This window comes from Micromonospora sp. NPDC000207 (assembly GCF_040300925.1).
In the GTDB taxonomy this organism is placed as follows: domain Bacteria; phylum Actinomycetota; class Actinomycetes; order Mycobacteriales; family Micromonosporaceae; genus Micromonospora.
In genome coordinates this window covers 1-47,749 of sequence record NZ_JBEPEQ010000038.1, presented here as the reverse complement: position 1 = coordinate 47,749, position 47,749 = coordinate 1, and the positions used below count along the sequence as shown (strand labels likewise).

Genomic DNA, 47,749 nt, shown 5'->3' with positions numbered 1-47,749 from the left:
ACGTGCAACGCCACAAGCGACGACGAACACGCCGTGTCCACAGTGATCGCCGGCCCCTCCAACCCCAACACGTACGCGATCCGACCGGAGGCGACCGCCGAGGAACCACCGGTGAGCAGGTAACCCTCACTCTCCTTCGGCACCTGCGCGTTCTGGCCGTACCCCTGGTACGCAGCGCCGAGGAAGACACCGGTGTCCGTACCGCGCAGGGAGTGCGGGTCGATGCCGGCGTTCTCGAACAGCTCCCACGTCGTCTCCAGGACCTGCCGCTGCTGCGGATCCATCGCCAACGCCTCACGCGGCGAGATCCCGAAGAACGCCGCGTCGAAGTCGGCCGCCCCGTCCAGGAACGCGCCGTGCCGGGAGTAGCTGGTGCCGTGCCGCTCGGGGTCCGGGTCGAACAGCGCGTCGAGGTCCCAGGACCGGTCCGACGGCATCTCGGTGACCGCGTCGCCGTCGGCGACGATGAAGTCCCACAACTGGTCGGGGGTACGCACTCCACCGGCGAGGCGGCAGGCCATCCCGACGATCGCGATCGGCTCGTCGGCCTCCCCGGGTGCCTGCGGGACGACCGCCGCAGCCGGGGTCGTCGCCTCCGGCTCACCGACGAGTCGTTCCAGGTAGTGCGCGGTGAGGCGGTCCACTGTCGGGTGGTCGAAGACGATGGTCGTGGCCACCCGGACCCCGGTCACCGCCGCGAGCCGGTTCCGCAGGTCGACGGCGGTCATGGAGTCGAATCCCAGGTCACGGAAGGCGACGTCACGCTCGATCACCGTCGGCGTGCCGTGGCCCAGCACCGCTGCCACCTCGGCTCGGACCAGCCGGGCGACATGCTCGTGACGTTCGGCCTCCGGCATCGACGCCAGCCGCCGGGCGAGATCCGATTCCTGACCGGTCTCCTCGGCCCCGGCGCGGACCCCACCGAGTTCGTCGAAGAGGGGCCGGCGGCGGGCGGCGGTGAACAGTTCGACGAACCGCTCCCGGTCCAGGTCCACCACCGACACCCACGGGTCCCCGGCGTCCAGGGTGGTCCGCAGCTCCTCGATCGCCCGCTGCGGGTCCATGGCGCGCAGGCCCTGGCTGCGCAGGTAGTCGCCGCCCTCGGTACCGGCCATGTTCTGCCCGGCCCACAGACCCCAGGCGATCGAGGTGACCGGCAGCCCACTGCGCCGACCACGACGGGCGAAGGCGTCGAGGAAGGCGTTGCCCGCCGCGTAGGAGGCCAGCCCCGGGCTGCCCCACACCGCCGCGTTCGAGGAGAACAGCACGAGGGCGTCCAGCTCGGGACAGAGTTCGGCCAGGTTCGCCGTACCCCGCACCTTCGCGTCGGTGATCTCGGTGAACTCGCTCTCGGTCAGCTCCTGTACCGCTGTGGACCGGGAGATCCCGGCGGCGTGGAACACCGCCGTGACCACCCGTCCCTGCGCCCGTGCGGCGTCGAGGACGGCCGCCAACCGGTCGCGGTCGGCGACGTCGCAGGCCGTGATGGTGACTCCCGTGCCGAGCGCGACCAGTTCGTCACGCAGGTCGGCGGCACCGGCCGCCTCCGCTCCCCGCCTGTTGAGCAGCACCAGGTGCTCGGCGCCCGCACCGGCGAGCCAGCGGGCCAGGTGCGCGCCGATGCCGCCGGTGCCGCCGGTGACCAGGACGGTCCCGCGCGGCGTCCACCGGGTACCCGCCGCGCGGGCCGGTGCCGGGACGAGACGGGCGACGGTGACGCCGTCGGGCCGGATCGCGAACTGCTCCTCGCCGCGCGGGTCGGCCAGTATGGCGGCCAGCGACCGGGCCGAGTCGGCGTCGGCCTCGCGCAGGTCCACCAGGCCACCCCACCGGGCGGGGGACTCCACGCCCACCACCCGGCCGAGCCCACCGACCATGGCCTGGGCCGGATCGACGTCGTCTCCGACGGTCACGGCGGCGGCGTCCCTGGTCACCAGCCACAGGGGGACGTCGATCCCGGCTGCGCCGAGCGCCTGGACCAACGCGAGGGTGTCCAGGCTGGGGTCGTCGACAGCACCGCCCTCGGCGAGCGCGAGCAGAGAGACCACAGTGGACAGGGCGGTGCCGTCGACGGCGTCGAGTGCGGCGCCGATCCGGGCGCGCGACTGCGCGGTGCACAACACGACGGTCGCCCCGCGCTGTTCCAGGCCGTCGCGGACCACGTCCGTCCAGGCCGGGGGTACTGCCGCTCCGGTCACCACCAGGACCCGTCCGGCCAGGGAGGACCGCCCGAGGTCGACGGGGTGCCAGGCGAGCTGGTAACGCCACTCGTCGCCGGTGTCGGGGACCCGGCCCAGGGGGACCGGGAGCCAGAAGTTCTGTCGTTGGAACGGGTAGACCGGCAGGTCGACCGGGCGTCCCTCACCCACTGCGGTACGCCAGTCGACCTCCACCCCCCGGGTGTACGCCTCGGCGAGCGCGGTGTGGAACTGCGCGAGACCGCCGCGTTCGCGGCGCAGGGTGCCTGTGACACACGGATCCGCGTCGGGGGGCAGCACTGCCTCGAGGGTGGCCTCGACACCGACTGTCAACACCGGGTGCGGGCTGACCTCGACGAAGGCGTCGAACCCCGCCTCGGCGAGCTGCCTGGTGGCGTCCTGGAAGCGCACCGGCTCCCGGAGGTTGGCGAACCAGTAGTCGGCGTCCATCGTCGCCGTTTCGATGACCTGACCGGTCAGGGTCGAGTACAGGGGGATCCCGGCCGACACCGGACGGACCCCGGCCAGTGCGGCGAGCAGCTCCTCACGCAGCGACTCCACCTGCGGGGAGTGTGAGGCGTAGTCGACGGGGATCCGACGGGCGGTCACGCCCTCGGCCTCGCACTCGGCGATCAGCTCGTCCAACGGGCCGTTCTCCCCGGCCAGCACCACCGAACGGGGACCGTTGACCGAGGCGACAGTCAGCGCACCCGCGAAGCGCGCGATCCGCTCGGCGGCCTGGTCGGGGTGGAGCCCGAACGACGCCATCCCGCCGTGACCACCGAGACGGCGCAGCACCCGGCTGCGCAACGCCACCACCCTGGCGGCGTCGGCCAACGACAACGCACCAGCCACGTGCGCGGCGGCGATCTCCCCCTGCGAGTGACCCACCACCGCACCCGGAGTCACCCCGTACGACTGCCACAACCGCGCCAACGACACCATCACCGCGAACAGCACCGGCTGCACCACGTCGACGGGGTCCAACGACTGCTCGCCGTCGAGCACCTCGCGCAGCGACCAGTCCACGTGCGGGGCGAGCGCCCGCTCGCAGGCGTCGATGGACTCCGCGAAGGTCGGCGACTGCCGCAGCAGGTCCCGGGCCATGCCCTGCCACTGTGCGCCCTGCCCGGGGAAGACCAGCACCACCCGGCGGCCGGCGCGCGCCCGCCCGCTGACGGCTCCGTCGACGGGACGTCCCCCGGCGACGGCCCGGAGGCCGGCGAGGACCTCCTCGCCCCCGCCGACGACGACCGCCCGATGCTCCCAGGTGGCACGGCGGGTGACCAGGGTGAAGGCGGTGTCGCGCAACGAGGGGGCCGGGTCGTCGGTGAGACGGTCGGCGAGCCGGGCCGCCTGGGCGCGCAGGGCCCGCTCGTCGCGCGCGGAGAACACCAGTGCGACCGCCTCCGCACCCGGCTCGGCGGTGGGGGCGGCATCCGTTCCGGGGGTCGCTCCGGTTGCCGGGCCGGGGGTCGGGTCGAGGTCGGCCGCCTGCGGGCTCGGCGCCTCCTCGACGATGACGTGCGCGTTGGTGCCGCTGATGCCGAACGAGGACACCCCCGCCCGGCGCGGGCGCTCCCCCACCGGCCAGGGCCGGGTCTCGGACACCACCGACACCGCACCCCGGTCCCAGTCGACGTGCGGCGAGGGCTCGTCGAAGTGCAACGTCGCCGGGATCTCCCGATGCCGCAGCGCCAGCACGGTCTTCATCACCCCGGCCACCCCCGCCGCCGCCTGGGTGTGACCGATGTTGGACTTCACCGATCCGACCCAGAGCGGGCGGCCGGGTTCCCGGTCGGCACCGTACGTGTCGAGCAGGGCGTGCGCCTCGATCGGATCGCCCAGCCGGGTGCCGGTGCCGTGGGCCTCCACGTAGTCCACGTCGACGGGACGCAGCCGCGCCCGCTCCAACGCCTGCCTGATCACCCGCCGCTGGGCGGGGCCGCTCGGCGCGGTGAGCCCGTTGCTGGCACCGTCCTGGTTGATCGCCGAGCCACGCAGTACGGCCAGCACCGGCCGGCCCTCGGCCCGGGCGACGGACAGCCGTTGGAGCACCAGGACCCCGGCCCCCTCGGCGAGCCCGAAGCCGTCGGCGGCGCGGGAGAACGGTTTGCAGCGGCCGTCCTCGGCCAACCCGCCCTGGCTGCGGAACTCGGTGAACGCACCCGGGCTGCTCATCACGGTGACCCCACCGGCGAGGACCAGGGTGCACTCGTCGCGGCGCAGCGACTCCATCGCCAGGTGCACCGCGGTGAGCCCGGAGGAGCAGGCGGTGTCGACGGTGACGGCTGGACCCTCCAACCCCAGGGTGTACGCCACCCGTCCGGAGGCGACGCTGGAGGCGGTGCCGATGCCGACGTAGCCGAGCACCTCCTCGGGTGCCTCGTCCGGCCTGGGTCCGTAGTCCACCGCACCGACACCGGTGAAGACGCCACCGGCGCTGCCGCGCAGGCTCGACGGGTCGAAACCCGCACGCTCCAACGCCTCCCAGGAGATCTCCAGCATCAGGCGCTGCTGGGGGTCCGTCGCGAGCGCCTCGCGGGGTGAGATGCCGAAGAAGGCGGCGTCGAACGCGCCCGGCTCCGCGAGGAGACCACCGAGGCGGGGTCGCGGTGCCGGCGGCCAGCCACGGTCCGTGGGCGCCTCGGCGATCGCGTCACCACCGTCGCGGATGAACTCCCAGAACGCCTCCGGCGAGTCCACACCCCCGGGGAACCGGCAGGCCATGCCGACGACGGCGATCGGTTCGCGGGCCCGGTACTCGACCTCGTCGAGCCGACCTGTCACCGAGTCGAGTTCGGCGACGGTGCGCTTGAGATAGCGCCGGAGGCGGTCCTCGGTCATGCCGCTGCTCTCGCTCATCGGATCCCTTCCGTGGATACCCCGGCCGTCGGGTGTGGGAGGCGACGCGAACCCGGTGGACCTGTCAGGGCGGTACGGTCCACTGCCGCGGGGCGGAATCGACCTGTCACCTAGACGTCCCCTCCCCCGCCGAGACGCCTGTCGAGCATCGAGAACAGCTCGTCGTCACTGGCGTCGTCACTGATCGTCACTGGCTCGGTCTCCGGGGGTCGTCGGCTCTGCCACCGGCGCAGCAGCGCCTCCAGGCGGGCCCCGACGTCGGCGTGTCCCTGCGCGTCGGGCAGGGCGTCGAGCGCCCGTTCCAGGTCGTCGAGGCGCGCACCGACCCCGACGTCCGGCGCGGAGTCGGCGAACAACTCCGACCGCAGGTGTTCGGCCACCGCCAGCGGTGTCGGGTGGTCGAACACCAGCGTGCTGGGCAGCCGTACGCCGGTGGTGACGCCGAGCCGGTTGCGCAGCTCCACCGCCGCCAGCGAGTCGAACCCGAGGTCCTTGAACGCCTTGCGTTCGGGCAGCTGGTCGGCCGAGTCGTAGCCGGCGACCGCCGCCGCGTGCGAGCGGACCAGCTCGGCCAGCGCGGCCACCTGATCGGTCTCGGGTGCACCGACGAGACGGTCGAGCAGGCCCCGGCCCGGGGTCTCGGCCCTGTTGGCGGCCCGTGGCGTGGACCGGACCGCGCCGCGCAGCACCTCGGGGACGTACTCGGCCCGGCGCAGCGCCGACCTGTCGACAGACAGCGGGAACAGCACCTCCCCGCCGCTGCGCAGAGCCGCGTCGAACAGGGCCAGCGCCCGCTCGGTCGGCAGCGCGGCGACCCCGGTACGGGCGATCCGGTCACCGAGGCCGCTGGTCATCTCGCTGGCCTGCGCCCACAGGCCCCACCCGAGCGCCTTCGCGGGCAGTCCGAGGGCCCGCCGTTGCCCGGCCAGGGCGTTGAGGACCCCGTTGGCCGCCGCGTACACGCCCTGCCCGGGACCGGCCAGCACCGACGCCGCCGACGAGAACAGCACGAAGAAGCTCAGGTCCGCGTCCCGGGTCAGGTCGTGCAGGTGCCACGCCGCGTCGACCTTGGCCCGCAGGACCTGATCGGTGGCGGTCCCGTCGATGGAGGTGACCAGCCCGTCGGCCAGGACCCCGGCGGTGTGCACCACCCCGGTCAGCGGACGGTCCGCGGGGATCGAGTCGAGCAGCGCCGCGAGCGCCTCCCGGTCGGCGGTGTCGCAGGCGACGATCTCGATGGTCGCGCCGAGGCCTTCGACGTCGGCGCGCAGCTCGGCCGCGCCCGGGGCCGCCGGACCGCGCCGGCTGGCCACCAGGAGGTGGGGTACGCCGTGCCCGGTCACCAGGTGGCGGGCGACCAGCCGCCCCAGGGTGCCGGTCCCGCCGGTGACCAGCACCGTTCCGTCGGGGTGCACGGGGGCGGGCTGGGTGAGGACGAGCTTGCCCACGTGTCGGCCCCGGCTCATGTGGGTGAGCGCGGCCGGGGCCGCCGACAACTCCCACACCGACACCGGCAACCGGTCGAGGGCACCGGCGGCCAGCAGACCGACGACCTCCTCCAGGATCTCGCCGAGCCGATCGGGACCGGCCTCGGCCAGGTCGAACGGGACGTACCGGCCCCGGAACTGCTCCGCCGGCCGCAGGTCGGTCTTGCCCATCTCGACGAAGACCCCGCCGTCGGCGAGCAGCCGCGCGGACTCGTCGAGCAGGTCGCCGGTGAGCGAGTTCAGGACCACGTCGACGCCCCGCCCCCCGGTACGCGCGGCGAACCGCTCACCGAACCCGCTCTCCCGGGACGAGGCGATGTGGTCGTCGTCGAGGCCGAGCGCCCGCAGCGTCGGGTGTTTGGCCGGGCTGGCCGTGGCGAACACCTCCGCCCCGGCCCGACGGGCCAACGCGACGGCAGCCATCCCCACCCCGCCGGCGGCGGCGTGGACCAGCACGGACTGCCCGGCCTGCAACCCGGCCAGGTCGTGCAGCGCGTAGTGGGCGGTGGTGAACGCGATGGGTACGGCTGCGGCGTCCACCGCCCGCCACCCGTCGGGGACCGGGGTGAGGAGCCGGTGGTCGGCGACCGCCACCGGCCCGAAGGCCCCCTGGAACAGGCCCGTCACCGCCTGGCCGGGGGTGAACCGCCGGACACCCGACCCGACCTCGGTGACCACACCGGACGCCTCGGTGCCCATCTCGGCCGGTTCCGGGTACATGCCGAGCGCGAGCAGGACGTCACGGAAGTTCACGCCGGTGGCGCGGACGGCGACGCGTACCTCCTCCGGCGCCAGGGGCCGGTCGGCGTCGGGGACGGGGGCGAAGGCCACTGCCTCGATGGAGCCGCCGTTGCCGGGCACCAGCCGGTACGCCCGGTCGGCGACGGCCGGCACGGGACCGGCGAGCGGCGTCAGCCGTGGCACGAACACCGCACCGTCACGGACCGCGAGCTGCGGATTGTCCGGCACCGCCGGGGGCGTCTCCGGGTCGCCGTCGACGAGCACGAAGCGGTCCGGGGACTCCGCCTGGGCGCAGCGCAGCACCCCCCACACGGCGGCGGCCCCGGGGCGCGGCACGTCGTCCCCGGGGGAGACCTCGACCCCTGCGGACGTGGCCACCACCAGGGTGGTGGCGGGCCACCGGTCGTCGTCGAGCCAACGGCGCACGAGCGTGGCCGCCCAGAGCACCCCGTGACGGGCCTCGGCCGTCGGGTCGTCGCCGTCGGGACGGTAGCGGACGACGACGGCCTGTGGTGCCGGACCACCGGCGCGCAGCAGGTCGTCGAGCCCGTCGGCCGCCACGTGCACCACCGCCGCCGGGGTCGGGTCCGGGGTGGCCAGCCGTACCCACTCCAGGCGGTGCAGGTCGCCGTCGCGGCCGCGCGGCTGGTCCCGATCCGCCCCGGCGTCCCTGACGACCAGGGCGTCCACCGTGGCGACGAGCTGACCGGTCGGGTCGGTGACCCGCAGGGCCACCGCGTCCGGTCCGGCGGGGGTCGCCACCACCCGTACCGCAGTGGCCCCGGTGGCGTGCAGGGTGACGCCCCGCCAGGCGAAGGGGAGCTTCCCGGGGGCGCGACTGGTCAGGCCGAAGGTCTGGGCGACGGCGTCGAGCAGCACCGGGTCGAACGCGTACCCCTCCTCGACGGCGTCGAGGGACACCTCCGCGTAGACCACGTCGCCGTGCTGCCACGCGGCGCGCAGCGCCTGGAACGCCGGCCCGTACTCGTAGCCCAGTTCGGCGAGGGTGTCGTAGTGGTCGGTCAACGTCAGGGCGGTGGCGCCGGGCGGGGGCCACTGTGTGCCGTCCCGGCCGCCGCCGGCCACGCCGACGGCGAGGGTCCCGGTCGCGTACGCCGACCACCGGGCCTCGGCCGGGTCGGAGACGTCCTCGGCGGCGTGGATCTCGACCGGCCGCCGCCCGTCCTCGTCGGCGGCGCCGACCGACAGGCGCAGCAACGCACCGGCGGCGGTCAACACCAGCGGCTGCTGCAGGACGAGTTCCTCCAGCACCGGCACGCCGACGTCGGCCCCGGCGGTGAGCGCGAGGTCGACCAGGACACTGCCGGGCACCAGGTTCCGCCCACCCACCACGTGCTGGGTCAGCCACTGCTGCTCGTCGGGGGAGAGCCGCCCGGTGAACACCGCTCCGCCGTGACCGGGTACGTCGACTGCGGCGTGCAGCAGCGGGTGGGTCGAGTCACGGACCCCCAGCGACGAGGTGTCGGCCCTGCGGTGCGGCTTGGGCCAGAGCCGCTGCCTGTCGAAGGGGTAGGTGGGCAGGTCGACCAGGCGGCCGTGGGCGACCGCCGGACGCAGGTCGACGTCGACCCCGTGCACGTGCGCCCCCAGGAGGTTGCGGAGGAACTCCGACGGCCCGTCGTGGTCGCGGCGCAGCGTCGGCACGCCGGTGACCGGGCGCTCGGCGTCCTCGGCGGTCTCCTCGACCGCCATCAGCAGCACAGGGTGCGGGCTGACCTCGATGAACGTCTCGAATCCCCGCTCCAGGAGGCTGCGGACGGCGTGCTCGAACAGCACCGGTTGGCGCAGGTTGCGGTACCAGTACCCGGCGTCCATGGCTGTGGTGTCGAGGAGGTCCCCGGTGGCGGTGGAGTAGAGCGGGACCGTGCCGCCGACGGCGGTGACGGTGCCGAGTTCGGCGGCGAGCCGCTGTTCGACCCGGGCCACCTCCGGGGAGTGCGACGCGTAGCGCACCGCGATCCGACGCGGCCTCATCTCGCGGGCCTCGGCCACCGCGAGGAACTCGTCCAGTTCGGCGGTGGGTCCGGCCACCACGAGCGTGCCGGGTCCGTTCACCGCCGCCACCGCGACCCGCCCGTCCCACCGGCGCAGGACCGAGTCCAACTCGGCGCGGGAGGTGCCGACCGACACCATGCCGCCCTGGTCGTCGAGCTCCCGCAGCACCCGGCTGCGCAACGCCACCACCCTGGCGGCGTCGGCCAACGACAACGCACCAGCCACGTGCGCGGCGGCGATCTCCCCCTGCGAGTGACCCACCACCGCACCCGGAGTCACCCCGTACGACTGCCACAACCGCGCCAGCGACACCATCACCGCGAACAGCACCGGCTGGAGCACGTCCACCCGGTCGTACGGGTCGGGGTCGCCGACCCCACGGACCACGTCGAGCAGGTCCCAGTCGGTGTACGGCGACAGCGCCTCGGCGCACCGGCCCATCGACTCGGCGAACACCTCGGAGGAGTCGAGCAGGTCACGGGCCATGCCGACCCACTGCGACCCCTGCCCGGGGAAGACCAGGACGGGGGTACGGGCGGCGAAGACCGCCGGGGCGACGACGTCGGGCGAGGGGCGATCCTGCGCCAGCGCGTCGAGGGCGGCGCAGACACCCTCCCGGTCGGTGCCGAGCACTGCGGCCCGGACGTCGAAACGGGCGCGACCGGTGGCCAGGGTACGGGCGGTGTCGGCGAGGTCCCGGTGGCCGGTGGTGCGCAGGTGTTCGGCGAGGGTCCGCGCCTGGGACCGGACCGTCTGGACGCTGCGTCCGTGCAGGACGAAGGGCAGGGGCCCGCCCGGGGCGGCGGGAACCGGTTCGGGGTCCGGTTCGGCGGGTGCCTCCTCGACGATGACGTGGGCGTTGGTCCCGCTGACGCCGAAGGAGGACACCCCGGCGCGGCGGGGGCGCTCACCGGGGGGCCACTGTCGTGCCTCGCGGAGCACCTCGACCTTCCCGTCCGCCCAGTCGATGTGCGGGGACAACTCGTCGGCGTGCAGCGACCTCGGGAGTACGCCGTGCCGCATCGCCAGGACCGCCTTGATCACCCCGGCGGCACCGGCGGCGGCCTGGGTGTGGCCGATGTTCGTCTTCACCGAGCCCAGCCAGAGCGGCCGGTCCCGGTCCCGGCCGTACGCCGCGATGAGCGCCCCGGCCTCGATCGGGTCGCCGAGTTCGGTGCCCGTCCCGTGCGCCTCCACCATGTCGACGTCGGCGGGACGCAGCCCGGAGGCGGTCAGGGCCTGCCTGATCACCCGTTCCTGCGACGGCCCGTTCGGGGCGGCGAGGCCGTTGCTGGCCCCGTCCTGGTTGACGGCGCTGCCGCGCAGCACCGCCAGCACCTGGTGGCCGTTTCGCCGCGCCTTGGACAACGGTTCGAGGACGAGCGCCGCGACGCCCTCGGCGAGGGCGAACCCGTCGGCCTGCGCGGAGAACGCCTTGCACCGCCCGTCGGCGGCGAGCCCCCGCTGTGCGCTGAAGTCCACGAAGGTGTACGGGTCGGCCATGACCGTCACCCCGCCGGCCAACGCCAGCGAGCACTCACCCCGACGCAGCGACTGCATGGCGAGGTGGATGGCGACCAGCGAGGACGAGCAGGCGGTGTCCACCGTCAGCGCCGGCCCCTCCCACCCGAAGGTGTAGGCGACACGGCCGGAGAGCACGCTCGCCGAGTTGCCCAACCCCTGGTAGCCGTTGAGCCGGTCACCCTCCCCGGTCAGCAGTTGCAGGTAGGACTGGCCGTTCATGCCGACGAAGACGCCGGTGTCGCTGCCGAGGAGGGTCTCCGGGTCGATGCCCGCCCGTTCCACCGCCTCCCACGCGATCTCCAGGGTGAGCCGCTGCTGCGGGTCCATCGCCAGCGCCTCGCGGGGGGTGATCCCGAAGAACCCGGGGTCGAAGTCCGGGGCCCCGTCGAGGAATCCCCCCCTGTCGACGTAGCTGGTGCCGGGGTGGTCCGGGTCGGGGTGGTAGAGCCGCCGGAGGTCCCAGCCCCGGTCGGTGGGGAATCCGGTGGTGATGGAGGTGCCCTCGGACACCACCCGCCAGAGGTCCTCGGGGGTGGCGATGCCGCCGGGGAACCGGCAGCCGATGCCGACCACGGCGACGGGTTCGGCCTCGTCGGTGGGGCCGAACACCCGTACCGGGGTCGGGTCGGAGTCCCCGACGACCAGTCGACGCAGGTACCGCGCGAGCGCGGTGACCGTCGGGTGGTCGAAGACCAGCGAGGCCGGCATCCGCAGGCCGGTACGGGCCGCCAGGCGCTGACGCAGGGCCATCGAGCCCAGCGAGTCGAGGCCGAGTTCGCTGAAGGCCCGACGGGTGTTGATCTCGGTGCCGGTCTCGTGTCCCAGCACCTCCGCGACCGTCTCGCCGACGAGGGTCAGCAACGTCTCCCGCTGTTCCTGCGGGGACAGCGCCGCGATTCGTCGACCCCACTCGCCCGCCGGCTCCCCCGGCCGGTCGACGGGCGCGCCGTCGGGGTCCCCGCGCCGGTCGAGGAGTTCGTCGAAGAGCGGGGTCGGCCGGATGGCCGCGAAACCCTCTGTGAAGACCGACCAGTCGACGTCGGCGACGGCCACCGACACCGCACCGGCGCGGAGCAGACGTTCCCACGTCCCGAGGGCGTCGGCCACGTCGAGGCTGCGCAGGCCGCGCTCGCGCAGCCGACCGTCGTCGACCGCGCCGGGCAGGGCCCACGGGGTCCAGGCCACCGAGGCGCTGGCGTGCCCCCGGGCGCGACGGTGCTCGACCAGGGCGTCGAGGTAGGCGCTGCCGGCGGCGTACGCGGCCATGCCGACCCCACCCCAGACCCCGGCCACCGACGAGCAGTAGACCTCCCGTTCGAGGCGGTGGTCGCCGAGCACCTCCGCCAGGACCGTCGGCAGCGCGGTCTTCGCCGCGACGGTGGCGGCGAAGTCCTCGGGGTCGGCGTCGGCGACGCCGGCGAAGTTCGTCAACGTCTCGGCGTGTACGAGCGCGGTCGGCAACTCCCCGCCGATCGCCGTACGCAGTGCCTCCGCCTCCGGTTCGCACACCACGGCGGTGGCACCGGCGGCCCGGATCGCGGTCAGCAACTCCTCGCCCGGGTGTGCGCCGGGCAGGACGAGTCGGGTGGCACCCCGTTCGGCGAGCCACCGGGCCAGCCGACCGCCCACCGGACCGGCCGCGCCGGTGACCAGGACGGTGCCGTGCGGGGTGAACCCCCCGCCGGGCGGCGGCAGGGTCGCCCTGACCAGGCGACGGCCGTAGAGACGGTCGCCACGGACGGCGACGACGTCCTCGCCGCCGCCGGCGAGGACCGCCGCGACCAGACGCGTCCCGGCGGCGTCGACGGTGGCGGGCAGGTCGAGCACCCCACCGAAGCGGCGGGCCAGCTCCAGCCGGGCGACCTGGGCGAAACCGTGCAGGGCGGCCTGCGCCGGTCGGGCCAGGTCACCGTCGACGGGGGTACGGACCGCCTCCTGGGTCAGGCACCACAGTGGTGCGTCGATTCCGGCGTCACCCAACGCCTGCGCCAGGGTCAGCAGGGCGACCGCACCGGCCTCGACGTGCCGTTCGTCGGTCGCCACCCACGACAGCACCCCCCGGAACGTGCCGTCCCGCCGGGCGAGCGCCTCGGCCAGGCCGGTCCGGGAGGTCACGGAGTCCACCGGGTGGGCGACGACCCGGCCACCGCCGGCGGTGATCGCCGCCGCCAACCCGTCGACCCATCCGGTGCTGCCCCCGGGGTGCACCACCAGCCAGTCGCCGTCGAGTACGCCGTCCCCGGGCGGGGTGATCGGCGTCCAGGACACCCGGTAGGCGAGATCGTGGGAGGCGGGGGCGGGAGCAGACGACCGCAGCCAGTACGGCTTCCGTTGGAACGGGTACGTCGGCAACGGGATCGTCGCAGCTCCCGGGAGGGCGGGCGTCCAGTCGACGTCCACACCGGCGCAGTGGGCGGTGGCCGCCGACCGCAGGAACGCCCCCGGTCCGCCGTCGCCCCGGGACAGGGTGCCGACGACGACGGCGTCCTCGACACCTGCCTCCTCGACCGCCTCGGCGACCGCCGACACCACCACCGGATGCGGGCTGACCTCGACGAACGCGTCGTATCCCGAGTCGGCCAACCGGGTCATCGCGTCGGCGAACCGGACCGTCTCCCGCAGGTTGCGGTACCAGTACCCCGCGTCCAGGTCGGTGCCGTCGACAGCACGGACGTCGACCGTCGAGTAGAAGGTGATCTCCGCCGACCGGGGCTCGATCTCCCCCGTGACCGTCAGGAGTTCGTCACGGACCCTGTCGATCTGCGGCGAGTGCGAGGCGTAGTCGACGTCGATCTCGCGGACCCGTACGCCCTCGGCCTCCCGCTCCCGTCCCCACTCCCGCAGCGCCTCCGGTTCCCCGGCCACCACCACCGACCGGGGTCCGTTGACGGCGGCCACGGAGATCCGGTCCTCCCACGACCGCAGTCGGCGGCGTACCTCGGCCTCACCGAGCGCGACGGCGCTCATGCCGCCGCCCCCGGACAGCGACCGCAGCAACCGGCTGCGGCCCACCACCAGCCTCGCCGCGTCGGCGAGGGAGAGCGCACCCGCCACGTGGGCGGCGGCGATCTCCCCCTGCGAGTGCCCCACCACCGCAGCGGGGGTGACCCCGTACGACTGCCACAACCGCGCCAACGACACCATCACCGCGAACAGCACCGGCTGCACCACGTCGACCCGGTCCAGTCCCGGTGCCCCCGGCTCCTGCCGGAGCACGTCGGAGACCGACCAGTCCTGCAACGGTGCCATCGCCTCGTCGCAGGCGCGGATCGTGTCGGCGAACGCCGGTGCCGAGTCCAGCAGCTCCGCGCCCATCCCGACCCACTGGGACCCCTGTCCCGGGAAGAGGAAGACGACGGTGCGCCCGGACGTCTCGGCGACCCCGGTGACGGTGTCCTCGCCGCGCGGTTCGACCGCCGCGACCTCGCGCAGCCCCCGCACCGCCTCGGCCCGGGTCGACGCCACCACCGCCGCCCGGTGCTCGTGTCGCGCCCGGGTCACGGCCAGGCTCCGCCCGACCTCCGCCAGCCCGACGTCGGAGCCCTCCACCAGCTCGGCGACCTGGGCCGCCTGGGCCCGTAGCGCCGCCGCCGACCGGGCGGACACCACGAGCGGGACCGGGCCGACGTCGCCGCCGACGGTGCGCTCGGTGGTCCGCTCGGGTGCCTCCTCGACGATCACGTGGGCGTTGGTCCCGCTGATGCCGAACGCCGACACCCCGGCCCGCCTCGGCCGGTCACCCCGCCGCCACGGCCGGCCCCGGGTCGCCAGGCGTACCGCTCCCGAGGACCAGTCCACGTGCGGGGTGGGCTCGTCGACGTGCAGGGTGGCGGGCAGTTCCTCGTGGCGCAGTGCCAGCACCATCTTGAGCAGCCCGGTGACGCCCGCCGCCGCCTGCGTGTGGCCGATGTTCGACTTCACCGACCCCAGCCACAGCGGGTGGTCCGGATCCCGGTCACGGCCGTAGGTGTCCAGCAGGGCGTTGGCCTCGATCGGGTCGCCGAGCGTGGTGCCGGTGCCGTGCGCCTCCACGGCGTCCACGTCGGCCGGGGTCAGGCCGCAGTTTCGTAGCGCCTGCCGGATCACCTTGCGCTGGGCGGTCCCGTTCGGCGCGGCGAGACCGTTGCTGGCCCCGTCCTGGTTGAGGGCGGAGCCACGGATGACAGCCAACACCTCGTGGCCGTTGCTTTCGGCCTCGGAGAGCCGTTCGAGCAGGACGAGGGAGACCCCCTCGGAGAAGCCGAACCCGTCGGCGGCGGCCCCGAAGGCCTTCGACCTGCCGTCAGCGGCCAACGCCCGCTGGCGGCTGAAGTCGACGAACACCCCTGGTGTCGCCATGACCGCCGCCCCGCCGACGACAGCGAGACTCGACTCGCCCAGCCGCAGCGACTCGACCGCCAGGTGCAGCGCCACCAACGACGACGAGCACGCGGTGTCCACGCTGATCGACGGACCCTCCAGCCCGAGGGCGTAGGAGATCCGCCCGGAGGCGACAGCGGGTGCCACCCCGGTCACCGAATAGCCCTCGGCGTCACCGGCTTCGGTGCCGTTCTCGCCGTAGCCGAGCCGCGCCACGCCGAGGAAGACGCCGGTCGGGGTGCCACGCAGGGAGTGCGGATCGATGCCGGCGCTCTCCACCAGCTCCCAACTGGTCTCCAACAGCAGCCGCTGTTGCGGGTCCATGGCCGTGGCCTCGCGCGGGGAGATCCCGAAGAACTCGGCGTCGAAGCCCGCCACGTCGTCGAGGAACCCACCCCGGTCGACGTAGCTGGTGCCGGGGTGGTCGGGGTCCGGGTGGAAGAGCCCGGCCAGGTCCCAGCCGCGCCCGGTGGGGAAGGTGGACACCGTCTCGTGCCCCTGGCGCAGGAGGTCCCACAGGTGCTGCGGGAGGTGCACCCCGCCCGGTAGGCGGCAGGCCATGCCGACGACCGCGATCGGGTCGGATTGCAGCTCGCGCAGGCGCTTGCGGGCGGCCCGCAGGTCGAGCGTCGCACGACGGAGGTACTCCGCCACCTTGTCGTTGTCAGTCACAGGTCCTCGGTCTCTGCTTCGGCTGCGGCTGCGGTCAGTTCGGGTTCACCTGGCGTCGAGTTCCCGTTCGAGCGCGTCGAGGAGTTCGTCGACGCCGGCCTCCCCCAGGTCGTCACCGGCGGTCGGGGCGTCGGCCCCGGCTCCGGCCTCGGGGCGGAGCCCGGCGAGCATCCGTTCCAGGCGCTCGACCAGCTCGACCCGCTCCGTGTCGGAGGCGTCGGGCAGGGCCTGCTCCAGCGCGGCCAGTCCGGCGCCCACCGACCGGACGGGGGTCGGCTCGCCGGCCTCGCCGAGTCGGTCGTGGAGGAGGTCGGCGACGGCTGCGGCGTTCGGGTGCTCGAAGACCAGGGTGGCCGGCAGACGCAGACCGGTGTGGGCGGCCAGCCGGTTACGGAACCGGACCGCGGCCAGCGAGTCGAACCCGAGGTCCTTGAACGGCGTGGTGGCGGGTACGGCCTTCGCGTCGCTGCCGAGCACGGCTGCGGCGTCCCGCCGGACCAGGCGTACCAGCTCCGCCGACCGCTCGGCCCGGGGCAGGGCCGCCAGCCGGTCCCGGAGGGTCTGCTCACGCGGCTCGTCGCGCTCGCCGACCGCCGCCGCAGGTGTGACGAGCCGGTGGAGCAGCGGCCGGGGCCGGGCGGAGGTGTACGACTCGGCGAAGGCCGCCCAGTCGACGTCGGCGACGACCACCGCGGTCTCCCCGGCGGTGAGGACCCGTTCCAGCGCTTCCAGTGCCCTCGGCACCGACATCGGCCGTACGCCCCGCTCACGCAGGAACGACACCGCCTCCTGGTCCCCTGTCATCCCCCCGGCCGCCCAGAGCCCCCACGCCACCGAGGTGGCGGGCAGACCCCGGTCCCGCCGGTGTCGGGCGAAGGCGTCCAGGAAGGCGTTTCCGGCGGCGTACGCACCCTGACGGGCACTGCCCCACACCCCGGCCCCGGAGGAGAACAGCAGGAACAGTTCGGCCTCCGGGCACAGGTCGGCCAGGTGCACCGCGCCGTCGACCTTCACGGCCACCACGTCGGCGAGGTCGGCCGGGTCCATGTCGGTCAGTGGCACCTGCTGGGGCAGACCGGCAGCGTGGACCACCCCCCGGACCACGTCACCGGCTGCTGTCAACTCCTGCACCAGGGCGCCGACCGACTCGCGGTCGCCGACGTCGCAGGAGTGCACCGACACCCGTACGCCGAGCCCGGTCAGGTCCCGGACCACCTCGTCGACGCCGGCGGTGCCCGGCCCGCGCCGGCTGACCAGGGCGAGGTGTTCGGCACCGCGCTCGGCGAGCCATCGGGCGGTGACGGCACCCAGACCGGCGGTGCCCCCGGTGACGAGGATCGTCCCGCCCGGGGCGGTGTACGGCCCGGCTCCGGTGACCGGGGTGGGGACGATCCGACGGGCGTGTACGGCGTCGGCGCGGACCGCTACCTGGTCCTCGGCACCGGCGAGCGCCTCGACCAGCCGGGGTCGTAGCTGCGGGTCCGGTGTCTGCGGCAGATCCAGCAGGCCGGTCCACCGGTGTCCGCGTTCCAGGGAGGCGACAAGGGCCAACCCCCACACCGTCGCCTGTTCGGGGCGCTGCACCGGACCGGCGGGGGCGACGGCCCCCACGGTGACCACCCACAGTGGGGTGGTGGACGCCTGTGCGTCGAGTCGTCGCAGCAGCGCCAGGGTCTCGGCCGCACCGTCGTCGGCCAGCCCGAGCATCGACACCACCGCGTCGCTGTCACCGACCCGGTCGGTGACCTCCTCGACCGTCGTCACCACCGGCTCGGCACCACCGGCGGCGAGGGCGGCCCGCACCTCCACGACCCAGCCGTCGTCCGTGTACCCCTCGGGTACGACCACCAGCCAGCGACCGTCGAGTCGGGCCGACCCGTCGGTGGCCGTCGCCGTCCAGTCGACCCGGTGGAACCAGTCGGCGACATCGTCACGCGGACCACGGTCGGGGTGCAGCCAGAACCGCCGTCCCTGGAAGGGATAGGTGGGCAGGTCGACCAGGGTTCCGGAGCCGAGGACCGCCGCCCAGTCCACGGGTACGCCGTGGACGTGCGCCTCGGCGAGGGAGGTGAGGAAGCGCTCGACGTCGTCGGTGTCGCGTTCCAGGGTGCCCACAGTGACGGCGGACTCCACGTCGGCAAGCGTCTCCCCGACCGCCATCGACAGCACGGGGTGCGGGCTGACCTCGACGAACGTGGTGAGGTCACGCGCTGCCAGCGCCTCGACGGCGGCGTGGAACCGCACCGGGTGGCGCAGGTTGCGGTACCAGTAGTCGGCGTCCAGTTCGGTGCCGTCGACGAACCCACCGGTGAGGGTGGAGTAGAACGGCACCGTCGCCGGGCGGCCCTCGATCCCGGCCAGGACGGAGAGCAGCTCCTCCCGGAGCGACTCGACCTGTGCGGAGTGGGAGGCGTAGTCGACGGGGATCGTCCGGGCCCGGACCCCGATCCCGTCACAGTGCTCGACCAGCTCGGTCACGGCTCGGGGGTCGCCGGAGACCACCACCGCGTCGGGGCCGTTGACCGCGGCGATCTCCAGCTTCCCCGTCCAGGGGCCGCTGTCGAGGAGCTTCTGTACGTCGTCGCGGCCTCGGCGTACCGAGGCCATGCCGCCGTGGCCGGCCAACGCCCGCAACGCCCGCGCCCGCAACGCCACCACCCGCGCACCATCACCCACCGACAACACCCCCGCCACCACCGCCGCCGCGATCTCCCCCTGCGAATGACCCACCACCGCCGCAGGCACAACCCCACACCACCGCCACAACCGCGCCAACGACACCATCACCACGAACAACACCGGCTGCACCACATCCACCCGATCCAACGACGGCGCACCCGACCGACCCTCCAACACCCCCAACACCGAAAACCCCACCACCGACGACACCACCGCATCACACTCCACCACCGACTCCACAAACACCGGAACCGACAACAACCCCCGCGCCATCCCCACCCACTGACCACCCTGACCAGGAAAAACAAACACCACACCACCACCCGACGCCACCCCCGACACCACACCGGTCCCCGGTTCGCCCCCGGCGAGGCCGCGCAGCCGTTCCACGGCCTGGGTCCGGTCGGCGGCGAGGAGGACCGCGCGCCTGTCGAAGCGTTGGCGGGCCTGCGTCAGCGTCCACACCACGTCGGTCATCGGGACGTCGGGGTGCGTCTCCAGGTGGTCGGCGAGTCGACGTGCCTGGGCGTGCAGGGCGGTTTCGGTCTTTGCCGACAGCACCACCGGCACCACACCACCAGCCACCCCCACCAACCCCCGCGACGACCCCTCCACCGGCCGTTCCGCCCCCACCACCGACCCCGGCGCCTCCGCCACCACCACATGAGCATTCGTCCCCGACACCCCAAACGCCGACACCCCACCCCGACGCACCCCATCCACACCCACCGGCCACCCCCGCACCCCATCCGCCACCACCAACCCACCCGACGACCAATCCACCAACCCCGACAACCCACCCCGACACACCATCGGACCCACCAACCCCCGACCCAACCCCAACACCACCTTGATCACACCCACCACACCCGCCGCCGCCTGCACATGACCCACATTCGCCTTCACCGAACCCACCACCACCGGACCCACCCCACCCCGACCCACCCCATACGTCCCCAACAACGCCCCCAACTCCACCGGATCCCCCAACCGCGTCCCCGTCCCATGCGCCTCCACCACACCCACATCCCCACCCGACACACCCGCACGACCCCACGCCCGCCGAATCACCCGCTGCTGCGCCACCCCCGACGGCGCCGCCAACCCATTACTCGCCCCATCCTGATTCACCGCCGAACCCACCACCACACCCAACACCCGACGCCCCTCCCGCACCGCCACCGACAACCGCTGCAACACGACGAAGGCCGACCCCTCCCCCAGACCGAAGCCGTCGGCCTCGTCCGAGAAGGGCTTGCACCTGCCGTCCGGAGCCAACGCGCCCTGCCGGGAGAACTCCCTGAACACCTCCGGACCGGCCATCACCGACACCCCACCCGCCACCGCCAGACCACAGTCCCCAGAACGCAACGAACCCGCCGCCACGTGCAACGCCACAAGCGACGACGAACACGCCGTGTCCACAGTGATCGCCGGCCCCTCCAACCCCAACACGTACGCGATCCGACCGGAGGCGACGCTCGCGGTGTTGCCTGTCAACAGGTAGCCGTCGACCTCGTCCTCGGGCTTCGGGCGGCCGGTGGCGTACCCCTGATGGGACATGCCCACGAAGACACCGGTGTCCGTACCGCGCAACGACTCGGGCCGGATACCGGCGTTCTCCAGCGCCTCCCAGGTGGTCTCCAGGGCGTGCCGCTGCTGCGGATCCATCGCCAACGCCTCACGCGGCGAGATCCCGAAGAACGCCGCGTCGAACTCGCCCGCCCCGGGCATGAAGTTGCCGAAGGCGGTACGGGTGCCCGTCGTGTCGGAGACCATCAACTCCGCCGGATCCCAGCTCCGGTCCCCGGGTGCCGCCGAGGCGGTGTCCCGCCCGGAGACGATCAACTCCCACAGCTGCTCCGGTGAGTCCACTCCCCCCGGCAGCCGGCAGGCCATCCCGACGATGGCGATCGGCTCGTCGGTCGGGGCCACCGTCGGGGCCTCGCCCCCGGGCCGCTCCCGCCCCGATCCGCCGCCCAGTTCGGCGGCCAGGTGTCCGGCCAGGGTCCGTACGTCCGGGTGGTCGAAGACCGTCGTCGTGGCCAGCCGGACCCCGGTCGCAGTGGTCAGCCGGTTGCGCAGTTCCAGGGCCGACAGCGAGTCGACGCCGAGTTCGGCGAAGGCCCTGTCGACGGGCACCTGCTCGGCCGAGGCGTGGCCGAGGACGGCAGCCGCGTGCGTCCGTACCAGGTCGAGGACCGCCTTCTCGCGTTCCCCGACGGGCAGCCCGGCCAGCGCCGCCACCCCCGGCCCGGCGTCGGGACCGGGCGCGGCCCGACGGGCCTCGTCGAGGGTGTCGAAGAGCCGGGTGGGGCGCTGCGCGGTGTACGCGAGGAGGAACCGGTCCCACCTGATGTCGACGACGATCGGGGCTACCTCACCCTGCACCAGTGCCACCCGGAGACCCTCGACGGCCTGGTCGGGGTGCATCTCCATGACCCCGTGCCGGCGGAACCGGTCGGCGACCGGACCCTCGGCCATCCCGCTGCCCGCCCAGGTACCCCACGCCACCGAGGTGGCCGGGAGTCCCTCGCTGCGTCGCTGCTGGGCGAGACCGTCGAGGTAGGCGTTGCCCGGGACGTAGCCGCCGAGCCCCGGCGCGCCGAACGCGGCGGTGGAGGAGGAGAAGAGCACGAACGCGTCGAGGTCGGCGTCCCGGGTCAGCTCGTGCAGGTTGCGGGCACCGAGCACCTTCGCCCGGTTGGCCCGTTCGATGCGGTCACCGGTGAGGGTCTCGACGGTGCCGTCGTCGAGCGTCGCGGCGACGTGGAACACCGCCGACAGCGGGTGCTCGTCGTCGACGGTCGCGAGGAGGGCACGGAGCTGCTCCCGGTCGGTGACGTCGCAGGCGGTGACGGTGGCCCGGGTGCCCAGGTCGGCGAGTTCGGTGAGTAGCTCCTCGACCCCGTCGGCGTCCGGTCCCCGGCGGCTGGCCAGCACCAGGCACGGGGTGCCCTGGCGGGCCAGCCACCGGGCGACGTGCCGACCGACCCCGCCGGTGCCGCCGGTGACGAGCACCGTGCCCCGGGGCTGCCACCGGCCCGTGCCGCCCGCGCCCGCCCTGCACCACCGGCGGGCGTACGTCCCGTCGGGTCGGAGGGCGACCTGGTCCTCGCCGGCGCCGGACAGGGTCGTCCCGAGGTGACGCGACAGCTCGGCGACCGAACCCGACGGCACGTCGACCAGGCCGCCCCAGACGGCGGGGTTCTCCAGGGCGACGACCCGACCGAGGGCCCAGAGCGCGCCGTGGGCCGGGTCGCGGAGCCGTTCGAAGGGCCCGACGGCGACGGCGTTCTCGGTGACCACCCAGATCGGACACTCCCGGCCCGACCCGGCCACCGCCTGGGTCAGGTCGAGCGTGTCCGACAACGACGTCACCGCCAGCGGGGAGTGTTCGGCCGCCGGCTCCGCGACAGCGAACAGGCAGAGCACGCCCGCCACCGGACCCACGGCGTCGAGCCGCCGCACCAGGTCGACCCGGCCCGTCCGGGGCTCCACCACCAGGTCCTCGACCCGCGCCCCGGCGGACTCCAGCGCCTGCCGCGCCGCCTCGACCCGGTCGTCGGCCCGACCGGGGTACGTCGCCAGCAGCCAGGTGCCGTCGAGCCGTCCCGGCTCACCCGGATCGGTCGGGTGCCATTCGATGCGGTACCGCAGGGACGAGACGTCGTCGGAGTCGGCGACCCTGCGGGCCGGATTCGGTTCCAACCAGAAGCGCTCACGCTGGAACGGGTACGTGGGCAGCGGCACCCGACGCGCCCCGGCACCCTGGTACGCCGACTCCCAGTCCACTGCGACGCCGGCCACGAAGGCGCGGGCCAGCGCGGAGCCGAAGTCGACGGGACCGCCGGCCCCACGTCGCAGCGAGTGGACAGCGACGAGGTCACCGCCACGGTCCTCACCGATCTCCTCGATCGCCGTGGTGAGCACCGGGTGGGCGCTGACCTCCAGGAACGTCGTGTACCCCTGGTCGGCGAGGGAGCGGACCGCGTCGGCGAACCGGACCCTGTGGCGCAGGTTGCGAAACCAGTACCCGGCGTCGAGTTCGGCGGGCTCGACCCAGCGGCCGGTGACTGTCGAGTAGAACGGCACGAAGCCCGGCAGCGGCCGGAACTCGCCGAGTTCGGCGTGGAGCGCGTCACGGACGGCCTCGACGTGCGAGGAGTGCGACGCGTAGTCCACCGGCAGCCGCTTGGCCCGCACCCCCTCGACGGTGCAGGAGGCGACCAGGCGGTCCAGGTCGTCACGGTCGCCGGAGACCACCACCGCGCGCGGACCGTTGACGGCGGCGATCTCGACCCGCCCGTCGATCCGGGCCGCCACCTCGTCGACGGAGGCGGCGATCGAGGCCATCGCGCCGTTGCCGGGCATGGTGGCGATGACCCGGCTGCGCAGGGCCACCGCCCGGGCCGCGTCGTCCAGCGAGAGCGCCCCGGCCACACACGCCGCGGCGATCTCCCCCTGGGAGTGTCCGATGACGGCCGCCGGTTCCACCCCGTACGCCCGCCACCGGGCCGCCAGGGACACCATCACCGCGAACAGCACCGGCTGGACCACGTCGACGCGGTCGGTGGAGAGCGTGTGGTCGGGGGTCCGGCGCTGCGCCTCGGCCCGCAGGAACGGGACGATCTCGAAGTCCAGGTACGGTTCCAACGCGTCGGCGCACTCCCGCAGCACCGAGGCGAAGACCGGGTCGCCGTCGAGCAGGTCGACTGCCATCCCCGCCCACTGCCATCCCTGGCCGGGGAAGACGAAGACGACGCGCTGCGGGGCGCGGGCGGTGCCGGTCACCGCGTCCCCGGATCCACCGGCGGCGAGTTCGTCGAGGATCCGCAGCGCCGTGGACGCGTCGGCGGGCACGAACCCACTACGGTACGCCAGCGCGGCCCGACCGGTGGCCAGCGAGTAGGCGACGTCGTCCAGGTCCTGGTCGGGGTGCTCGCGTAGGTGCCCGGCCAGCCGCGCCGCCCGGGCGCGCAACGCCTCGCCGGTGCTCGCCGAGAGCACCCAGGGCACCACCGGGCCCATCCGGTCGGGTCGGGTGTCGTCACCGGTCGGCGGCGCCTCCTCGATGATCGCGTGTGCGTTGGTGCCGCTGATGCCGAACGAGGACACCCCGGCCCGGCGGGGCCGCTCGCCGGCGGGCCAGGCAGCGGGCTCCTGGAGCAGGCTGATCGCGCCCGAGGACCAGTCGATCTCCGGTGACGGCTCGTCGGCGTGCAGGGTGCGGGGCAGGACACCGGCCTGCATCGCCAACACCAGTTTGATCAGACCGGCGACACCGGCGGCGGCCTGGGTGTGCCCGATGTTGGACTTGACCGAGCCGATCCGCAGCGGGTGCTCACGGTCACCGCCGTACGCGTCGGAGAGCGCCCGTGCCTCGATCGGATCACCGAGGCGGGTGCCGGTGCCGTGGGTCTCCACGACGTCGACGGTGTGGGGCGTCAGCCCGGACTCGGCGAGGGCCTGTCGGATCACCCGGACCTGGGCCCGGCCGTTCGGGGCGGAGAGTCCGTTGCTCGCGCCGTCGGAGTTGACAGCGGTGCCCCTGATCACGGCGAGCACCGGGTGGCCGTGGCGGCGGGCGTCCGAGAGCCGTTCCAGCAGGAGCATCCCTGCGCCTTCGGCCATGCCGAACCCGTCGGCGGCGGCCGAGAACGCCTTGGACCGTCCGTCGGGGGCGAGGGAGTTCATCCGACTGAAGTCCACGAGCATGCCCGGTGTCGGCATCACCGTCACGCCACCGGCGAGCGCCATCGTCGACTCGCCGCGCCGCAGCGACTGGCACGCCAGGTGCACGGCGACGAGCGACGACGAGCAGGCGGTGTCGACGCTGATCGCCGGCCCCTCCAGGCCGAGGGTGTAGGCGACCCGACCGGAGGCGACGCTGGTGGTGGTCCCGGTCATCAGGTAGCCCTCGACGCCCTCACCCCCCTCGGCCAGCCGGGGGCCGTACTCCTGGGGGATCAGACCGACGAACACCCCGGTCCGGGAGGTCCGCAACGACGTCGGGGGGATCCCGGCGCGTTCCAGCACCTCCCACGACAGCTCCAACGTGATCCGCTGCTGCGGCTCGACGGCCAGTGCCTCCCGTGGCGACAGCCCGAAGAAGGCAGCGTCGAAGGAGGTGGCGCCGGTGAGGAAGCCACCAGCGCGCTGGTGCGCCGTGCCCGACCGGGTCGGGTCCGGGTGGAACAGCGAGTCCAGGTCCCATCCCCGGTCGGTGGGCAGCCCGCCGACGGCGTCCCGCCCCTCGGCCAGCAGCTCCCAGAACTCCTCCGGTGAGGTGACGCCGCCGGGCAGCCGGCACGCCATGGCGACCACGGCGACGGGTTCGTCGGGTTCGGCCTCCGTCGGGTGTGCCGTCTCCTCACCCCGCCCCGGCTCCTCCTGCGGGCCGCGCAGCAGCGCCTCGGTGAGGGCGTGCGGGGTCGGGTGGTCGTAGAGCATGGCGATGTGCAGATCCCGCCCGGTCGCCGTGGCGAGGCGGGTCCGCAGCTGCACCGCGAGGACCGAGTCGAGGCCCAGTTCCCGGAAGGTGGCCCGGGCGTCGACCTCCCGCCCGGCGAGCGCGGCCGTCTCGGCGCCGACGATCTCCAGCAGCCGCGCGCGCAGTACGTGGTCGGGCGCGGCCCAGTCGAACTCCGTCGAGGGTCCCTCGTCGGTCTCGACGGCGACGGCCGACGGCAGGTGGCCGGGGGTCACCCCGGGGTAGGCGGCGGTCCAGTCGACTGTCACGCCACCGGTGTACGCCTGCGCCACGGCGAGCAGGAACCGCCGCAGACCGCCCTGGTCGCGTTGCAGGGTCGGCACGATCGCGGCCGGGGACCCGACCTCGTCGAGGGTCTGCTGCAGGGAGGCCGCCAGCACCGGGTGCGGGCTCGACTCGATGAACGTGCCGGGCTGCAGTTCCAGGACCGCACGGGTCGCCTCGTCGAAGCGCACCGGGAGCCGGAAACTGCGCGGCCAGTGGTCGGCGCCGAGTTCCCGGGTGTCCAGCCGCCCGCCGGTGAGGCCGGCGTAGTAGGGCACGTCGGAGTCGCCGGGGGCGAACCAGGTCAGCGCCGAGCGCATGCCCTCGGCGACGGCGTCGACCTGCGCCGAGTGCGCCGCCATCGACACGTTGACGACCTGGGCGCGTACGCCCTGTGCCGCCAGCTCGGCGACCCGCCGTGCGATGGGCTCGGGAGCGCCGGTGAGCAGCACCGACCGGGGACCGTTGACCCCGGCCGGCACGACGTCGTCGTCCCACCGCTCGACCCGGGCTGCCAGCTCGGCCGGGGAGAGCGCCACCGCCGCCATGTCACCCCGGCCCACCAGTGGGACCATCTCGCGGCTCCACAGGGCGGCGGCCCGCGCGGCGGCCTCGACGTCGACGGCGCCGCAGACCTCGGCGGCGGCCAGCTCACCGATGCTGTGTCCGAGTACGGCGTCGGGTCGCACCCCGAACGACCGCCACAGGGCGGCCAGTGAGGTCTGCACCGCGAAGAGCGCGGGCTGGACCACCTCGACGCGGCGCAGGTGCTCGGGTGAGTCCAGGACCTCGGTCAACGACCAGTCGGTGACCTCGTCGAAGGCCCGCTCGCAGGCCCGCATCGCCGCGGCGAAGACGGGCGACTCGGCGAGCAGTCGGGTCGCCATGCCGGGCCACTGGGCGCCCTGACCGGGCAGGACGAACACCACCGGTGCCGTGGGTCGGGCGACACCGCGTACCACCGAGGGGTGTGGGCGGCCCTGGGCGAGGGCGGCGAGCGCGGCGGTCAGCTCGGTGACCGAGGAGGCCACGACGACGGCGCGGTGCGGCCCGTCCTGCGCGCGTGTCTCGCGCGCGAGGGCGGCGCCGACGGCCACCACGTCATCCTCGGAAATGCCTTCGAGATATGCGTGCAATTGACGGGCGCGGGCCCGCAGCTCCGGTTCGTTGTGACCGCACAGGGGCCACGGGAATGGGAGCGGCCCTGGGTGCGGAGTCCGGGTGCCGAGTAGATCGGGCACGTCAACCACTCACTCCCCCTTGGTAGAGATGCCGGCCAATTGTATGAACGTCGAGGGTGGCTGAAGAAAGTACATTTAACAAAAACATCTGTGACAGAATTCACCTTGACCCCATCGAGACTCTTCGCTAGGATTGCCCGGCGCCTGGAACCGCTGTGAGCTGCTGTTTTCCCTGTTTGGAAAGCGCGAGGCATCGACCGGTGGTGCCGGGGAATGCTCCGGTGATAGCGTCGCCGGAAGTGTCGATCAGATCGACGAAGCATTTACCCGCGGAGGCGAAGGTGGGCACGATCGGGCGGTGGCCGCCGGCGGACCGGGTCCACCCGACGGTGACCCACCTCGGCGACGGACCGACCCTGGTCGGCACGGCCGGGGACGGCGATCGACCCGGTCTCCGACACCCCCGACGAGGCCACCGACGGTGCGGCCACACCCGGGAGAACCAATGAGTCCACCACGTCGGGAGGAATCTGCGACCATCGCCGAAAACCGGCGGTACGGGCGGCACGGATCGACGCCCTGTCACGCGTCGGGGCGTCGACCCGGATCAGTCCCGGAGTACGCGCCGCGACGCCCTACCGAACTCCTCGATCCGCCCTTTCCCCGACACCCGCCCGAACGCAGGCCACCGAGGGTACGCGGGAAGCCTCAGCACCCGCTCGAAAGAGGCTTGAGGCCGACCTGAGGCCGGATTTGTCACCCGACACCACCCTGGGGGGAACAAATGGATTCCATGCGCCGGTGGCTATCGGAATGCATTAGTAGATGACAAGACATGTCACACTTCTCGGCGTTTCTGGATTCGTCGGAAGCGCCCTTCTTCGCGAATTTACCACACACCCTCTCCGACTGCGGGCCGTCGCGCGCACCGGGTCTCGCGACCAGCCACCAGGCAGCGCCGGGATCGAGCACCTTCGAGTCGACCTGCTCGAACCCGGCCGGGTCGCGCCGGTCGTCGCCGACACCGACGTCGTCGTGCATCTGGTCGCCTACGCCGCCGGCGGGTCGACCTGGCGCAGCGCCGCCACGGTGCCCGAGGCCGAACGCGTCAACGCGGGCATCATGCGCGACCTCGTCGCCGCGCTGCGGGCAAGACCCGGACCCGCGCCGGTGCTCCTGTTCGCCAGCACCACCCAGGCCGCGAACCCCGCCGCCCCCAGCCGGTACGCCCAGCACAAGATCGAGGCCGAGCGGATCCTGCGTCAGGCCACCGAGGACGGGGTCGTCGACGGGGTGATCCTGCGCCTGCCCGCGATCTACGGCCACAGCGGCCCGTCGGGGCAGACCGGCCGGGGTGTCGTCACCGCCATGATCCGGCGAGCCCTCGCCGGTGAGCCGATCACGATGTGGCACGAGGGCAGCGTGCGCCGCAACCTCCTGCACGTCGAGGACGTGGCCACCGCGTTCACCGCCGCACTGCACAACCACGAGGCGCTGGTCGGCGACGTCTGGACGCCGAGCGCGGACGAGGCCCGACCCCTCGGCGAGATCTTCGAGACCGTCGCCGCCAGCGTGGCACGTCAGACCGGCAACCCTGCGGTGCCCGTCGTCAGCGTCCCTCCACCGGAGAACGCCGAGGCCAACGACTTCCGCAGCGACGACTTCGACTCCACCGAGTTCCGGACGCTGACCGGCTGGCACCCCCGGGTGCCGCTGGCCGAGGGCATCGACCGGACCGTTGCCGCCCTCATCTCGACCAAGGAGTGACCAGTGCGGGTCCTGCTCACCTCGTTCGCGCACCGTACCCACTTCCAGGGCCTCGTCCCCCTGGCCTGGGCGCTGCACACCGCCGGCCACGACGTCCGGGTGGCCAGTCAGCCCGAGCTCACCGACGTCGTCGTCGGCGCGGGACTGACCTCGGTGCCACTCGGCTCGGACCACCGACTCTTCGACATCTCCCCTGAGGCCGCCGCGCAGGTGCACCGCTACACCACCGACCTGGACTTCGCCCGACGCGGACCGGAACTGCGCTCGTGGGAGTTCCTGCACGGCATCGAGGAGGCCACCTCCCGGTTCGTCTTCCCGGTGGTCAACAACGACTCCTTCGTCGACGAACTCGTCGAGTTCGCCATGGACTGGCGTCCCGACCTGGTGCTCTGGGAGCCCTTCACCTTCGCCGGGGCGGTCGCGGCCAAGGCCTGCGGGGCCGCCCACGCCCGGCTGCTGTGGGGCAGCGACCTCACCGGCTACTTCCGCAGCCGCTCCCAGGACCTGCGCGGGCAGCGTCCCGCCGACGACCGGCCGGACCCGCTCGGCGGCTGGCTCACCGAGGTCGCCGGCCGGTTCGGCCTCGACTACAGCGAGGACCTCGCTGTCGGACAGTGGAGCGTCGACCAGCTGCCCGAGAGCTTCCGCCTGGAGACCGGACTGGAGTCGGTGCACACCCGGACTTTGCCCTACAACGGGTCCTCCGTCGTGCCGCAGTGGCTCAGGACCTCGGACGGAGTCCGCCGGGTCTGCTTCACCGGGGGATACTCGGCGCTGGGCATCACCTCGAACCCGCAGGAGTTCCTCCGGACACTGGCCACCCTCGCGCGGTTCGACGGCGAGATCGTGGTGACCCGCTCCGGGCTCGATCCGGCGTCGGTGCCGGACAACGTCCGCCTGGTGGACTTCGTTCCCATGAACATCCTGCTGCCGGGCTGTGCCGCCGTCATCCACCACGGCGGTGCCGGAAGCTGGGCCACCGCGCTGCACCACGGCGTACCGCAGATCTCCGTCGCCCACGAGTGGGACTGTGTCCTGCGTGGTCAGCGCACCGCCGAGCTGGGAGCGGGTGTCTTCCTCCGTCCGGACGAGGTCGACGCCGACACCCTCTGGCAGGCTCTCGCCACAGTGGTCGAGGACCGTTCCCACGCCGAGAACGCCGAGAAGCTGCGGCAGGAGGCGCTGGCCGCGCCGACCCCCGCCGAGGTCGTACCCGTGCTGGAGGCGCTCGCCCACCAGCACCGCGCCGACAGGTGACCGACGTGGGAACCACCGGGGCCGGGTCCGCCCGGGTACGCGTCGGACGATCGGCGTTGCACACCAGCCGACTCTGGCTCGGCACCGTGAACTTCAGTGGACGGGTGACCGACGACGACGCGCTGCGGCTGATGGACCACGCCCTCGAGCGGGGCGTCAACTGCATCGACACCGCCGACATCTACGGCTGGCGGCTCTACAAGGGCCACACCGAGGAACTCGTCGGACGGTGGTTCGCCCAGGGCGGAGGTCGACGCGAGGAGACCGTCCTGGCGACCAAGGTGGGCAGCGAGATGAGCGAACGGGTCAACGACGGCGGGCTCTCCGCCCGACACATCGTCGCCGCCTGCGAGAACTCCCTCCGCCGCCTCGGGGTCGACCACATCGACATCTACCAGACGCACCACATCGACCGCGCCGCACCGTGGGACGAGGTGTGGCAGGCCGCCGAACATCTGGTCGGCAGTGGGAAGGTCGGGTACGTCGGCTCCTCCAACCTGGCGGGCTGGCACATCGCCGCCGCCCAGGAGAGCGCGGCACGCCGCAACCTGCTCGGCATGATCTCCCACCAGTGCCTGTACAACCTGGCCGTCCGCCACCCCGAGCTGGACGTCCTGCCCGCCGCCCAGGCGTACGGGGTGGGCGTGTTCGCCTGGTCCCCCCTGCACGGCGGGCTGCTCAGCGGCGTACTGGAGAAGTTGGCAGCCGGAACCGCCGTCAAGTCGGCGCAGGGACGCGCCCAGGTGCTCCTCCCCGCCGTACGCCCCCTCGTCGAGGCGTACGAGGACTACTGCCGACGCCTCGGCGCGGACCCGGCCGAGGTCGGTCTGGCCTGGGTCCTGTCCCGCCCCGGGATCCTGGGCGCTGTCATCGGCCCCCGCACACCCGAGCAGCTCGACTCGGCGTTACGGGCCGCCGAGCTGACGCTGGGCGAGGAGGAACTCCGGGAACTCGAAGCGATCTTCCCGGCACCGGCCGTCGACGGGCCGGTGCCGTAGGACGAACCCGGGTGACCCCGGTCAGGAGGGCTCGGACGGGGCGGCGGCCCGGCGGGGGGCCAACGCCGCCACCGTCCGGTCGACCGCCTCCGCCATCGTGACCGTGGCCCGCCACCCGGTGACAGCCGTGAACCGGGCGGGGTCGACCTCCACGCTGCGCAGGTCCGACGGGTCCATGTGCGCCGGAGGCGGCACCGAGACCACCGGCACCGGGTCCTCGCCGGTGTGCCGGGCGACGCTGCGCGAGACCGCCTGGAAGACCTCGCCCAGCGGCCAGGAACGCCCCGTCCCCAACAGGAAGTGGCGTCCGGCGAGCGCGTCGGCGTGGTCCAGGGCGGTGACGAAGGCCCGGGCGGCGTCGGTCACGTACAGCAGTTCACGCCGGACGGTGCCGTCGTGCCACATCGTCAGCGGTTGGCCGGTCAGGGCCCGACGGATCATGGTGGAGACCACCCCCCGGTCGTCGGCGGTGCCGGCGGCGGGCACCCCGAACACCGGGGGCAGCCGCAGACTGGTCGCCCGGATCGCCCCGGCCGCAGTGGCCTCCTTGAGCAGCTGTTCCCCGGTGTGTTTCTGCCTGTCGTAGACGCCCTCGGGGTGGTCCTGCTCGCTGCCGTCGATGACCCGGCCGGCGGTGACCCTGCCGACCTGCGTGTTGCTGCCCGGGAAGACCACCACCGGGGCGTGCGGCGAGCGGGACAGGACGGCGATCAGGTCCCGGACCAGGCCGACGTTCGTCCGTTCGGCGACCACGTCGTCCTCGCTGATCCGCCACCCTGACGTACCCCTGATCTGGGCGGCGAACGGGAAGACCGCCCGGGCGTCCGCGACCACCTCCGCGAGCGCTCCGGGTTCGGTGAGGTCCACCCGGTGCGTCTCGTAGTCGGCGACGGCACCGGAGGGCACGACGACCTCCCGCCGGGCGACGAGCCGCACCCGCACCGGGAGGTCGGCCAGGGCGTGGGTGACCGCCGAACCCAGGAAACCCGACGCGCCGAGCACCACCACCGGCCCCGCACGCCCGGCCGGGGTCACGTCCGCACCACCCGGTGCGCGGCGGCCCGGCAGGCGGCGTAGTCGGGCAGGATCCCCTGGTCCCGGGCCTCCCGGAGGGTGGGTGCGACCCGGTCCCGCTCGGACATGACGAGGTCGAGGTCGGCCGGGATCGGCAACGCCAGCTCCGGATCCAGGGGGTGCACCGCCCGTTCCTTGTCGGGGACGTAACCGGCGGACATCAGGTAGACGAGGGTGGTGTCGTCCTCCAGGGAGACGAACAGGTGGCCCATGCCCACGGGAAGGTACAGCCCGACCATCGACTCGGCGGAGAGCTCGACCGGCTCGGCCCGGCCGAAGGTCGGGGAACCGGGCCGGATGTCGACGGCGAAGTCCATCGCCCTACCCCTGGCGCAGTAGACGTACTTCGCCATGGAGCCGGGCATCGTCGTGAAGTGCACCCCCCGGACCACACCCCGCCGGGACCGGGTGGTGCTGACCTGGGCCACCGGGAACAGCGGGCGGCCGAGCGCCGCCACGAACACGTCCTCCTGGTACGCCGTGCCGAACACCCCCCGCTCGTCGGCGAACGTCTGCGGGGTGAAGGTGAAGACCCCCTCGATGCCCAGCTCCTCGACCCTCACCGCCCCGGCTCCGCGGCGACCCCGACGAAAAGGCCCGGCGAGAACAGGTCGTGGCCGACGTACGAGCAGCTCAGGCCCGCCCGCTGGAAGGCCTGCTCGTAGGCGGCGCGGGCGAACAGGGTCATCACGTGCACCTCGGTGAAGTGCTCGATCCCGGCCTCCGGTGACCCCACCGTGTAGTGGATGGTCATCCGGGAGGCGGTGCGGTCGGGCAGACCCGCCGGGACGGTGTGCGACATCCGGGAGATCCTCCGGTCACCGCTGGTGACCAGGTCGGCCCCGACCCAGCCGGGCCGGAACGTCTCCGGGAACCACCAGGGCTCCACGACGAGGGTGCCGCCAGGCGCGAGGTGACCGGCCAGGTTCGCCACGGCACGGTCCAGTTCGGCCTCGTCGACGAGGTAACCGGTGGAGCTGAACATGCAGGTGACGACGTCGAACCTGCGGTCGAGGGAGAAGTCGCGCATGTCGCCCTGGTGCAGTTCCCGCCCGGGGTCGTTGCGGGCGGCGGTGGCGAGCATGGCGGCCGACAGGTCGACCCCCACCACCTCCCGGAAGCTGTCCGCCAGCTCGACCAGGTGGGATCCGGTCCCGCAGGCCACGTCCAGCAGGGTCGCCGCCTGTGGGGTGTGCTTGCGGGCGACCTCCACGAGCGCGTCGGCTTCGGCACGGTATCCCTTGCCACGGCCGTGGTAGAAGTCGTGGTAGATGTCCGCCCGCTCGTACGGGGCGACGTCGGTGCTCGACGTGGTCGAGTGGCTGTTCGGCATGACCGGCCCTTCCAGAGTGGGTCTTCGCTGACGACACGCGGGCTCGTCACAGCCCGGTGATGACCTCCCGCACCGCCTCGATCACCCTGTCCTGCAGGTCGTGAGGGAGGGAGGGGTACATGGGAAGGGAGAAGATCTCGCCGGCCAGCCGTTCGGTGACCGGCAGCGACCCCGACGCGACACCGAGGTGGGCGAAGCCGGTCATGGTGTGCACCGGCCAGGGGTAGCTGATGTTCAGGGAGATGTCGTACCCGTCCCGGAGACGCTTGATGATCTCGTCGCGGCGCGGGTGGCGGACGACGTACACGTAGAAGACGTGTTCGTTGCCGTCGGTGACCACTGGGAGTTCGAGGCCGTGCGAGTCTTGGAGGTCGGCGAGCCCGTCGACGTACCGCTGGGCGACCGCCCGCCGACCCGCGACGTACGCGTCGAGCCGGGTCAGTTTGCGCCGCAGGATCTCGGCCTGCACCTCGTCGAGGCGGCTGTTGTGACCCGGGGTCCGGGTGACGTAGTAGACCTCCTCCATCCCGTAGTACCGCAGCCGTCGCAGGGCGCGGGCTGTCTCGTCGTCGTTGGTGACGACCGCGCCGCCGTCGCCGTAGGCGCCGAGGACCTTCGTCGGGTAGAACGAGAAGGCCGCCGCGTCGCTCATCGTCCCGGCCAGCCGACCGTCCCGCCGGGCACCGTGGGCCTGGGCGCAGTCCTCCACGAGCTTGAGGCCCCGCCGGTCGGCCAGTTCCCGCAGGGCTGTCATGTCCACGCACTGCCCGTACAGGTGCACCGGGACGATGGCCTTGGTACGCGGGGTGACCGCCGCCTCCACCAGGTCGGTGTCCATGAGGTAGTCCTCGTCGCGGACGTCCACGAAGACCGGCCGGGCGCCGATCTCGTCGATGGCCAGGACTGTGGGGGCGGCGGTGTTGGAGACCGTGACGACCTCGTCGTCGCGTCCGACACCTACCGACTCCAGCGCGAGTTTCACAGCGTTGGTGCCGTTGTCGACGCCCACGCAGTGCGCGATCCCGTGGTAGCGGGCGTACTCGGTCTCGAAGTTCTCCACACTCTGACCGAGGATCAGGCTGCCACTGGCGAAGACCTTCTGCACCGCATCGAGGATGTCGGCTCGTTCCCTCTCGTACTCCAACAGATAGGACCAGACGTAGGTGGTCACCGATGCACCGTCCTTCTTACCGGCGGGAAGGGGTCTGTTCGGGTTCCGTGGCGGGTTTGCGCCGGGCGGAGGCCGGGCGGGCCCAGTTACGCATGACGGGTAGCTCGACGAACCTGTACAGCAGCCACGACAGCACCAGGGAGACCGCGAGGAACGGAATGATCATGAAGAGTGCGAGACCCAGCGGGGCGTCCTCGGTCTGGCTGAACCCCAGCAGGTCCGCCCCGTAGACGATCACCAGGAAGTGGACCATGTAGAGCGCGAAGGAGACGTCGCCGAGCCACACCATCACCCGGTTACGCATGAAGGTGCGCTTCTGCTGGAGGTCGGCCGTCGCGCCGCTGGCGATGATCAGAACCAGGGGAAGGATCATCATCGACGAGGAGATGGCGTAGACACCCGGCAGGAAGAGCGAGGCGACGAAGAAGACCGGGAACAACAGCACCGCGGGGAGCAGCCCGACGTTGATCCACCGACCGGTGATCAGGATGCGGGCCAGGATGATCCCGAGGATGAACTCCAGGCTCCGCGTCGCAGGGAAGGTGTAGAGGAACCAGTCCTGGATGGCGGAGTACTCAAGCCCCGGGATCAGCGGCGGGGAACTCGGCAGCAGGAGGTCGGCGACCACCGGTACCGCCCAGATCGCGGCGAACACCACGGCGGCCCAGGCCCACAGCCGCTCCGGGCGGATACCGGAGATCCAGAACAGGAACAGCGGGAAGCACAGGTAGAAGAACGCCTCGCAGGCCAACGACCAGCTCACCGGGTTGATGCCGAAGGAGATCTCCAGGGCCGGGAACCAGGCGTGGATCAGCAGGAGGTTCGGGATCAGCGCCTCACCGCTCACCGCCTGCCCGGTGACCAGGAACAACACCACGGCGGCGAAGGCGGTGACCAGGTGGTTGGGGAAGAGCTTGCAGACCCGTCTGCGCCAGAACGACCACACCGAGTCGCTGGCCCGCGCCGACCAGGTCAGCACGAAACCGCTGAGAATAAAGAAGAACGACACCCCCACCCGTCCGGTGGTCTGCCAGAAGGCGTCCAGGCCGTCGGCGTACACGTAGCTGTTCGGGATGAGCCTCGACAGGACGTGCGTGAAGAAGACCAGGAAGGCGGCGACGAACCGCATCCCGGTCAACGAGTTCAGTGCCGGCCGTGCTGTCGTGTCCAAGTTGGTGGAGGTAACCACCGGGGCCCCCTCGTGTCAGAAGGAAAGTCGGCGTGTGGATTCCGGGACCGGCATCAGCCGGTCCCGGTGGTGGTGGAAGTCATCGCGGCAGGTGCGGCTCGGCGGTTCGACGCGGCTGCCTGCCGCGTGCCGCCCGGTCGGCGGCCAGGTCCTGACAGATGCCGACCACCTGGGCCGGCGACGGGTCGGTCCGCATCCCGTCCCGCATCCGCTCCGCACCGAGGCGGTACGCCGGCTCGTCGAGAACCCGCTCGATCGCCCCACGCAGGTGCTCGGCGGTCATCCCCGCGACCGGGAGCGACAGCCCCGCGCCGAGGTCCTGGAGCTGCTTGGCGTGCACCTCGGTGTCGGCGTCCGAGAGGATGATCTGCGGTACGCCGTGGATGGCGGCGGTCAGCCAACTGCCGGTGCCGCCGTGGTGCACGGTGGCCGCGCAGGTGGGCAGCAGGACGTTCATCGGCACGAACCCGGCGGTACGGACGTTTGCCGGAACGCTGCCCACGCCGACCAACTGCTGGTCGTCGAAGGTGGCCACGAACTCGGCGTCGATGTCGGCGATGGCGTCCAACATCTCGCCGATGGAGACCTGCCCGATGCCGTGTTCCCGGCTGGAACCGCCGAGGGTCAGGCAGACCCGCCGACGTTCGGGTTCCCGCAACAGCCAGGCGGGCACCACCGAGGGGCCGTTGTAGGGGACGTACCGCATGCCCACCGTCCGGACGCCGGTGTCGATCCGCAGCGGCTCGGGGATGGGGTCCACGGTCCACTGCCCCAGCACCAGTTCCTCGTCGAAGCTCAGGTGCGGGTCGTCGCCGAAGCGCCGCAGCGTCCAGTCGAACCACTCGGCCAGCGGATCCTCCCGGTGCTCCACCTCCTGGTGGGCCAGCAGTCGCAGGAAGCTCTGCCGGGCCCGGGTGGCGACGTCCGGACCCCACAGCATCCGGGCGTGCGGGGTTCCGGTGACCCGGGCCGCGATCGGGGCGGCGAAGGTCAGCGGCTCCCAGACGATCAGGTCGGGACGCCAGGAGCGGCAGAACTCGACCATCCCGTCGATGAGCGAGTCGGGGCTCATCAGGGCGAAGAAGGTCGGGGTGAAGGTGGTCTGCATGCCCAGGAGGTCGTCCCAGGACATGGTGGTGTGGCTCTGGTCGACCCAGTCGAGGGTCCGCATGTACTCGACGATGTCCTGGCCCGCGTGGGCGTGCCACTCCACAAGTTCCACGTCGTCACCGACGGGCACGGCGGTCAGACCGGCACCGGTGACGTCGTCGGTCAGGGCCGGCGAGGCGACGACCCGTACCTCGTGTCCGGCCGCCTGGAAGGCGCTTGCGAGCGGGACCAGCCCGAACAGATGGCTGTTGACAGCCATCGATGAAAACACGACGCGCATCGTTCTTCCTCTACAGCTCGACCGGGCAACGGCTGAGACCACGGGCGACGGGTGACCGACGTCGTCTGATCACCGGCCCGGAACGGGACAGCCGGGGCAACACCGGCGCGGCGGCCCGCAGCGCCGCCGTGGCCAGGGTGGCCACCAGGGCGTCGAGGTCGGTGCGGGGCGAGCCGGGCCGGGACGACAGGATCTCGGCGTCGCCGCCACGGTCCACGTCGAACCGGTCGGGATCGGTGAAGACCTCGGGATCACGGTTCGCCGCGGCGACGACCACTGTCACCTCGCCACCGGTCGGGACGTCGACCCCGCCCACCCGGCGGTCCGACGCGGCGGTGCGGCGTTCCAGGTGGACGCCGGGACTCGTCCGCGACACCTCCGTCACCACACGGGTCGCGGTCTCCGGGTCGTCGGCAAGTCGTGCCGCCAGTTCGGGAAGCTCGGTGACGGCCAGGACGGCGTTGCCCACCGTGTTGGCCGCCAGCTCCGCCACCACCCCCACCAGCACCGCGGCGTCCCGACCGCCGGTGACCGCGTCGATCTCGTCGAGGGCGGTCAGCGCCTGTTCGGTCACCGCGAGCTGTTGCGGGCTGACCTGGGCGTCCAGGCATACCCGGGTCGCCGAGGTCCAGGACCGGAGACGGTCGGGGTCCACGCCCTTGAGTGCGGGCGCGGTACCGAGCGCCAGCACCGGGACCTCCCGGGCGAAGTCGTTCACGAGATCGAAGCGCGACCCCAGCTCGGTCACCAGCCTGGCGCACCGCTGCTGGAGCCAGTCGGCGTCCACTGTCACCGACGCCGCGTCCTCGGTGCGGGCGTAGAACTCCCGGAAGGGGCCGGCCCAGGAGGCCGCCGGGCAGTGGGCCACCTGCATCCACCGGGCAGCGTCGGGCGGGCCGTGGGTGAAGCCCGGATCGGCGAGCACCTCGGCGGCGGTCCGGTGGTCACCGACCACCCACGTTCCGGCCCGACTGGCGTACGGTCCCCGTCCGGCGGCCCGCAACCGTTCGTACCAGGTCCAGGGGTCGTCGTCCCGTCCGGACAGGAGCATCGAGTACAGATCGCCGTTGGCACCGAACCCCCAGTAGAGACCCCGGGCCATCTGCAACTCCCGGCCCAGCCGCCTTCGATCGCCAACTGCCATAGAACGCTCCCGGATTGAAGACTGTGACGGATTCCACCTAGTGCGACGCGTCCGGCGCGAGACGAAACGCCTGCATCGCCTACTACCTGCTGTCTCGAAACCCGGGTCCGCGATCGTCACTGCGGACGACCGGTGGCACGGATTTCCAAGGCGGTGCCGCCGGGGCAATGAACGGCTGACGCAGATCGATGCTGTTTCCGCAGGCCCGGACAGCTGTTTGGCGTCTGTCTAGTGACACGGCCATTTCCCTGATCGCGCCACCCTTCCAGTGCGGCACCAGCATGGCGTGGTGTCGGTGTCATCGCGGCTTGCACGGTGATGTCGACGTCGTCGAACAGGCTGGATGCCGGGCGTTTCGGGCCTGTCGGACCCTCGGCGCGGACCATGCTACAAGAGATCGTCATTGAGCGCCATGATTGCAGATCATCCCGGTCAGCCACCCGCTCCCACCTGCGCGATCGACGAATCCGCAGTTCGGAAACGGGCGAAAACACGCCGCAACCGGTCAGTCCCACGCACAGTTCCAGACGGGCCGGGAACGCGTCATACCACGGAACACACCGGTCAGAAAGATGTGCGCGCCGACAGTTAGGAAGTTCACCGACAGCAATGATCGGGTGCTCCGACGCCCGTTTCACCGACGCCGGCGACCGGTCACCCGGAAGTTGTTCGACGGACCTTCTCCCGTCGCGGGCGGAGCCCTACACTGGGCGGGGTCTTGATCGACGAATGTCAGTCCGGGCGGTACCGCACGGACCGCCCACGACATCACGGGAGAGGCGTATGGGGGATCGGGTCAACGGTCATGCGACTCCGGAATCCACACAATCGGCAATACGTTTCCTGACTCGGCACGGCGGACCTCCCACCGCCACCGACGACGTCCACGACTGGTTGGCCCACCGCGCCGCCGAGCATCGGCTCGAGGTGCACCGAGTGCCCTTCAGCACCATGGAACGCTGGTCGTTCCACCCGGAGGACGGTCGGCTGGCGCACGACTCCGGGCGCTTCTTCTCCATCGAGGGCCTGCACGTCCGGACCAACTTCGGATGGCGACGGGACTGGATCCAACCCATCATCGTCCAACCCGAGATCGGGTTCCTCGGTCTGATCGTGCGGGAGTTCGACGGCGTACTGCACGCTCTGGTGCAGGCCAAGGCCGAACCTGGCAACATCAACGCCGTCCAGCTCTCGCCGACCCTGCAGGCCACCCGCAGCAACTACATGAGGGTCCACAACGGATCCCGCGTCCAGTTCATCGAGTACTTCGACGGGACCCGCCCCCACCGGATCCTCGTCGACGTCCTCCAGTCCGAGCAGGGTTCCTGGTTCCTGCGCAAACGCAACCGCAACATGGTGGTCGAGGTCTTCGAGGACCCGCCCGAGCACCCGAACTGCAGGTGGCTCACCCTCGCCCAGCTGCGGGCGATGCTCCGCTACGACAACGTGGTGAACATGGACCTGCGGTCCGTGCTGGCCTGCATACCGACCAGGGTGGAAGCCGGGGCCGTCGGCCGGGTACTGGACGGACTGCCCCAGGGGTCCTTCGAGACCCGACTGCTGCGTTCCTTCGTCGGGGCGGGCACCCCGGTCCACAACATGAACACCCTGCTGAGCTGGATCTCGGACGTACGCACCACACGTGAGTTCGTCCAACGCACCCGGCCGTTGGCCGACATCGACCGCAGCGGGTGGATCCGGCGCGACGACGGCATCGAACACGAGGACAAGAAGTACTTCAGCATCTTCGGCGTCTCCGTGACGACCAGTCACCGCGAGGTGAGGTCCTGGATGCAACCGCTGCTCTCCCCCGCCAACCACGGCATGCTCGCCCTCCTGGTCAAGGAGATCGACGGCACCCTCCACGCGCTCGTGCACCTGCGCACCGAGGCGGGTGGCCACGACGTCGCCGAGTTGGCGGCGACGGTGCACTGTCAGCCGGACAACTACACCGACGTGCCCGAGGAACACCGCCCGACCTACCTCGACTACGTGCTGGACGTCCCGCGTACCCAGATCCGCTACGACGCCTGGCACTCCGAGGAGGGTGGGCGGTTCTACCGCAACGAGAACCGGTACATGCTCGTCGAGGTGCCCGCGGACTTCGACGACGGCGGTGCCCCCGACCACCGGTGGATGACCTTCGGCCAGATCACCGAACTGCTCGCGCACAGCCACTACGTCAACATCCAGCTGCGCAGCCTCGTCGCCTGCGCGTCCGCCGTCTACAACCGGGCGACGGCGTGAAGCGCGTACCGACCGATCTGGCGATCTTCGGCGGTCCCGAGGCGTTCCTGCACCCCCTGCACGTGGGCCGGCCGACGATCGGCGACCGGCAGCGGTTCCTGGCCCGCCTGGAGTGGGCCCTGAACAACAACTGGCTCACCAACGGCGGGCCCCTGGTGCGGGAGTTCGAGGCCCGGGTCGCCGACCTGGTCGGGGTACGGCACTGCATCGCCACCTGCAACGCCACCGTCGCCCTGGAACTGGTGCTGCGGGCCGGTGACGTCACCGGTGAAGTGATCATGCCGTCAATGACCTTCGCGGCCACCGCGCACGCGGCGAGCTGGCTCGGACTCACACCGGTGTTCTGCGACGTCGACCCGGCGACCGGTCTGGTCGACCCGGACCACGTCGCCGCGCTCGTCACCCCGCAGACCGGCGCGATCGTCGGCGTACACCTGTGGGGCCGACCAGCACCTGTGGAGGCGCTGGCGAAGATCGCCGCCGACCACCAGGTCAAGCTCTTCTTCGACGCCGCCCACGCCCTGGGCTGCACGACGGGTGGACGTCCGGTGGGCGGATCCGGTGACGCCGAGGTGTTCAGCTTCCACGCCACCAAGGCGGTCACCGCCTTCGAGGGCGGGGCGGTGGTCACCGACGACGGCCTGCTGGCCGAACGGATCCGGGCCATGCACAACTTCGGCATCGGCCCGGACAAGGTGGTCACCGAGATCGGCACCAACGGCAAGATGAGCGAGTGCGCCGCGGCCATGGGGCTCACCTCCCTCGACGCGTTCGCCGAGACCAGGGAGCACAACCGGGTCAACCACGCGCTCTACACCAGCGAGCTGCGCGACGTACGCGGCGTCACCGTGCACTCGCTCCCGCCCGACGAGGAGAGCAACTACCAGTACGTGATCATCCTGGTGGACGGCACCGCCACCGGCATCGACCGTGACCGGCTGCAGGCGATCCTGCGCGCGGAGAAGGTCGTCGCACAGCCCTACTTCTCCCCCGCCTGCCACCAGATGACGCCCTACCGCACGGAGCCACCGCTGCGGCTGACACAGACCGAGTGGCTCGCCGAACGGGTGCTCGCCCTCCCGACCGGCCCCTCGGTGTCCAGTGAGGACATCCGCCGGGTGTGCGACGTCATCCGACTCGCCACCACCAGCGGTGCGTTGATCAACGCGGAGTGGGACAAGCGGAAACGCAACGGTTCGTGATCCTCGCACCACAGACGCCAGAAGGGTTCGCACGTCGATGAAGACCACTCCTACGGCGACCGCCGTACCGACGGAGATCGCGGACGCGGCACGACCCGACGCCGACCGGCCGGCCGTGGTGCGGGCGCTCAGCGCCGAGGTCACCCGCCTCACCGGTGCCGCATCCGACACCGCCGAACGACAGGCGGTCCGGCTCGCCGAACTCACCGCCCACTACGGCGCCTCGCCGTTCACCCCGTTGGAGCAGATGCGCCGTCGGTTCGACCTGGACCGGGCCGGGTTCGGCGAGCTGCTCGACCTGTTCGATCGCATCCCGCAGCTGGGCACGGCGGTGGAGCAGGGCCCGGCGGGCAAGTACTGGAGCAACACGATCAGGCCGCTGAACGCCGCCGGCGCGTTGGAGGCTGCGGTACGGCGGGAGCCCGCCTTCCCGTACAGCGTCGGGCTCTACCCCGGCCCGACGTGCATGTTCCGCTGTCACTTCTGCGTACGGGTGACAGGTGCCAAGTACGACGCGGAGTCGGTGGTGCCCGGCAACGAGATCCTCACCTCGGTCATCGACGAGGTGCCGTCGGAGAACCCGACGGCGATGTACCTCTCCGGCGGCCTGGAACCGTTGACCAACCCGGGTATCGGGGCGTTGGTGTCGCACGCCGCCCGGCGGGGCTTCGCCCTGACCGTCTACACCAACGCCTTCGCCCTCACCGAACAGACGCTGCGCCGCCAGCCCGGCCTGTGGGACCTCGGCGCGGTCCGTACCTCCCTGTACGGGCTGAACAACGACGAGTACCAGGCCACCACCGGCAAGCGTGGCGCCTTCGAACGGGTCAGGAAGAACCTCCGGGACTTCCTGCGGATGCGCGCCGAACGGGCGGCACCGGTCCGGCTCGGCCTCAACCACATCATCCTGCCGGGGCGGGCCAACCGCCTCATCGACCTGGTCGACTTCATCGCCGAACTCAACGAGTCCAGCCCGCACCGGCCGCTCGACTTCGTCACCGTCCGCGAGGACTACAGCGGTCGGGACGACGGCAGGTTGTCCGAGGGCGAACGGACCGAGTTGCGGGAGGGCCTCGCCCGGTTCGTCGACTACGCCGCCGAGCGGACCCCGGGCATGCAGACCGACCTGGGTTACGCGTTGGAGAGCCTGCGTCGGGGTGTCGACGCCCAGCTGTTGCGGATCCGGCCGGAAACGATGCGCCCGACCGCCCATCCGCAGGTGGCGGTGCAGATCGACCTGCTCGGAGACGTCTACCTGTACCGGGAGGCCGGTTTCCCCGGGCTGGCGGGGGCCACCCGCTACGTCGCCGGCCGGGTCACCCCGGACCGGAGCCTGCACTCGGTCGTCCACGACTTCGTCACGTCGGGCCGCAGCATCGATCCGCAGCCGGGGGACGAGTTCTTCCTCGACGGTTTCGACCAGTCGGTGACCGCCCGGCTCAACCAACTCGAACGGGACGTCGCCGACGGGTGGGATCAGCATCGGGGCCTGATCCGCGCCGTCTGAACGGCGTCGACCCGCCCCGGCGCGGCGGCGCGGTCACGCGCCGCCGCGTCGGAGCGCAAGGGGTTCAGGCGGACTCGGCCGGGGTGACCGCCGCCAGCACCGGGAGGTGCCGGGTGCCGAGGACGATCTGGTCGAAGTGACGCAGCGTGTCGTCGTCGCGGTCGACGGCCAGTCGACCGTACCGGGCGATGATCTCCTCCAGGGCGACCTGGTTCTCCAGGCGCGCCAGCGGGGCACCGAGACAGAAGTGCACGCCGTGCCCGAAGGAGAGCTGCGCGGCACCACCGATCTTGCGGGACGGGTCGAACGTGTCCGGGTCGGGATGCGCCAGGGGATCGCGGTTGGCCGAGAGCACCCAGGTGTTGACCATGACGTCGGCCGGGATCTCGACCCCACCGACGGTGGTGGCCCTGGTCGTGGTGCGCTGCATCTGGGGGAACGGGGGGCGGAAACGCAACACCTCCTCGATGATCGGCGCGATCAGACCCGGGTCCTCGGCGGCGGCCGTCCAGTACTCCGGGTGCTCGTCGAGGGTGCGGACGATGTTGCCCAGCAGGACGGTGGTGGTGATGTGCCCCGCGAGCAGCAACGCTGTGGAGAAGTTGGCCGCCTCCACGTCGTCGAGGGTGCGCCCGTCGACCTCGGCCAGCACCAGCCGGGAGATCAGGTCGTCCCGGGGGTCGGCCCGCCGTTCCCGACACCTGTCGAGCAGGTAGGAGGTGAGCGGGTTCAGCACCTGCATGATGCGTTCGACCAGGGCCGGATCGGTCGGGTCGTCCATCTGGATGTCGACCAGGGCGCCGGACCAGTCACCGAACTGCTTGTGGTCCATCCGGGGCAGCCCCAGCAGCTCGGCGACGATCGTGACCGGCAGCGGGAAGGCGAGCGCCTCGACCAGGTCGAAGCGGTCACCGGCGTCGGCCAGCAGCGACCGGGTCACCTCCCGGATGCGCGGTTCGAGGTCGGCGATCGTACGCGGGGTGAAGGCGCTGCTGACGACCTTGCGCAGGGCCCGGTGCTCCGGCGGGTCGATCTCGTGGATCATCCCCGGCGTCGGGTCGGCCCCCTCGATGACGCGGGTGGGGTCGGAGGAGAAGGTGGCGGTGTCGCGGAGGACCTCGCGTACGTCACTGTGGCGGAAGATGTGCCAGACGCCGTACTGGTCCTGCCAGACCGGGTGCCTGTCGCGCATCACCGCCAGCCAGTCGAGCAGAACGGCCTCCTCGGCCATGCTCGGGATCTGTTCGATAGTGGTCATGGTTCTCCCCACCGTTCGTCGTCCAACCCGTCCCCCCCGGGCACAGATGTCGATTTTCGCCAATGTCGTTGATTGTCGGCTCAGGGTGTCGCCGTACGCGGTAATCGGTCAGCTCGCCCGGACCCGGACCCGACCCCAACTCGTGGCGGCGACCTCGGACGGAAACGGACGGATGACGCGCAGATCGTCCTCGAAGTCGGTCTCGGCGTTCAGGATCGCCTGGTGGATCCGTTGCACCTGCGGCTCCGGTTCCAGACCCAGTTCGTCGACGAGGTTGCGACGCAACCGGTGGAAGACCTCCAACGCCTGCGCGCGTCGACCACTGAGATGCAGCGCCCGCATGTACTGCGCCTGGAGCCCCTCGTGCAGCGGATTCTCCGCGGTGAGCGCGGTCAGCTCGATGAGGGCCTCCCGGTACATCCCCTGACGCAACTTCGCGCCGACCAGGTATTCGCTGGCCATGAGCCAGGACTCCTCCAGTTCGCGACGCTTCGACTCCAGCACCCGACCCAGCGGGACGTCGACGAGCGCGGGCCCGCGCCAGAGGCCGAGCGCCTCGGTGAGTCTGCGGGTGCCTGTCACGTCGTCGCCGAGGCCGAGCGCGGCGCAGCCGGCCGACATCAGACGCTGGTACTCCCGGACGTCGAGGGCGATCCGGTCACCGCGGAGCAGATAGCCGCCGGCCCGGGTGATGAGCAGACTCCGGGTGACCTCCTCGGCGGGCAGACCGGTGACCGCCACGAACATCTTGCGCAGATTGAGAATGTACGTCTGGAGGGTGGTGAGCCTGCTGACCGGCGGCTCGTCGTCCCAGAGCTCGGAGACCAGGACGGAGACCGGAACGACCTGGTCGGCGTGGACGAGGAGCATTGCGAGAACATTTCTCGGTTTCCGTGCCGTCGGCGTCTTTCGCGGCGATGGGGAACTGACGAACAGCGGACCCAGGACTCCGAGGCTTACCACGGTCTCCGGATTTTGCAATTGCACTACATCCCCCATCGAAAAGCAATGGAACCGGACATTAAGCGATCCATGGTGATCGAAGCGCGCTAAGCCGAAACTAGCACCCCGATCAAGGAAGCCGCGAGCCCTTGGCGGTACGGTTCCCTCACACCGCCGCACACCCACCGGACCAGCAATGCCGCACCGGTCGCGTTTTCGCTGGTAGACGCCGCCAATACGTACGACCGTCACACTGGGCAACATATTCGCCGGGACCGACACCACCATCCCGACCGGGAAAGCCTGGCGCAATAGCGAACTGCGGTTTTTGCCCGGAAGGCGGTTTTATCCGGGGAAAAGCCCACACCTCGCGCCGTTTCACCACCGCGACCCGGACCTCGCCGAGATCGTCGACGAGGGTGGCCTCCTCGGGGAGACCCCGGTACGACCCGTGCTGCCCGTTGCCTGACGCTCGCCCCGGGCGCCGTTTGCCGAGGAGCGGGTCGGGAACCCACCGTCCAGCCGGCGGCACCGTCCGCCTCGCTGACGGGAGGGCGACCATGACGAACCGCCCGACCCTCGCGCCGACAGCGGCTGCCGTGCACCCGGCGGCGCCGCCGACCGTCGGCGTGGAGGAGGAGTTCCTGCTTCTGGACCCCGCCACCGGGGGCAGCCTGCCGGTCGCCGACCGGGTGCTCGCCGCCCTGCCCGGACCGGCCCGGCGGCAGAGCCGCCAGGAGTTCCGGCACAGCATGGTCGAGATGGTCACCCCGGTCTGCACCGACCTCGGCGAGCTGCGCGACCACCTGGTGGCGTTGCGCCGCAGCGCTGCCGACGCGGCGCGGACCGCCGGGGCGAACCTGGTCGCCGTGGGCGCCACCCCCGTCCGGGAACCCCACCGGACGGTGCCCGACGAACCCCGCTACCACGCCATGTCCCGACGCTTCGGCCCGGTCGCGCACGACCCGGCGGTCTGCGGCTGCCACGTCCACGTGGGCCTGCCCGACCGGGAACTGGCGGTGCAGGTCTGCAACCACCTGCGGCCCTGGCTGCCGATCGTCCAGGCGATCACGGTCAACTCGCCCCTGCACGACGGGTACGACACCGGGCACGCCAGCTGGCGGTCGATGCAGCTGGAACGGTGGCCGAGCATCGGCCCCACCCCGTACTTCACCTCCGCCGCCGACTACGACGCCACGGTGGCCGCCCTCGTCGACGCGGGGATCATGCTCGACTCGGCGATGGTCTACTGGTACGCCCGCCCGTCGACCACCTACCCGACGGTGGAGATCCGGGTCGGGGACGTCTGCCCCCTGGTCGACGACACGGTGCTGGTCGCCGCCCTGGTGCGCGCGTTGGTCGCCACCACCGCCGACGACGTGCGCGCCGGTGTCGCCGCACCCCGGCTGCGCGGCTGTCTGGTGGCGGCGGCCCACTGGCGGGCCGCCCACCACGGCCTCGACGGCGACCTGATCGACCTGCGGGCCGGCGGAGCACGGCCCGCGTGGCACCTCGTGGAGGAGTTGGTCGCGGCGGTCACCCCCGCGCTGGTGCGTCACGACGACCTGGCGTACGTCCTGGAACAGCTCGCCCGGCTGCGCCGTGACGGGACCGGTGCCGCCCGGCAGCGACGGATCATGGCCGCCACCGGCGGTGACGTCCGCGCGGTCCTCGACCACCTGACCGCCCAGACCGTCGACTGTTGACCGGCCGGTACGGCGTTCAGCGGACCCCGTGGGTCTGGAGCCACAGTTCGAGCAGGCCGAGCTGCCACAGCTTGTTGCTCCCCGCAGCGGCCTGCGCCCGGTCCGGCTCGGCGAGCAACTCCTCGACGTACTCCGGTCGGAACAGCGCCCGCTCCCGGGCGGCCGGTGCCCGCAGCGCCTCGGTGACCAGCTCCCGGAGCGGGCCGTCGACGTTGCGCAGCGCAGGCACCGGGAAGTAGCCCTTCGGCCGGTCGACGACCTCGGCGGAGAGCACCTGCCGGGCGATCTCCTTGAGCACACCCTTGCCGCCCTGCGCGACCTTGTGCTCCGGAGGGCAGGCCGCGGCGAGCGCCACCAGGTCCTGGTCGAGGAAGGGGGTCCGGACCTCCAACCCCCACGCCATGCTCATGCTGTCCACCCGTTTGACCGGATCGTCGGGCAACATCACATGGGTGTCCAGGCGCAGTACGGCGTCCAGGGCGGTCTCCGCGCCGGAGGCCGCCAGGTCGGCGACGACCAGGTCCCGGCTGGCGTCGACGTCCGGGACCGCCACCCCGACCACCCGGCTCAACTCGGCGTGGTCCCTGTCGAAAAACGCGTCGGCGAAGCTGCGCGCGGCGGCGGCCCGGGGCACAGTGGCCATCGGCTGGTGGTAGCCGTACCCGGCGAAGACCTCGTCGGCCCCCTGACCGGACTGGGCCACCTTCACGTGGGCCGCCACCTGTTCGCAGAGCAGGTGGAAGGCGACCACGTCGTGACTGCCCATCGGCTCGGTCATCGCCGCGACGGTCCGGCGGACTGCGGGCACCAGGTCGTCGTCGGCGAGCCGGATCCGCTGGTGGTCGGTGTCGTAGGCCCGGGCGACCAGGTCGGAGTAGTGGAACTCGTCGCCTGCCTCGCCGCCACGGCTGTCGAAGCCGATGCTGAACGTCCGGACGCGCTCCTGCCCCGCCTCGGCGAGCAGCGCCACGATCAGGCTGGAGTCGAGCCCTCCGGAGAGCAGCACCCCCACCGGTACGTCGGCGACGAGACGGCGGCGTACCGCGGTGCGCAGGGCCTCGCCGACCGCGTCCTGCCAGTCGCGG

At 72.1% G+C, this 47,749-nt stretch carries 20 protein-coding genes; 7 read left to right on the top strand and 13 right to left on the bottom strand.

The genetic code is table 11. The annotated features are described in order from the left end of the window. The 3 genes from ABT336_RS12305 to ABT336_RS12295 all read right to left on the bottom strand — a co-directional run. Window positions 1-5,063, bottom strand: a 5,063-nt coding sequence (locus tag ABT336_RS12305) for an SDR family NAD(P)-dependent oxidoreductase (protein WP_350896608.1), incomplete at its 3' end; no start/stop codon positions are given. 110 nt (window positions 5,064-5,173) lie between these two features. Beyond that, complete coding sequence (locus ABT336_RS12300; protein ID WP_350896607.1) at window positions 5,174-15,862, bottom strand: SDR family NAD(P)-dependent oxidoreductase; 10,689 nt, start codon at window positions 15,860-15,862, stop codon at window positions 5,174-5,176. 45 nt (window positions 15,863-15,907) lie between these two features. Next, window positions 15,908-26,395 (bottom strand): SDR family NAD(P)-dependent oxidoreductase, encoded by a 10,488-nt coding sequence (locus ABT336_RS12295; protein ID WP_350896606.1) that lies wholly within the window; start codon window positions 26,393-26,395, stop codon window positions 15,908-15,910. 909 nt (window positions 26,396-27,304) lie between these two features. Here ABT336_RS12295 and ABT336_RS12290 point away from each other — a divergent pair. Genes ABT336_RS12290 through ABT336_RS12280 form a run of 3 tightly spaced genes read left to right on the top strand, consistent with a single transcriptional unit; the run spans window position 27,305 to window position 30,501 of the window. Continuing rightward, window positions 27,305-28,246 carry an NAD-dependent epimerase/dehydratase family protein gene (locus ABT336_RS12290; RefSeq protein WP_350896605.1) on the top strand — a complete coding sequence of 314 codons (942 nt, stop codon included), beginning with the start codon at window positions 27,305-27,307 and terminating at the stop codon, window positions 28,244-28,246. A gap of 3 nt (window positions 28,247-28,249) precedes the next feature. Further along, window positions 28,250-29,503 carry an activator-dependent family glycosyltransferase gene (locus ABT336_RS12285; RefSeq protein ID WP_350896604.1) on the top strand — a complete coding sequence of 418 codons (1,254 nt, stop codon included), beginning with the start codon at window positions 28,250-28,252 and terminating at the stop codon, window positions 29,501-29,503. Then, on the top strand, window positions 29,500-30,501 hold the full coding sequence (locus ABT336_RS12280; protein WP_350896603.1) for an aldo/keto reductase: 1,002 nt from the start codon (window positions 29,500-29,502) through the stop codon (window positions 30,499-30,501). Before ABT336_RS12285 ends, ABT336_RS12280 begins: the two co-directional genes overlap by 4 nt. 21 nt (window positions 30,502-30,522) lie before the next feature. Here the strand turns inward: ABT336_RS12280 and ABT336_RS12275 are convergent, their stop codons facing one another. From ABT336_RS12275 to ABT336_RS12245, 7 genes are all read right to left on the bottom strand, one after another. Next, complete coding sequence (locus tag ABT336_RS12275; RefSeq protein WP_502891161.1) at window positions 30,523-31,536, bottom strand: SDR family oxidoreductase; 1,014 nt, start codon at window positions 31,534-31,536, stop codon at window positions 30,523-30,525. Beyond that, window positions 31,533-32,138 carry a dTDP-4-dehydrorhamnose 3,5-epimerase family protein gene (locus ABT336_RS12270; RefSeq protein WP_350896602.1) on the bottom strand — a complete coding sequence of 202 codons (606 nt, stop codon included), beginning with the start codon at window positions 32,136-32,138 and terminating at the stop codon, window positions 31,533-31,535. Before ABT336_RS12270 ends, ABT336_RS12275 begins: the two co-directional genes overlap by 4 nt. Beyond that, a complete protein-coding gene (locus ABT336_RS12265) occupies window positions 32,135-32,908 on the bottom strand; it encodes a class I SAM-dependent DNA methyltransferase (RefSeq protein ID WP_350896601.1) in 774 nt (257 codons plus the stop codon). The genes ABT336_RS12270 and ABT336_RS12265 overlap by 4 nt, the downstream gene beginning before the upstream one ends. Window positions 32,909-32,954: 46 nt before the next feature. Beyond that, window positions 32,955-34,079, bottom strand: a complete 1,125-nt coding sequence (locus tag ABT336_RS12260; RefSeq protein ID WP_350896600.1) for a DegT/DnrJ/EryC1/StrS family aminotransferase — start codon at window positions 34,077-34,079, stop codon at window positions 32,955-32,957. Between the two features lie 16 nt (window positions 34,080-34,095). Next, window positions 34,096-35,250, bottom strand: a complete 1,155-nt coding sequence (locus ABT336_RS12255; RefSeq protein ID WP_350896599.1) for an acyltransferase family protein — start codon at window positions 35,248-35,250, stop codon at window positions 34,096-34,098. Window positions 35,251-35,347: 97 nt separating this feature from the next. After that, on the bottom strand, window positions 35,348-36,658 hold the full coding sequence (locus ABT336_RS12250; protein ID WP_350896598.1) for an activator-dependent family glycosyltransferase: 1,311 nt from the start codon (window positions 36,656-36,658) through the stop codon (window positions 35,348-35,350). A gap of 10 nt (window positions 36,659-36,668) precedes the next feature. After that, entirely contained in the window at window positions 36,669-37,802 is a 1,134-nt protein-coding gene (locus tag ABT336_RS12245; RefSeq protein WP_350896597.1) for a cytochrome P450 family protein, read from the bottom strand. 729 nt (window positions 37,803-38,531) lie between these two features. On the opposite strand from ABT336_RS12245, the gene ABT336_RS12240 reads away from it, so the two are divergent. The 3 genes from ABT336_RS12240 to desII are packed head-to-tail and all read left to right on the top strand — an operon-like array spanning window position 38,532 to window position 42,758. Then, a complete protein-coding gene (locus ABT336_RS12240; protein ID WP_502891160.1) occupies window positions 38,532-40,049 on the top strand; it encodes an NDP-hexose 2,3-dehydratase family protein in 1,518 nt (505 codons plus the stop codon). Continuing rightward, a complete protein-coding gene (locus ABT336_RS12235; RefSeq protein WP_350896595.1) occupies window positions 40,046-41,251 on the top strand; it encodes a dTDP-4-dehydro-6-deoxyglucose aminotransferase in 1,206 nt (401 codons plus the stop codon). Before ABT336_RS12240 ends, ABT336_RS12235 begins: the two co-directional genes overlap by 4 nt. Window positions 41,252-41,288: 37 nt before the next feature. Then, window positions 41,289-42,758 carry a dTDP-4-amino-4,6-dideoxy-D-glucose ammonia-lyase gene (gene desII / locus ABT336_RS12230; protein WP_350896594.1) on the top strand — a complete coding sequence of 490 codons (1,470 nt, stop codon included), beginning with the start codon at window positions 41,289-41,291 and terminating at the stop codon, window positions 42,756-42,758. A 64-nt stretch (window positions 42,759-42,822) separates the two neighbouring features. Here the strand turns inward: desII and ABT336_RS12225 are convergent, their stop codons facing one another. Together ABT336_RS12225 and ABT336_RS12220 are read right to left on the bottom strand one after the other, a co-directional pair. Further along, window positions 42,823-44,016, bottom strand: coding sequence for a cytochrome P450 (locus tag ABT336_RS12225; RefSeq protein ID WP_350896593.1), 1,194 nt, complete (start codon window positions 44,014-44,016; stop codon window positions 42,823-42,825). A gap of 108 nt (window positions 44,017-44,124) precedes the next feature. After that, window positions 44,125-45,015: an AfsR/SARP family transcriptional regulator gene (locus tag ABT336_RS12220; RefSeq protein WP_350896592.1), complete on the bottom strand. Its 891-nt coding sequence runs from the start codon at window positions 45,013-45,015 to the stop codon at window positions 44,125-44,127. A gap of 503 nt (window positions 45,016-45,518) precedes the next feature. Here ABT336_RS12220 and ABT336_RS12215 point away from each other — a divergent pair. Next, window positions 45,519-46,664 (top strand): carboxylate-amine ligase, encoded by a 1,146-nt coding sequence (locus ABT336_RS12215; RefSeq protein WP_350896591.1) that lies wholly within the window; start codon window positions 45,519-45,521, stop codon window positions 46,662-46,664. Between the two features lie 16 nt (window positions 46,665-46,680). Here ABT336_RS12215 and ABT336_RS12210 read toward each other — a convergent pair. Continuing rightward, window positions 46,681-47,749 (bottom strand): asparagine synthase-related protein (locus ABT336_RS12210; protein ID WP_350896590.1); only part of this gene is annotated, 1,069 nt, incomplete at its 5' end.

Coding starts and splice junctions, on each gene's coding strand:
- ABT336_RS12220 (WP_350896592.1), bottom strand. CDS start 45,015: ATGGGGGATGTAGTGCAATTGCAAAATCCGGAGACCGTGGTAAGCCTC.
- desII (WP_350896594.1), top strand. CDS start 41,289: ATGAAGACCACTCCTACGGCGACCGCCGTACCGACGGAGATCGCGGAC.
- ABT336_RS12225 (WP_350896593.1), bottom strand. CDS start 44,016: ATGACCACTATCGAACAGATCCCGAGCATGGCCGAGGAGGCCGTTCTG.
- ABT336_RS12240 (WP_502891160.1), top strand. CDS start 38,532: ATGTCAGTCCGGGCGGTACCGCACGGACCGCCCACGACATCACGGGAG.
- ABT336_RS12245 (WP_350896597.1), bottom strand. CDS start 37,802: ATGGCAGTTGGCGATCGAAGGCGGCTGGGCCGGGAGTTGCAGATGGCC.
- ABT336_RS12265 (WP_350896601.1), bottom strand. CDS start 32,908: ATGCCGAACAGCCACTCGACCACGTCGAGCACCGACGTCGCCCCGTAC.
- ABT336_RS12215 (WP_350896591.1), top strand. CDS start 45,519: ATGACGAACCGCCCGACCCTCGCGCCGACAGCGGCTGCCGTGCACCCG.
- ABT336_RS12290 (WP_350896605.1), top strand. CDS start 27,305: ATGACAAGACATGTCACACTTCTCGGCGTTTCTGGATTCGTCGGAAGC.
- ABT336_RS12250 (WP_350896598.1), bottom strand. CDS start 36,658: ATGCGCGTCGTGTTTTCATCGATGGCTGTCAACAGCCATCTGTTCGGG.